Here is a 57073-nt window from a genome sequence, read left to right on the forward strand (position 1 = left end):
CCCCGAGATGGCTGCGTTTGAGCCGTCTCATCAAACGGATTGCTGACCTCCAGTTCGAACACCCCATCGGCATAGTGCGCGGTCACGCTGACCATACCGCCTTCGATGCGCGGTTGAATACCGTGAATCAAGGCATTCTCCAACAACGGCTGCAAGGTCAGCTGTGGAATCGGCAGCTCATCCGGAACGCCATCGACTTGCCATTCGACCTGTAGTCTTTCGCCGAGCCGGTAGTGTTCGATTGCGAGGTAGCGACGCGACAGCTCCAGCTCTTCACGCCAAGGGACTAGCGTGCCAGGCCGCGCAAGGCTTGCCCGGAACAGATCGGACAGATCCAGCACGGCTTGTTCGGCCTTGCCCGGATCGGTAACCACCAGGCTGGCGATACTGTTCAGGCTGTTGAACAGGAAGTGCGGTCGAATGCGCGCCTGAAGCGACTCGATACGAGCCCTGAGCTCGGCCTGTTCCTGCCGTCGCCACTGGCTTTGCAGGTAGAAATAGCGCAGCAGCAATCCCGTCATGATCAGGCTGATGAGGGCGTGCCGAAGGTAAAGATTGACCTCCCCGACACGAGTTAGTGGCCCGCCCAGCTGGTAGATATCGGCAACGGCCGTGCACGCCAGCGTCAGCCCGACAACCATCGCGCAACATGCCAACCCGGCAAGCCACGCAGGTAGACGCGCCAGCAGTGGTCGCAGCTGACACGTCAGCCCAGCCGACAGGAGCATCACCCACTGCACGAACAGTGACGCAAGGGCGAGCCTCATCCAATTGAAGCCCGGCTGCATCGGCTCGGCGAGCACCAGGACAAGCACCAGCAATTCGGCCAGCAGAACGAGGCCGAGCAAGGCTTCCGGCTGACAGAGTTCGGGCACGAAAAAGTCGTCGATCGGCGCTGTGGGGCGCGTACGTTTAGAGGTTTTGGTCTGCATGGGGGCAGTTTCCGCGGGCGCTGTCGCTACCGCAAGAAGCCATGACTACGAGCGCACCTTCAAACTGTCGATTTGCAGCGCAGCGCACTGTTCTCAAGCGCGCCGAGGGTGCGCTTAACCCTGTTATCATCCGCGTTTTTCCCAGTTCCGATTCAGCGAGCGCATTCATGAGCACCGACAAGACCAACCAGTCCTGGGGCGGCCGCTTCAGCGAGCCCGTCGACGCCTTCGTCGCCCGATTCACCGCCTCCGTCGAGTTCGACAAGCGTCTGTACCGTCACGACATCATGGGGTCGATCGCCCATGCGACGATGCTGGAAAAGGCTGGCGTGCTGAGCGCCGACGAGCGCGAGCAGATCGTTGCCAACCTGAAAGACATTCAGGGCGAAATCGAAGCCGGCACCTTCGACTGGCGCGTCGATCTGGAAGACGTGCACATGAACATCGAAGCACGGTTGACCGACCGCATCGGCGTGACCGGCAAGAAGCTGCACACCGGACGCTCGCGCAACGACCAGGTCGCGACTGACATCCGCCTTTGGCTGCGCGATGAAATCGACCTGATCCTCGGCGAAATCACGCGACTGCAAGAGGGCTTGCTGGGCCTGGCGGAAGCCGAAGCGGACACCATCATGCCCGGCTTCACCCATCTGCAGACGGCCCAACCAGTCACCTTCGGCCATCACCTGCTGGCCTGGTTCGAGATGCTCAGCCGTGACTATGAGCGTCTGATCGACTGCCGCAAGCGCACCAACCGCATGCCGCTCGGTTCGGCCGCGCTGGCTGGCACCACCTACCCAATCCAGCGGGAGATCACCTGCGAACTTCTGGGTTTCGAAGCGATTTCCGGCAACTCACTGGATGGCGTTTCCGATCGCGACTTCGCAATTGAGTTCTGTGCAGCAGCCTCGGTGGCGATGATGCACCTGTCGCGCTTCTCCGAAGAGCTGGTGCTGTGGACCAGCGCGCAATTCCAGTTCATCGACCTGCCGGATCGTTTTTGCACCGGTTCCTCGATCATGCCGCAGAAGAAGAACCCGGACGTACCCGAGCTGGTGCGCGGTAAGACCGGCCGCGTATTCGGCGCGCTGGCAGGCCTGCTGGTGCTGATGAAGGGCCAGCCGCTGGCTTACAACAAGGACAACCAGGAGGACAAGGAGCCGCTATTCGACGCCGCCGACACCCTGCGCGACAGCCTGCGCGCCTTTGCCGACATGGTCCCCGCGATCAAGCCCAAGCGTGAAGTCATGCGCGAAGCGGCGCTGCGTGGGTTTTCCACCGCAACGGACCTGGCCGACTATCTGGTGCGCAAGGGTCTGCCCTTCCGCGATTGCCACGAGATCGTCGGTCATGCCGTGAAATACGGCGTGACAACTGGCAAGGACCTGGCCGAGATGAGCCTCGATGAGCTGCGCCATTTCAGCGATCAGATCACTGACGACGTGTTCGCCGTGCTGACGCTCGAGGGCTCGGTGAACGCTCGTGACCACATCGGTGGCACGGCACCGAACCAGGTTCGCGCCGCCGTGCAGCGCGGCAAGAGCCTGCTGGCCACTCGGTGATCATGCCCGGCCGACGTATTTCCGTGGTCGGCTGTTCGGGAGCCGGCAAGACCACCCTATCGCGCCGGTTGGCAGCGCAGCTCGGTTACCGCCATATCGAGCTGGATGCCCTGTATCACCAGCCCGACTGGCAAACCCTGCCCACTGAGCAGTTCCAGACTCAGGTCGCCGAAGCAATACGCGGTGATGGCTGGGTCGTGGAAGGCAACTATTCCGCAGCCCGCCCTTTGGTGCTGGAGCACGCGGATATGGTGATCTGGCTGGATGTGCCGCGACCGACCGTGATGCGTCAGGTGCTATGGCGCACCTTGCGACGGCTTTTTAGCCGTCAGGTGTTGTGGAACGGCAACCGCGAACGCTGGGCCAACCTGTTCAGCCTCAAGCCCGAACAGTCCATTCTGGTCTGGAGCTGGACGCGCCACGCCAAATACCGCCATCGCTATGGCGAAGAGATGCGCAATGCACCGGCGCATCGCCAATACCTGCGACTGGATTCACCTCAGGCCGTCGAAGCCTTACTGGCGAGTTTGAGAAGTCGCTGAAACCATCCACTGCCGGAGAATGATTGTGATGCCGCTGACCATCCGCCCCGCTACCCGGGCCGACGCCGCCCTGATTCTGCGCTTCATCACCGAGCTGGCCATTTACGAGCGTGCAGAGCATGAAGTGAAAACGGACGCTGCCGGCATCGAGGCCAGCCTATTTGCCGATGACGCCAGCGCCAGCGCGCTGATCTGCGAGCGTGACGGTCAGCCGCTCGGATACGCGGTTTATTTCTTCAACTACTCCACCTGGCTCGGCCGCAACGGGCTGTATCTGGAGGATCTCTACGTCACACCAGAAGCCCGTGGCACGGGTGCCGGCAAGGCGCTGCTCAAGCATCTCGCGCAGATCGCGGTGTCCCACGGGTGCGGCCGCTTCGAGTGGTCGGTGCTGGACTGGAACGAACCGGCGATTCAGTTCTACGAGTCGCTCGGGGCAAAACCGCAGGAGGAATGGACTACCTATCGCCTGACGGGCGCGGCTCTGAATGCGCTAGCCGAGCAGCCCTGACGACAGGTCCAGGGATGGAACTCAGGTCAGCGAGCGACGACCAAACCAGGTCGATGCCTTGATGAAACAGACCTGATGACTGATCTCAGAACATTGTTGCTCAACCAGGATACGCAGGGCGCCGAGCTGTTCGACTCGCCGAAGGAGCGATTGAATTTCTACCGCTCCGAGATTCACTTCGAATCGACACTGCTGGCCAGCCGAACCAGCGGCTACCTGTCGTCGCAATCGTTTTTGATAATTGCATTCGCGTCATCGATGGCCAACACCAACCCTGAATGGGGGAGCCTTTTTCGGCTGGTCGTCCCAACCGTACTGGCGCTACTCGGACTGATCACGTCCCTGCATGCGATACCGGGCATTCGAGCGAGTTACGACGTGATCGAACGCTGGCACATCAAACAGGCTGATCTGCTGCAAACCGAGGGGCACGTGGGGTTGCTACCAACGATGACTCAGCGCTGTTCGGCGAAGGCACAAGCCCGGCGGGAGGCCATCGATACAAGCGCACGCTGATGTTCTCCCTGCGCACGCCGATCATCTTCGGTAGCGTCTGGGCGCTGCTCGGCGTGTTTTGCATAGTTCTGTACTTTTTCGGCTGATCAGAGCCAGTTGCGAAACTTGAACCAGGCGTAGGGAATGATCGCGGAGATCACCATCATTCCCAACGCCATCGGGTAGCCGAACGACCAGTTGAGTTCGGGCATCAGTTCGAAGTTCATCCCGTACACGGTGCCTACCAGAGTGGGTGGCAGGAACAAGACCGCAGCGATGGAAAATACCTTGATGATCGCGTTCTGCTCGATGTTAATCAGCCCCAGCGTAGCGTCCAGCAAAAAGGCGATGTCTCCCAGCAGGCGAGCCTGATGCTCACCCAATGAACGCACGTCGCGCTCCAGGGCCTTCAACAACCCTTTGGCGACGCCCTGCTTGGGCTCGTTGGCGTGCAGCCTGTAAAAAGCGATCAACCGGCTCGAGCTGAACAGGCTTTCGCCAAGTTGCGACAGCAGCGACCTGTGCTGACCCAGCTGTTGGATGATCTGCTGCAGATCGGTGCGCTGCTCCTTTCGCTTATCGAAGATGCAGCGGGACAAGGTCTGAAGCTCGATCTGCACACTTTCAAGGACGTCTGCAATGCGGTCCACCACCGCGTCGGCCAGCGCCAGGAAAATCTGGTGGCTCGAGGAATAGGTCGAGGGCTGTCGCGAACTCTTGGTTTCGAACTGCCGGAATGCGCTGAGCTCGCTGTAGCGGACCGTCACCAGGCATCGCTTGGTGAGCACGAAAGTCACTTCAGCGTTTTCGGGACGCCGATCAGCAATACCCATTACCACCGTAGTGGTCATGAATATCGCGCCATTTTCGTCATAGAAACGTGAGGAGTCCTCGATCTCGGCGAGCTCTTCGCGTGTAGGAATATCGACCCCGAGCGCCGATTCGACCAAGCGCTCTTCGTGCTGATCAGGCGAGAGCAAGTCAACCCACAACACATTGTCGGGTATCGCCTGCAGGTTTTCGGCAGCCCGCCGCACGAGCTCGCCATTTTCAAGACAGTGAAAGGTGATCATTGCTGTAGTCGTGTTCTCGATGGTCCATAGTAAGAATAGAAACCGACCCAAGCGAAGCGTTCAGACGGCCCTGCCGCGCGCGCTACTTTGCCGGGGCGCATCGAAACACGCTATCTGGATTTTCCTGAACGAGAGTTGCGACATGAACGACGCTACATCCGATGACGACGAAACCTTTGCAGAAGAAACCCTGATCCAGGCCATCGAGAACCAGCTAGAAGCCGGCGAGCCTGCCGCAACGCAAGCGACGCTGAACAAGCTGACTCTGGTTGGCTATGAGCGCGACGAGATCCTTAGGCTCATGGCCCTCGTGCTCGCTCGGGAGATCAGGCAAATGCTTGCGGAGGACCGCGCGTTCGACATCGACGGATACGAAACGCAGCTGCGCAACCTGCCAGATCTGGCCGAATAGTCCAACACCGCAGCAGGCCGGCCAACAGCATCTACACTTCGCAAACAGGGCTCAGCCCACCATCCCGAGGAGCAGACATGTCCTACACCCCAGAACTGGTCGCCGAGCTGGAAATTCTCAGCCTGTTCAATCTGGAAAACAAAACAGAAGGATTGAAGGTTCATCATGACGCGGACAGCGCTGCCATCGCCGCTGCAATACGTCTGCACAGCAAGGGGTTGACGACGCAGCCAGACGGCGGCTACCTGACCAGCCTTGGCCGTGACGCGGCCGAGCACGCCCAGGTGCTGCTGACCATCATGTCCGAGACTGCTCCGGCCTGAGAGCGAGTGCGACCTAAGCCCTGATCGAGCGCGCACAGGATCAGGGGATTGGTCGCGAAGCCGGGGGTGTGCCAAACGCTTTTGCGGCTTTTCCCTGGAGCCTGGACACGTGCTAAGTTTCGCGCTTTCACAATCAACATGTCGGACAACGTCGCTTGCCTGAACGAACCACCCCATGACGCGCCACCAGGAAATACGGCCCATTCTTGAAGAGGGGATCGACCGCAAGGTGCTGGCTGCGCTTCGCGCTCGATTCCTGACCTTGAATGCCGCTCGCCTGGAGCGCACGCGCCAGAGCATGTCGTCTCGCCAGCAAGCCGTTCTTACGTTGCTGCCGCTGCTGTTTCACGTTAATCACCCGATACTTCCGGGGTACGTTTCCAGCGCTACGCCAGCCGGCCTGGCGGGTTTCGAGCCTGATACCGACACTTTGGCAGAAGCCCAGCGCTTGAGCCGGTCGTTTTCCTACAAGCCGGTCCGTGGCAAGCCCCATCAACCTATTCTCGGCTTGTTTCTTATGGGCAGCCTGGGAACCGTAGCGCAGGACGATCAGAGCGATCTTGACGTATGGGTCTGCCACGATTCTGACCTGCCGGCGCAGCAGCTCGCTGAACTGCAGCGCAAATGTGACCTGCTAATGGCCTGGGCGGCCACTCAGGGCAGCGAAGCGCACTTCTTTCTGATCGATCCGGTGCGCTTCACTCAGGGCGAGCGCGATGCGAAGCTGACCTCAGACGACTGTGGCACTACCCAGCACTATCTGCTGCTTGACGAGTTCTACCGAACCGCGATCTGGCTCGGTGGACGCACGCCGCTCTGGTGGCTGGTCCCCGACTATGAAGAGCATCGTTACGGCGACTACGTCCGGACACTGCTGGACAAGCGATTCGTGCGCAGCGATGAGGTCTTGGATTTCGGCAGTCTCGCCAGCATTCCACCTGGCGAGTATCTCGGCGCCGGCTTGTGGCAGCTGTACAAGGCCATCGAGTCGCCATACAAATCGTTATTCAAGTTGCTGCTCGTGGAGGTTTATGCCAGCGAGCACCCCGGGGTGCGCTGCCTCAGCCTCGACTTCAAGCAGGCGGTTTACGCCAATCGCCTGGAACTGGATGAGCTGGATCCGTACATCGTCGCTTACCGCAGAATCGAGCGTTATCTCACCTTGCGGGCCGACCATGAACGCCTGGCCCTGTTGCGTCGCTGCTTGTACCTGAAGATCAACAAACCACTCAGCCAGCCGCCCAGCAACCGCACCAAGAGCTGGAAAAGACGACTGCTCGAGCGCCTGGCGTCGGACTGGAACTGGGACGAGCGCCAATTCGCCCAGCTCGATGCGCGCTGCCAGTGGAAGGTTCGTCGTGTGGTCGAAGAGCGCCGGGCACTGGTCAACGAACTGACCTACGGCTACCGATTTCTCAGCGAGTTCGCTCGCCGCCTGCAGATTATCAGCAGCATCAACGGTCGCGATTTCGGCGTGCTCGGCAGGCGTCTGCACGCGGCAATCGAACGCAAAGCGGGGAAGATCGAGACGATCAATCTGGGCATCGCGCCCGATCTTGCCGAGCACAGCCTTACCTTGGTGCAGGGTTACGATGCAGCCGACGACGTATCCTGGGCGTTGTACGAAGGCAACCTGACAGCCCGGCAGATCACCAACTTCTCGCCACTGAAACGTTCCCGAGAGCTGGTGCCCCTATTGGCCTGGTGTCACCGCAACGGTGTAATCGATACAGCGACGCATGTCGCGCTGCATCCTGGGGACAGCGGGCTGACCGAGGCCGAGCTGTTCGCCTTGCTGACAGATATTCGTCAGGCGTTCCCGATGCCACCTGCGGCCCTCGCCGATGAAGCACTGCTGATCGCCGCTTCGCCCGTCAAGGTGCTGTTATTGGTCAACGTCGGACTAGATCCACTGAGCCCTCAACAGCCGCTCTCGTTCGATGAGCTTACCGAATCGTTGCGCCACGGCGTGACGAGGGACAACCTGGTGCTGAGCATCGACCAGCTCACGCTGAACAGCTGGAGCGAGCTGATCGCCACCCGCTACGAGGGTGCATCGCCATTGCCCGATTGTCTTCGTGATTTCCTGCAGGAACTGCCCGTGCGTGGCGAACGGCCTGACCTGCAAGTGCGCTGCTTCAGCCGAAACGCTGGCATGGCATTAGCCCGACGTGTCGAGACCGTGTTTGCCGATGCACAGCTAATGCTCGATGACCCGAGCGAGAGTCGTTACCTGCTGCAAGTGCGCCAGCACTACCATCTGCTCGATCTGATAGCAGGCAATGTACGGCACACCACATTGAGCGACATGCCCACCTTGCTCGAGCACCTCGGCGAGGCGCATCACAGCATCCGCCCTATCAAGGTCGAACGCCATGCCCTTGAAGGGACCGATCTTGCGCTGATTCTCGGCCAGGCCAGACCACACTGCTTGCAAGTTTTTTACCGTATTCAGGGGGATCTGGCAGAAGTCACGGTGCTGGACGAATTCAACGCGCTTTGGCGCCAGCAGCTGACCTACCGGGACGAGCAGAGCCTGCTTACCCCTTTGCTACGTTTTCTGCAGTCGGTGAGCTACCGACGCACTACCCAACTGCCGTTCGAAGAGAGCCGCTTGGCAGCGATGGACATCCTCTTCTATCGGATCGTACCGTCGACAGCAGACCACACGTACGAGATCGAGCGCAGACCGGCACCTCGGGAGAATGTCAGCGACCCCTTCTACGATATCCAGGCGATCGTCGAACCCAGCGAACGTGGCCGTTCATTGGTAACGCTGTATTGCAATCATCAGGAGTTTTCGAGCCTGGAATATGGGCCAGAGCTGTTCGCGGCAGTCGCACACTACATCCTTGCACAGCGACGAGGCGGTGAGCGCTATCCCTGTTACATCACCGATCTGGACCTGTCTGGGCTGCATGGCACGGGCCACGCCCAGACCGTCCAGCACCTGCGCTACAAGACCCAGCTGGAGGCTAGCCTCAACCAAGCCCTGAGCGGGCTCTGACGCCCGACAATATGGACCTGCCGTAGCGCTTAGAGATGAACGTCGCCCGCCGCTTCCGGCTGGTATTCGACGGCCAGCAGCGTGAGCTTGAGCACTTTTCCGCCCGGCGTCGGCCAGTCGATATGCTGGCCGACCGTCATTCCGAGCAATGCGGTACCGACGGGCGCGAGCACAGAAACGGTACCCTCCTTGCCAGCGTCCTGCGGGAAGACCAGGGTCAAGTGATAGTCCTTGCCACTGCCTTCCTCGCGGCAATGCACTCGGGAATTCATTGAAACCACGCCAGCGGGCAACTCGCTGCGCTCGACCACCTGGGCACGAGACAGCTCTTCTTCGAGCGCCTCGGCAGCCGGACCGTAGTCAGCCAGGCCGTCGAGCAGCCGCTCGAGCCGCTGAAGATCGGGTTGAGTGATGATGATGGGCGGTGCGCTGGTCATGGGTGCGAATGAGCTCCTGAAAAAAGTGGACAGACAAAAAAGCAAAACCCCGCCCGAAGGCGGGGTTTTTAAACCTGAAACCGACCCTATCACAGCTCATTAAATAAGCAAGGCCGCGGGGCTCGCGCCCTCGGCGAAGCGGTCACCCGCGCCTCACAGATCCTCGAACTCCAGCGCTTCGCCGCCCTGCTCCTGGGTAACACGCGCCAGCAGTTCGCCAAGACGCTCGTCGTTGGCGTCACAGATCCACAACGATGCAGACTCGTCGTAATCGAAGTGAAAGCCGCCTGAACGCGCTGCGACCCATAATTGGCGCAGCGCCGGCTGGCGGCTGAAGATCAGTTGCGTACCATTTTCGAAACGCACGGTAAGCACGCCGCCGGAGTTTTCCAGATCGACATCCAGACCGCTGTGATCGAACACGTCCTCGATTTCTTCTTGCACGGCGTCGACCAGATCGTGAAAGCGCGCTTCGCTCAAACTCATGAATCAGTTCCTCGGTACGGTGATGCGGCGGCGCGGGGCCGCCCGATGATGGCCGCGAGCTTAGCAGGCGACCGCCGCGTCTAGCGAGCGGCTGACCGACGGACCGCTCGCGCCGGCTGCCGGTGAGCGCGGCCACATAGGCAATCAGGTGGGTGCTGGGTATACTCCGGCCCATCGATTTTTCTAGGATTGCACCCCAATGAAGCGTCTGCTGCTTCCACTCATTGCACTCGCGGTTCTCGCTTCCGCACTTGCCGGCTGCGGCCAGAAAGGCCCGCTGTACCTTCCGGACGACGAGGCTACCGCCAAAGAACGTTCCAAAGACCGATTCGAACTGTAAGGAGGCATTCCATGGAGGCCTTCTCGTACCGCGACGGTCAACTCTTCGCGGAGGGCGTGGCGCTGCCCGCTCTCGCGCAGCGCTTCGGCACCCCGACTTACGTCTATTCCCGTGCCCATATCGAGGCTCAATACCAGGCTTATGCAGGCGCCCTTGAAGGCATGCCGCATCTAGTCTGTTTCGCCGTCAAGGCAAATTCCAACCTCGGCGTACTTAACGTACTGGCCCGATTAGGCGCAGGCTTCGACATCGTTTCACGCGGTGAATTGGAACGTGTCCTCGCCGCTGGCGGCCAGCCGGACCGCATCGTCTTCTCAGGTGTTGGCAAGACGCGCGATGACATGCGCCGCGCGTTGGAAGTCGGGGTTCACTGTTTCAACGTCGAGTCAACCGAAGAGCTCGAACGTCTGCAGCAAGTTGCGGCCGAGCTGAGCGTCGTGGCGCCTGTATCGCTGCGGGTCAATCCGGATGTCGATGCCGGCACACACCCATACATCTCTACCGGTCTGAAAGAAAACAAGTTCGGCATCGCCATCGCTGACGCCGAGGCGGTCTATACACGCGCTCATGAACTGAGCAACCTCGACGTGATCGGAGTGGATTGCCACATCGGTTCCCAGCTCACTACGCTGCCACCATTTCTCGACGCACTGGATCGCTTGCTCGCGCTGATCGACCGGCTGGCCGTACGCGGCATTCGGATTCGTCATCTGGATCTGGGTGGCGGGCTCGGTGTGCGTTATCGCGAAGAGCAGCCGCCGTTGGCCGGTGATTACATCAAGGCCGTGCGCAACCGCATCGATGGCCGCGATTTGGCGCTGGTGTTCGAGCCGGGTCGCTCGATCGTAGCCAACGCCGGTCTGCTGCTGACGCGCGTGGAGTACCTCAAGCACACCGAGCACAAGGACTTCGCCATCGTCGATGCGGCGATGAACGACTTGATCCGTCCAGCGCTCTACCAAGCCTGGATGGACGTCGTGCCAGTGCAACCGCGTGAAGGCGAGCCGCGTCACTACGACATCGTCGGCCCCATCTGCGAGACCGGCGATTTCCTCGCCAAGGATCGCCCGCTGATGCTGGCTGAAGGCGATCTTCTGGCCGTCCGCTCAGCTGGCGCCTATGGTTTCGTCATGAGCTCGAACTACAACACCCGGGGCCGTGCCGCCGAAGTGATGGTAGATGGCGACGAAGCCTACGAAGTGCGCCGCCGCGAAAGCGTGCAGGAGCTATATGCGGGCGAAAGCCTGCTGCCTGCCTGAGGCCACGACGATGCTTTTGCGTTTTACCAAGATGCACGGCTTGGGCAATGATTTCATGGTCATTGACCTGATCAGCCAGCACGCGCATATCCAGCCCAAGCACGCCAAGCAGTGGGGTGATCGGCATACGGGCGTAGGCTTCGATCAGCTACTGCTGGTCGAACCACCGCACAATCCCGACGTCGATTTCCGCTACCGCATCTTCAACTCCGACGGATCGGAAGTTGAGCAATGCGGTAACGGCGCTCGCTGCTTTGCGCGTTTTGTGCTGGACAAGCGCCTGACCATGAAGCGCCAGATCCGCGTCGAGACCAAGGGCGGCATCATCGAACTCAATATCCGGCCTGACGGGCAGATCAGCGTCGATATGGGACCACCCCGCATGGTTCCGGCCGATATCCCCTTCCTGGCCGACAACGAAGCCCTGAGCTATCCACTGGAGGTTGAGGGCCAACTGCTTGAGATTGCCGCCGTGTCCATGGGCAACCCCCATTCGGTGCTGCGCGTCGAGGATGTCGATACTGCACCAGTGCACCAATTGGGCCCGAAGATCGAGCACCATCCGCGCTTTCCGCAACGGGTCAATGCCGGCTTCATTCAGGTCATCGACCGCCAGCACGCCAAACTGCGTGTGTGGGAGCGCGGCGCAGGCGAAACCCAGGCTTGCGGCACAGGAGCTTGCGCTGCAGCCGTGGCAGCCATCAGCCAGGGTTGGATGGATTCGCCCGTACAGCTCGACCTGCCTGGTGGCCGTTTGTCCATTGAATGGGCAGGCGCGGGTCAGCCCGTTATCATGACCGGCCCCGCCGTTCGCGTATTCGAAGGACAGGTTCGCCTATGACCGAGCAAAACCAGGACAAGCAGCAGTTGCCGGACGCCGAAGCGGTCGCGGCTTATCTGCGTGCCCATCCGGAGTTCTTTGTCGACCACGATGAGCTGATTCCCGAACTGCGCATCCCCCATCTGCCCGGCGGGGCTGTATCGCTGGTCGAGCGCCAGGTGAAGCTATTGCGCGAGCGCAACATCGAGATGCGCCATCGCCTGTCGCAGCTGATGGATGTCGCCCGCGACAATGATCGACTGTTCGACAAGACGCGCCGCCTGGTGCTCGACCTGCTCGACGCCAACAGCTTGGAGGAAATCATCGGTGCGGTGGACGAAAGTCTGCGCCATGAATTCCAGGTGCCCTTCGTGAGCCTGATTCTGTTCAGCGAGTCGCCACTCCCAGTTGGCCGCAGCGTGACCAGCGCAGAAGCCCAGCAGGCCATTGGCGGACTTCTCGGCAGTGGAAAAACAGTGTGCGGCGTGCTTCGCCCGCATGAGCTGACGTTTCTGTTCGGCGAAGAGGAAAGCAGCGCCATTGGCTCGGCCGCCGTCGTGGCGCTGAACCAGCAGCAAGGCATCCTGGCGATTGGTAGCCACGATCCGCAACATTACAAGAGCTCGTTGGGCACCCTGTTCCTGGGCTACATTGCCGAGGTGCTCACCCGCGTATTACCTACCTACTCGACGCCGCTGCGCTCGGTTCGCTAGAGGCGCCAAGCGCGGGTTCAGCCGCAGAGCCGGCCTCTGCCCGAGCGGCTCGAAGCGCCTTGTGAAAGAAGGGACCGAGCCATGCAATCCGAAGTTGATGCCTACCTGAGCCATCTGCGCAACGAACGGCAGATGTCAGCTCATACGCTGGATGCCTACTGGCGCGATCTTGGTTTGGTCATGGCCTTTTGCGAGAAGCAGCAGTGCAGCGCGTGGGGGGCGCTCAGAAGCGCGCAGGTCCGTCAGCTCATCGCCGAGCAACACCGCCAAGGCAAGTCCAGCCGCAGCCTTGCACGCCTGCTGTCCTCGCTACGCGGGCTGTATCGCTACCTCAATCAGGAAGGCCGCTGTGATCATGACCCGGCCGCGGGCATTTCCGCGCCCAAAGGCGAGAAGCGCCTGCCAAGGCTGCTCGATACGGATCGCGCCATGCAGCTACTCGACGGTGGAGTGGAGGATGATTTCATCGGCCATCGGGACCAGGCCATGCTCGAACTCTTCTACTCCTCGGGTTTGCGACTGGCCGAACTGGTAGGCCTCAATGTTGATCAGCTCGACCTGCCAGCAGGCCTGGTCCAGGTGCAGGGCAAAGGCAACAAGGAACGGGTGCTGCCCGTTGGACGTAAAGCGCGAGAAGCGCTGGAAGCCTGGTTGCCGCTGCGAGCCTTGAGCAACCCGACTGATGGCGCCGTGTTCGTCAGCCAGCAAGGCCGGCGCCTTGGCGCACGTGCCGTGCAGTTGCGCGTGCGGCAGGCAGGCGTGCGTGAACTTGGCCAGCACCTGCACCCGCACATGCTCAGACACAGCTTCGCGAGCCACATGCTGGAATCTTCCCAGGACCTGCGATCGGTTCAGGAACTGCTCGGCCACGCCGACATCGGCACCACGCAGATCTATACCCATCTGGACTTTCAGCACCTGGCCAAGGTCTATGACCAGGCGCACCCGCGCGCCAAACGCAAGCAGAGCAGTGAGCACGAGCAATGAGTATCCGGTTGATCACCTTTGACCTAGACGACACCCTGTGGGACGTCGGCCCTGTCATTCAGAGCGCTGAAATGAGACTGCGTGACTGGCTCGGACAGCATGCGCCACGCCTGGGCGCATTTCCTGTTGAGTCGCTGGCAGCTATCCGCGCGAAGCTGGTCGAAGCCGAGCCGGAACTCAAGCACAGGATCAGCGAACTGCGCCGGCAGATCCTCCTCCACGCCCTGCACGATGCGGGCTATTCAGATGCAGAAGCACGGGAGATCGCGGCCCAGGCATTCGACGTATTTCTCGAAGCTAGGCACGCCATCGAGCTGTTTCCCGACGTGCATCCGACACTGGAACGGCTGGCCAATGAATACATGCTTGGCGTACTGACCAATGGCAACGCGGACGTGAGCCGCCTCGGGTTAGCCGACTATTTCCGTTTCAGCCTTTGTGCTGAAGAGCTTGGAGTCGGAAAGCCCGACCCCCACCCCTTCCGCGAGGCGCTCAAGCGCGGCGGCGTCGAAGCGGCCCATGCGGTGCACATCGGCGACCATCCCAGTGATGACGTAGGTGGGGCTCAACGTGCCGGGATGCGTGCAATCTGGTTCAACCCTGGCGGGATCGCCTGGCAGCATGACGGCCGTCCAGATGCGGAAATCGGTAGCCTCGCCGAACTTCCAGCACTTCTCAAGCGCTGGCGATAAGCACAGCGACAACGCTCCGCCAGCCATAAAAAAACCCGCGAACGTGCGGGTTTTTCATGAAGTGCCGAAGTGTGTCAGATAGGCCGGCTACCGTATTTGCTGTCCGGCTTCTTGGGCGGATCGGCTACTACGTTGGGTTCAACTTCCTGCACGCGTCCACCGCGGGCAAGAAATTCCTCCATGGCACGAGCGAGCTCATCGCGCTCCTTCTGCTTGGCTTCGAGGCTTGGCAGCTCCTCGACGACGACCGCCTTGGCCTTCGCCTTCTTGCTGGTCGGGGTAGCCCGGTCGCTGTCGGTGCCTTCTTCGTCGGCGCTGTTGTCGGCGTCGCTGTCGTCAGCCGCAGGCAACTCTTCGCCGTCATCCTCGTCGTTAACGTCCAGATCGTCTTGTTCTAATTCTTCGTCACTCATGTTCAACCTCGTACCATGCCAAAGCGGAAGTTATAGCCCAGCGATGTGGTTTGTTCGCCATCGCCAAAAAAAATTCAACTTGCCATCCCGTGCAATGTCGCCAGCACTTGTCTGGACCCACCATGATCACGGTGTTCCCCCAGATAGACACCCTGCCACGTCCCTAATGCCAGTCGCCCCTCGCTAACCGGGAGGCTTACCTGGCAGCCCAAAAGGCTCGCCTTGAAGTGCGCTGGAAGATCATCAGGCCCTTCGTAGTCATGCTCGTATCCACTCTGACCCTGTGGCACCAGACGGTTGAAGAACCGCTCGAAGTCTCGCCGGACCGCACCGTCAGCATTCTCGTTGATGGTCAGCGAGGCCGATGTATGGCGCAGCCACAGGTGTAACAGACCGGTCTGGCATTGTTGCAGTTCCGGTAATTGCGCCAGCAGCTCGTCGGTAATCAGATGAAAACCACGAGGTCTAGGCCGCAGGGTGATGATCGTCTGTCGCCACATCGTAGAACGCCTCTGGCCACCGGAGCGAAGCGCATTCTAGCGCGGTGCCAGAAAAAACAAAGGGCGCCCGAAGGCGCCCTTGTCGACAGCAGACGAATCATCGCTTGTTGGTGAACTCTGGGTAGGCTTCGAGGCCGCATTCGACGACGTCGACACCCTCGTATTCTTCCTCTTCGCTCACCCGCAGCCCCATGACCGCCTTGATGATGCTCCAGACGATAAGGCTGGCAATGAATACCCAGGCGAAGATCGAAACCAGGCCAAGAAACTGCGCACCGAAAGTCGCGTCGGCATTGGTCAGCGGAACGGCCAGCAGCCCCCACATGCCGACGACACCGTGGACTGAAATCGCACCGACCGGATCATCCAGCTTGAGCTTGTCGAGGCCGAGAATGCTGAACACGACCAGCACGCCGCCCACACCACCGATCAATACCGACTGTAGTGCGCTGGGCGTCAATGGTTCGGCAGTGATGGCTACGAGCCCTGCCAGCGCGCCGTTGAGCACCATGGTCAGGTCGGACTTGCCGAACAGCAGGCGCGCCGTGATCAGCGCCGCAACCAGGCCACCGGCAGCAGCCATGTTGGTGTTGGTGAAGACCTGAGCAACCGCGTTGGCGTCTTCGATGGTGCTCATCTTGAGCTGCGAGCCGCCATTGAAGCCAAACCAGCCCATCCAAAGGATGAAGGCGCCCAGAGTCGCCAACGGAAGGTTGGCGCCTGGAATGGCGTTGATCTGGCCGTTCGGACCGTATTTGCCCTTACGGGGGCCTAGCAGCAGCACACCAGCGAGGGCAGCCGAAGCGCCCGCCATATGCACCAGGCCCGAGCCTGCAAAGTCCAGGAATCCGGCTGCATCGAGGAAGCCGCCGCCCCATTTCCAGAAGCCCTGCACCGGGTAGATGAAACCAGTCATCACCACCGCGAAGGTAATGAAGGCCCAGAGCTTCATCCGTTCAGCTACCGCACCGGAGACCACGGACATGCAGGTCGCCGCGAAGACCACCTGGAAGAAGAAGTCGGCGCGGGTCGAGTAGTAAGGTGCGTCCTCACCACCAGCGGCCACGACGTCCACCGCGTTCTCATCGCCGATCAAAAAGCCCAGGCTCGGCAGAATGCCGCCGTCCGGGCTGGAATACATGATGTAGTAACCGATCAGCAGATACATGATCGAGGCTACTGCATAGAGCACGATGTTTTTGGTCAGGATTTCAGCTGTGTTCTTGGCTCGAACCAAGCCGGCTTCGAGCATTGAGAAACCAGCTGCCATCCACATTACCAGGGCGCCGCAGATGAGGAAGTAGAAGGTATCGAGTCCGTACTGGACGGGTATCAGTGCTGTGCTATCCATTTTTTTATCACCTTTTCCGTCGCGCCTGCCGGCGCAGTTCGGTTTCAGTCGTTCAGAAGCAGCTGAGCTTCGAACGGCCTATCAAGGCGCCCGGGTTGGCTCCGGGCGCACTCCGTGTGCTTAAAGGTTGTAACCGCGTTCGTTGTGCAAACTGAGATCAAGGCCGATGGTTTCTTCCTCTTCGCTGACCCGCAGGCCCATGACCATGTCGATCACCTTGAGAATCACGAAGGTGACAATCGCGGTGTACACAACGGTGAAGAGCACGCCCTTGAACTGGATCCAGAGCTGCAGGCCGATGCTCTCTACTTCGCCGAAACCACCCAGCATCGGTGCGGCAAAGATGCCGGTGAGCAACGCGCCGACGATGCCGCCGACGCCATGCACGCCGAAGGCATCCAGAGAATCGTCGTAACCGAGCTTGCGCTTGAGGCTGGTGGCGCAGAAGAAACAGATGACGCCCGATGCCAGGCCAATGATCAGCGCACCCATGGGGCCGACCGTGCCAGCTGCCGGAGTCACCGCAACCAGACCCGCGACGACACCGGAAGCGATGCCCAGAGCGCTGGGTTTGCCATGGGTCATCCACTCGGCGAACATCCAGCCCAGCGCAGCTGCGGCCGTGGCGATCTGAGTGACCAGCATCGCCATGCCGGCGGTACCGTTGGCGCCCAGTGAGGAACCCGCGTTGAAGCCGAACCAGCCGATCCAGAGCATGGCCGCGCCGACCAGAGTAAGGCCCAGGTTGTGCGGTGCCATCGCGGTAGTTGGAAAGCCCTTACGCTTGCCCAGCACGATGCACGCTACGAGCCCTGCGATACCGGCGTTGATGTGCACTACAGTGCCGCCAGCGAAATCGAGCACGCCCCAATCCCACATCAGGCCGCCGTCGCCGCCCCAGACCATGTGCGCGATCGGCGCGTAGACGAGGGTGAACCAAACAGTCATGAACACGAGCATCGCGGAGAATTTCATGCGCTCGGCGAATGCACCGACGATCAGCGCCGGGGTGATGATGGCGAACGTCATCTGGAACGTGATGAAGACCGATTCCGGAACCGTGCCGGTAAGGCTGTCAGGCGTCAGGCCGCTGAGAAACACCCGCCCAAGGCCGCCTACGAAGGAATTGAGGTTGGTGACACCCGCTTCCATGCCCGCCGTGTCGAATGCCAGGCTGTAGCCGTAGACCATCCAGAGGATGCTCATCAGGCCAGTGATGGCGAAACACTGCATCATCACCGACAGAATGTTCTTGGAACGGACCATGCCGCCGTAGAACAGCGCCAGGCCCGGGATCGTCATGAACAGCACCAGCGCAGTCGCTGTGAGCATCCATGCCGTATCGCCTGAATCAAGCGTTGCCTCCTGTGCCAAGGCGATGCCTGGACTTATCAGAGACAAAAGGGCTCCTAGCCCTGCGAATTTTCGCAGAGTCATGGTTTTACTCCTGGGGCGTGGGGGTTCGTAGGCCTGCTAAGCAGGCAATCGCAAAGCTTTAGGTCGGCGCGTGGCGAAACTTCAGGCGCTCGCTACGCGTCGGGCCGTCAAATTGCGTCGGTATCGGTTTCGCCTGTGCGGATACGGATGGCCTGCTCCAGATTCACGACGAAGATTTTGCCGTCGCCGATCTTCCCAGTGTTGGCCGCCTTGGTGATGGCTTCGATCACGCGATCGAGCTGATCATCAGCGATGGCCACATCGATCTTCACCTTCGGTAGGAAATCGACCACATATTCAGCACCGCGATATAGCTCGGTGTGGCCCTTCTGGCGACCGAAGCCCTTGACCTCGGTGACCGTGATGCCCTGAACGCCGATTTCGGACAGCGACTCGCGTACGTCATCCAGCTTGAACGGCTTGATGATGGCAGTGACTAGTTTCATGAAAACTTCTCCCGTTTAGGTGGACTTGCCCCAGAAGTACGAACCCGGCCCAAGTCTAAGCGCAGTGTCTGGCTCTTGTAACGCGCCGGCATTGCCGAGCGACCATCCGACACCATCAACCGATCCGACGAAACGTCCCGAATCGCCTATGCACCGCAACCTGTCGGTGCATGCGTCAGGATGAGCCAAGCAGAAACGATGCCAATCTTTTGAAACGCCCGATCTGGCGCGCCGCGTAGTCACTGTAGAACGGACGGCATTGGACCAGCGGTCAAATGAAGCACCAATATGGTGCGTGCCGCCGCCATCAGGTGCCCGCAAATGGGCACTGGTCCTGAAAAGGCCGGTTCAGTGAGCGTGCTACACTGCCCGCCGCTCAGAACACAGGTGATCAGCATGTTTCCGCCCAAAGCTTTTCTCGACGCCATCGGCTCCCAGGCCTCGCGCCTGTTCAACGGTGAAACACCCCTGCCTCGCGCTGATATCGAAGCTCAGTTCAAAAGCATCGTGCAGAGCGCGCTGAGCAAGCTCGACGTAGTCAGCCGCGAAGAGTTCGATACACAGATGGTCGTCCTTGCTCGCACCCGTGCCCGTCTCGAAGCACTCGAGGCCAAGGTCGCCGAACTGGAAGAAAAGCTGACGCCACCCGCCACCGAATAAACCCGGCGGCAACGATCAAAGGAGTGATCGGATGTCCCTTGCAATTGTTCACAGCCGCGCCCAGGTCGGCGTCGAAGCGCCCACCGTGACGGTGGAGGCGCACCTCGCCAATGGCCTGCCTTCGCTCGCGCTGGTTGGCTTGCCGGAAACGGCAGTAAAGGAAAGCAAGGATCGCGTGCGCAGCGCGATCCTAACCTCCGGCTTCGATTTCCCCGCCCGCCGCATCACGCTGAATCTCGCCCCGGCTGACCTGCCGAAAGACGGCGGCCGCTTCGATCTTGCGATCGCGCTCGGCATTCTCGCTGCCAGTGCCCAGATTCCAGGGGATCGCCTGGACAGTCTCGAATGCCTCGGCGAATTGGCGCTGTCCGGTGCGCTACGACCTGTCCAGGGCGTATTGCCGGCCGCGCTGGCCGCTCGCAAAGCCGGTCGGGCGTTGCTGGTGCCGAAGGCTAACGCCGAAGAAGCCAGCCTGGCATCAGGTCTGGTGGTATACGCGGCGGACCACCTGCTCGAAGTCGCTGCACACTTCAATGGCGTATCCCCCATCGCACCGTTCGAAGCGCAAGGGCTGCTTCGCCAAGTCCTGCCCTATCCTGACCTTGCGGACGTACAGGGTCAGGCGGCGGCAAAGCGCGGTTTGCTGGTTGCCGCGGCCGGGGCGCACAACCTGCTTTTTTTCAGGGCCGCCCGGGACCGGCAAGACTCTCCTGGCCAGCCGTCTGCCGGGTCTGCTGCCTCCGCTGGAGGAACAGGAAGCGCTGGAAGTCGCGGCCATACAGTCGGTAGCCAGTCAGTCGCCATTGGAAAACTGGCCGCAGCGGCCATTTCGGCAGCCCCATCACAGTGCATCGGGGCCAGCGCTGGTGGGCGGCGGCAGTCGACCGCGCCCCGGCGAGATCACCCTGGCGCATCAAGGCGTGCTGTTTCTGGACGAGCTGCCCGAATTCGACCGCAAGGTACTGGAGGTGCTTCGTGAGCCGCTGGAGTCCGGCTGTATCGTGATAGCGCGTGCGCGGGACAAGGTCAGGTTCCCAGCGCGGTTCCAGCTGGTTGCGGCGATGAACCCCTGCCCTTGCGGATACCTGGGCGATCCTAGCGGTCGCTGTCGCTGCTCGCCGGATCAGATACAGCGTTACCGCGGCAAGCTGTCCGGGCCCTTGCTCGATCGTATCGATCTGCACCTGACCGTCGCACGCGAAGCCACCGCTCTCAATGCCCCGCTGGCCGGTAATGAAACAACGCAGCTTGTTGCTGAACGGGTAGCCGAAGCGCGGCGCATTCAGCTGCAGCGCCAAGGCTGCGCCAATGCCTTTCTCGACCTGACTGGCCTACGCAGCCACTGCCAGCTGCTGCCTGAGGATCAGTCATGGCTGGAGAGAGCGTGCGAACGACTCGGGCTATCGCTGCGCGCCGCACACCGGATTCTGAAGGTCGCACGCACCTTGGCCGATCTCCAGCAAGCCGAATCCATCGGCCGTGCTCATCTGGCCGAGGCGCTGCAATACCGCCCAGCGAGCCAGAGCAACTGAACCGAAACGCTGAGAAGAAGACAATCAGCTAGGCATTGCCGGGGTCGGTCGTCGCGAATTTGTGAGATAGCGTGCTGCAACCTGCGCGTTGCGGCGGTCTCAGACCTGACCCTGCCTGGCGTCGAGGCCGAACGATCCGGTCTAAACCTGACCATTATGTTAGGTTACGTCCTCTTCGCCACAGGCGGCCACTCCCTAATAGGCAATCCAAGGAGCGCAGCATGGAGGCCAACAAGTCTTCTTCTCCCACCCTCAACCCCCCCGTTTTCTACGGCTCAGCCGTTCTGATTCTCGCACTGGTGTTCTACAGCGTCGTCACTCCGGAACATGCACAGAGCCTGTTCAGTGACGTCCAGGCGTGGATCATCGGCCATGTCAGCTGGTTCTACATTCTCGCCGTAGCGATCATCCTGATGATGGTCGTGCTGCTGGCTTTCAGCCGATATGGGGAAATCAAGCTCGGTCCGGACCACAGCGAGCCTGCTTACAACAACCTGACCTGGTTCTCGATGCTGTTTTCAGCAGGCATGGGGATCGGCCTGATGTTCTTCGGTGTCGCCGAACCGGTGATGCACTTCCTCTCGCCTCCGGTGGGTGAAGGCGGCACCGCAGCGGCAGCACGCGAGGCCATGAAGATCACCTTTTTTCATTGGGGCCTGCATGCCTGGGCCATCTACGCCATCGTAGCGATGATCCTGGCGTACTTCAGCTATCGCCATGACCTTCCACTGACCCTGCGTTCAGCTTTATACCCATTGATCGGCGAACGCATCTACGGTCCCATTGGGCATGCCGTGGACATCTTCGCCATCATCGGCACGGTGCTCGGTGTCGCGACTTCGCTGGGATTGGGTGTCACCCAGATCAACACCGGCCTGAACCATCTTTATGGCCTGCCCATCTCGGTACCGGTGCAGATTGGTCTGATTGCAGGCACCACCCTGTTGGCCACCGTTTCGGTGGTCACCGGACTGGACAAGGGCGTGCGTCGCCTGTCCGAGCTGAACCTCGGCTTGGCCGTGCTGCTGTTGCTACTGGTGCTGGTCGCTGGCCCCACCGTATTCATTCTGCAAACCTTCGTGCAGAACACCGGCAATTACTTCTCCGAAATCGTCGCGGCTACATTCAACCTTTATGCCTACGAGCCAAATGACTGGATCGGCGGCTGGACGCTGTTCTACTGGGGCTGGTGGTTGGCTTGGTCGCCCTTTGTGGGCCTGTTCATCGCTCGCATTTCCCGCGGCCGCACGATCCGCGAATTCGTCACTGGCGTGTTGCTGGTTCCTACCGCCTTCACGCTGCTCTGGATGACGGTATTCGGCGATACGGCCATTCACATGATTCTCTGGGACCACGTCGAGAGCTTAGGCGCGGCCATCGAGCGAGACAGCTCTCTGGCGCTGTTTGCGTTTCTCGAGCACTTCCCCTTTGCCTCGCTGTTGTCGCTTATCGCAATCATCATGGTGGTGGTGTTCTTCGTGACTTCGGCCGACTCGGGCGCACTGGTGGTGGACATGCTTGCGTCCGGAGGCCAGGGTCAGACACCTGTCTGGCAGCGCATCTTCTGGGCCGGCACCATGGGCGCAGTGGCCATTGCGCTGTTGCTCGCCGACGGGCTGAAGGCTTTGCAAACCGCGACCATCGCAAGTGCATTGCCGTTCACGCTCGTGCTGCTTTGCGCCATGTGGGGGTTGCTCAAGGCACTACGCGTCGATGCCACCAAGCAGGGGTTGCGTTATCAGTCTCTCAGCACAACACCCACTGCTCCCCAGTCCGAAGGTGGCTGGCGCCGACGTGTGCTGAATCTGACCAAGTACCCGCGCAACCCTGACGTAGAGCGATTCATCGATCAGGTCGCCAGCCCAGCCTGCGCGGCAGTCGCCGAAGAGCTGCGCAAGCAGGGTTACGACGTGGAGCTGACTTCGGGTGAGGACCACCGTACCGGGCTGCAGATCACCCATGAAGGGGCGCCGGACTTCATCTATCAGGTTCGCCCGCGTGGCTATCCGATGCCGAGTTTCGTCGCGACCGAGAGCGATGGCGACGAGCCCACCTACTTCCGAGCCGAAGTGCATCTCAAGGAAGGCGGCCAGAACTACGACGTGATGGGTTGGAGCCGGGAAGGCGTGATCGGCGATATCCTCGACCAGTACGAAAAGCACATGCACTTCCTGCATATGGTCCGGTAACCGCCATGCGCCGGGCGCAATACCCGGCGCATCCAGTCAAGCACTGGCGTGGGCCTCACGGCCCTCGGCCAGGAAACGGCCAAGCTCCGCCAGGGGCAGTGGCTTGCTGATCAGATAACCCTGCACCTGATCGGCACCGAACCGTCGCAGCTGGCCAAGCTGAGCGGGACCTTCGACCCCTTCAGCCACGACTTCCAGACCCAGCTCATGCGCCAGGCTGATCATCGCTCGGACCAGGCGACCGTTCTGCGGGAGGGTGTTCATCTTGTCAACGAAGCTCTTGTCGATCTTCAACAAGCTGATGGGCAAGCGACTCAGATGCACGAATGAGGAAAACCCTGTGCCGAAATCATCCAGCGAGAAGCGAACGCCGAGCGCCGCCAGGGCGTTCATGGTGCCGCGTACCTGATCGCTGCGGCGCATGACCGCCGTCTCGGTAAGCTCGAACTCCAGCCAGTGCGGGTCCACTCCGCGCTCATGGATCAGCCGTTCAAGCGTAGACAGCAACTGGTTGTCCTGGAACTGTCGAAATGACAGGTTGACCGCCATGTGCAGTTCACCGGCGCCGTCCTCGCGCAAACTCTGCATGTCACGCAGTGCCCGCGAGATCACCCAGTAACCCAGCGGCACGATAAGCCCGCTCTCCTCCGCCATCGGAATGAACTCGTCTGGTGCCAGCAGCCCACGCTCGGCATGTCGCCAGCGCACCAGCGCTTCGATCCCGACGATACGCCCTGTTTCGATGCACAGCCTCGGCTGGTAATGCAGTTCCAGATCATCCCGGCGCAACGCACGGCGCAACTCGCCCTCGAGGTCGGCAAGGCTTCCGGCACTGCGGTTGACGCGCTCGTTATACAGGTACCAGGTGCAACCCTGGCTGGCTTTGGCGTGGCGCATGGCGATCTGCGCCAGCCATAGCAATTGGTCGGCATCGGTATCGGCCTTGGCGCGCGCCAGACCCAGGCTGCAACCAAGCATCAGGCTTTCACCGTCGATCCAGTAGGGCTCGGCAAGCGACTCCATCAGTTGATCAGCAAGACGTTCTGCGCGTCCGGGGGTGGAGGCGTCCAGTAGCAAAGCAAACTCGTCGCCGCCGAGCCGACCGAGCCGGTCTCCAACCTCCAGCTTCGCCTTCAATCGCGCCACAACTTGTACGATCAAGCGATCACCCGCCTGGTGGCCGAGCGCATCGTTGACTCTGCGGAAGTTGTCCAGATCCAGTATGCCCAGCACCAGCTCATCGCCGTCGTGAGCCAACAGCTCGGTAGCCATGTGAGCCTGAAAGCCCTGGCGGTTGGCTATGCCAGTCAAAGGGTCCTGAACGCTGAGACGCTGGAGAATACTCTGCAGGTGGCAGCGTTCCCGGGCGTAGTGCAGACATCGCCGCAGCAACTCGGGAACCAGCTGCGGACCGACCAACCAGTCGATGGCACCCTCTGGCAGCTCGGCCGGATCCTGCTCAACCAGCAATACCGTGGGCCAGGGAAAGCGCCCGGACTCCGGACGATACCGAGGCGTGGTAAGCAGCAGGTTGAATCCAGATTCAACCAGGTAGGCGTTGGCTGCAGCCCAATTGTCTGCAACGAAAAGCTGGTGCGGGGTCGGAAGAGCATTGAGCGCGGCCTGCAGGTGCTCGCGCCACGCCGGTTCTTCAGCGAGCAGAACCAGCCGGATAGATTTAACGGACGATGTCACTTTTGTTCACCGATTCGTGCGGAGCAGTAAGGTGAGCAACCACCTTGAAGTACACCTCCTTGTGTGAAGCGGGACGACAGGCCGAGCGGCCTAAAGCGGGCGTCGGCGCATAGACTAGAGCATTGCGCCGCATAACCCAGCCTCGCCGGCGACGACCGGTAGTTGCAACCGCCTACCGATCCCAATTCGACGGCCCAGCCCTGTTAAACTCTCGCCCCCGTTTCGACAGACCAAACGACGATGTCCCGACTCAATCCCCGGCAGCAGGAAGCCGTGAACTACGTCGGCGGCCCCATGCTGGTGCTCGCCGGCGCCGGTTCCGGCAAGACCAGCGTGATCACCCGCAAGATCGCCTACCTCATCCAGCAATGCGGAATCCGCGCGCAGTACATCGTCGCCGTGACTTTCACCAACAAGGCCGCCCGCGAAATGAAGGAACGCGTCAGCAGCCTGCTGCGCGGCGGAGAGGGTCGGGGCCTGACGGTCTCGACCTTTCACAACCTGGGCCTGAACATCATTCGCAAGGAATACGCCAAGTTGGGTTACAAGCCCGGCTTTTCAATATTCGATGAGGGTGACATCAAGGCGCTGCTGACGGACATCATGCAGAAGGAATACGCCGGTGATGACGGCGTGGACGAAATCAAAGGCTACATCGGCAGCTGGAAGAATGACCTGATCGTTCCTGAAGAAGCGCTGGCCAATGCGCGCAACCCGAAGGAACAGACTGCCGCAATCGTCTATACGCACTACCAGCGCACGCTCAAGGCGTACAACGCGGTGGATTTCGACGACCTCATCATGCAGCCGGTCAAGCTGTTCCAGGACCATCCTGAGGTGTTGGAGAAGTGGCGCAACAAGGTCCGCTACATGCTGGTGGACGAGTATCAGGACACCAACGCCAGCCAATACCTGCTGGTGAAGCTGCTGGTTCAGGAGCGCGCGCACTTCACCGTGGTCGGCGACGACGACCAGTCGATCTACGCCTGGCGCGGCGCACGGCCGGAAAACCTGATGCAGCTGAAGGACGACTTCCCCTCGCTTAAGGTGGTGATGCTGGAGCAGAACTACCGCTCCACCAGCCGTATCCTCAAGTGCGCCAACGTGCTGATTGCCAACAACCCGCACGCCTTCGAGAAGCAGCTGTGGTCCGAAATGGGGCACGGCGACGCGATACGGGTCATCCGCTGCCGCAACGAGGAGGCCGAGGCCGAGCGAGTGGCGATGGAGATTCTCACGCTGCACCTCAAGACCCAGCGGCCCTATAGCGATTTCGCCATCCTCTACCGTGGCAACTACCAGGCAAAGCTGATCGAGCTGAAGCTGCAGCACCACCAGATCCCCTATCGCCTGTCGGGCGGCACCAGCTTCTTCGCCCGTCAGGAAGTGAAGGACCTGATGAGCTACTTCCGCCTACTGGTCAATCCGGACGACGACAACGCCTTCCTGCGGGTGATCAACGTACCGCGCCGGGAGATCGGCTCGACCACCCTGGAAAAGCTCGGCAACTACGCCACCGCCCGAAAAATCTCGATGTACACAGCCTGCGATGAAATGGGCCTGGGGGAACACCTCGACAGCCGCTTCACCGATCGCCTGTCCCGCTTCAAACGCTACATGGACAACCTGCGCCAGCAATGCGCGCAGAACGACCCCATCGCCGCCCTGCGCAGCATGGTCATGGACATCGACTACGAGACATGGGTACGCCAGCAGACCTCCAGCGACAAGGCGGCGGACTTCCGCATGGGCAACGTCTGGTTCCTCATCGATGCGTTGAAGAACACGCTGGAGAAGGACGAAGAAGGCGAGATGACCATCGAGGAGGCCATCGCCAAACTGGTTCTGCGCGACATGCTCGAACGTCAGCAGGAAGAGGAAGAAGGCGCCGATGGCGTGCAGATGATGACGCTGCATGCATCCAAGGGCCTCGAGTTTCCGTACGTGTTCATCCTTGGCATGGAGGAGGAAATCCTTCCGCACCGATCAAGCATCGAGGCCGACACCATCGAGGAAGAGCGCCGCCTGGCCTACGTCGGCATCACCCGCGCACGGCAGAACCTGGCAATGACTTTTGCCGCCAAACGCAAGCAGTACGGCGAAATCATCGAATGCATGCCCAGCCGTTTCCTCGACGAACTACCGCAGGAGGACCTTGAGTGGGAAGGCCAGGAAGACGCACCGGTGGAGGTCAAGGCTGCGCGTGGTAACGACGCACTGGCCGCCATGCGGGCAATGTTGAAGAAGTAGCAAAGCCTTAGCGGCTCAAGCTGACGTAGGGTGGATCACGCTTCACCGATCCACCGATCCACCGATCCACCGGGCGACGGCACCGGGTGGCGCTCCACCAATTCGTGAGGCGGCGACTCACTGAGCGGGATCACGGTGGATGAAAAGAGCGTCATCCACCCTACGCTGGCTACACCACGTCTCCTTCAGCCGCTGACGATTGACTCCAGCTCCCTTGCTGCCGCGCGCAGACGTGGCACGAACTCAAGCAATTGCTCCATGCGACAGCGAATCACCGGCGCATGGGTGAACAGGCAGGCGGTCAACTCGCCACGGCCACCGCGCACCGGTACGGCGCAGGCGACCATGCCGTCGATGAACTCTTCCGTATCGGTGGCCAGGTCTTCCTCCCGAATCCGCGCCAGATCATCACGCAGTGCGCTGAGCTCGGTAAAGGTGTTGCGCGCCATCTGCCGAATCGGCAGGCGCGGCAGGATCCGCTCCAGCTGATCGTTCGGCAGCGAAGCGAGATACAGCTTGCCGCTTGCCGTACACCAGAGCGGTGTATGGCTGCCGATGGGCAGGTTGATTTGCAGTGGCCAGTTGGTTTGCACCCGATCGAAATACAGCATGTCCAGGCCATCTGGCACCGAAAGGCCGCAGGTTTCGCCTATCTCATCAGACAGCTGACGCAATATCGCCTGACGCAGCGCCTTGTGCCGGCCACTGCCCAGAATGTTCACCGCCGTCGCGTGAAGCCGATCACCCGGTAACAGCCCCCCCTTTAGGCCGAACTGGAGAAAACCTTCCTTCTCCAGCGTCTGCACCAGGCGATGTGCGCTGGGTTTGGGGATGTCCAGCTTGTCCGCCAATGCACTGGGGGTAAGCGGTTCCTTTGCGCTCGCCACGGCCTCGATGATTTCAAGCACGCGGGTAATTGATGAGCCTTTTTCACGGGAAGTGCTGCGCATCGTTTGCCTTGTGATTGATGAAGATGAACAGGTGCGTGTTTGGCAACCTGCACGTGTAGCAGCGGTCCGAGACAGGTCAGCCGCAAACCGCTCAAGTGATGCGGCCCAGGCCCCTGTAGGGTTGGCTTCAGCCATCTGTGGTCTGAAGCGGAACGCCGTACGGCCCACCCTACAGCGCAGCGCATTTTAGGAGCCAGCTTGCCGGCGATCACCGTTGCCCGATCGTCAGCAGCTGGTTCCCTACGATAAGCCGGCGGAGCCCAGCCCTACTTCATTGTCGGCATGGAAAAATCCGCGCCAGCACGAATGCCAGTCGGCCAGCGGCGGGTCACAGTCTTCATTCGGGTGAAGAAGCGCACGCCATCCGGACCATGCATGTTCAGCGGGCCGAAGATCGAGCGCTTCCAGCCGCCAAAGCAGTAGAAGGCCATTGGCACCGGAATCGGCACGTTGACCCCGACCATACCGACCTTGACCTCTTCCTCATACTGACGCGCAGTGTCGCCGTCACGGGTGAAGATCGAGGTGCCGTTGCCGAACTCGTGATCGTTGACCAGCTTCAACGCTTCATCGAAAGATTTGACGCGTACCACAGCTAACACCGGACCGAAGATTTCCTCCTTGTAGATGCGCATCTCAGGCGTCACCCGATCGAACAGCGTTGGGCCGACGTAGAACCCGTTCTCGTAGCCTTCGACCTGAAGCCCGCGGCCATCACAGACCAAGGTTGCGCCCTCTTCAACGCCCAGGTCGATGTAACCGGATACTTTCTGTTGATGCTCGCGTGTGACCAACGGCCCCATGTGCGGCTCAGGCTCGACGCCGGTACCCGGTCCGACTCGCATCTGCGTGATCTCGGCCTTGAGCATCTGGACCAGGTTATCCGCTACCTCGTCGCCTACGCAGACTGCCACTGAAATCGCCATGCAGCGCTCGCCGGCCGAGCCGTATGCGGCGCCCATCAGCGAGCCCACTACCTGCTGCGGATCGGCGTCGGGCATGATCACCATGTGGTTCTTCGCGCCGCCCAGGGCCTGGCAGCGTTTGCCGTGTGCCGAAGCAGTCGTATAGATGTATTCGGCGATGGGCGTCGAGCCGACGAAGCTCACCGACTGCACGCGCTCGTCAGTCAGCAGCACATCCACCGCCTCCTTATCGCCATTGACGATGTTCAGCACGCCCGCCGGCAGTCCGGCCTCGGCCAGCAGCTCGCCGAGCAGCATGGTCGCGCTCGGGTCCTTCTCGGAAGGCTTGAGGACGAATGTATTGCCGCAGGCGATGGCCACCGGCAGCATCCACAGAGGCACCATCGCCGGAAAGTTGAATGGCGTTATGCCGACGCAGACGCCCAGCGGCTGCATCAGCGAGTTTGAATCGATGTCTCGCCCGACGTTGGGTGAAAACTCGCCCTTGAGCAGATGCGGAATACCGCAGGCAAACTCCACCACTTCCAGGCCACGAGTGACTTCACCCTGCGCATCGGAGAACACCTTGCCGTGCTCCAGCGAGATCAGCCGCGCCACGTCGTCGCGACGCTCTTCGAGCAGCGCCTTGAAACGAAACATGACGCGAGCGCGCACCAGCGGCGGCGTCTTTGCCCAGCCTTCGTACGCGGCCTGAGCAGCTGCGATGGCCTCGCGGGTTTCGTCTGCCGAAGACAGCGAGACGTAGAAACGCGGCTCTCCCGTGGCCGGGTTATAGACGGTTGCGTGCCGTTCGGAGCGGCCAGCGACGGCCTCGTTGTTGATCAGATTGCCGAGGGTCTGCATGAGCTCACTCCTGGTTCCAGACGGTTTCGTAAAGGTCGATGATTTCTGCTTCCGTGGGCACACGCGGGTTGTTACCCGGTGAGCCGGAGGCCAGTGCCTGCTTCGCCATAGTTTCGCGCAGTTCGAAGAAACGCTCGCGGGTGATGCCGAACTGCTCGGGGCTGGGCACCTGTAGCTCTTCGTTGATTGCACGGAGTTCGTTCAGCAGCTTGTGGTTAGCTATTTCGACGCTGTCGCCTTCGCCGGCGACGCCCATGGCACGTGCGCACTCGGCATAGCGCTCAGGTGCGGCGGGAATCGAGAATGCAGTGATCGCAGGCAGCAGCATGGCATTCGACAGCCCGTGCGGCACATGGAAGAACGCTCCGATCGGCCGGCTCATGCCATGTACCAATGCCACCGATGCGTTGGAGAAGGCGATGCCGGCGAGCGTTGCCCCGAGCATCATTGCCTCACGAGCCTGGCGATTGGCCGGCTCGTGGTAGGCCGAACGCAGGTTGGGTGCCAGCAGACGCATGGCTTGCAACGCCTGTGCGTCGCTGTAGAGACTGGCCTTGCGGCTGACATAGGCCTCGATCGCGTGGGTCAGCGCATCGATACCGGTGTCGGCGGTCACCCGCGGTGGCAGCGACAGAGTCAACTCGTAGTCGATCAGCGCAGCGACCGGCATGAAGCCAAGGCCGGCGCAGAGCATTTTCTCGTCACTGGTTTCGTCGGTGATGATGGTGAAGCGCGTAGCTTCGGAGCCGGTACCGGCTGTCGTTGGAATCGCGATCAGCGGCAGGCCGGCTTCGCTGACATCGCGCGGGAAGCGGTAGTCGCGCATCTCGCCGCCAAACTTCCCAAGGATGCCGATGGCCTTGGCTGAATCGATGGGGCTGCCGCCACCAAGCGCGATGATCGAATCGTAATCGCCCTGGCGAACCATCTCGACGCCGGCACGAATCGATGCCGCGGTCGGCTCAGGCAAGGTATCGGCAAAGCAGTCGCTGGGGATGTCGGCCTTTGTCAGGATCTCGCTGATTCGGGCGACGTAGCCCAGTTCGACCATCATTCGATCAGTGACGATCAGCGGGCGTTTGCAGCCTAGGTTCTGCAGCACGGAAACGATCTGCTGAACGGCGCCAGCGCCGACTTCCATCAGGCGCGGCAGGACGATGCGATTGCTCATGGTGCGCTCCGGTAGGGTTCGCGATGCGCTTGGGACAGGTCCAAAGCCTGTCGAGCGATACGCCACGCGAACGGATTGCATGAGGAGACATCAGGTCTCGATTGAGAGACGTTCGCCTCAGGTGGTCTTGAGACTAGAAAACAACGCTCGAAAGCGCAAACTATAACGAGACGATTTTTCTCGTTATGGATTTTAGGACAGGGCCGACTGGAACCGAGACGGTCGTGACGAGGGAGTGGGACCGGATCGCCAGCAAGCTGGCTCCTACCAAGACTGGGGGTATGACTCTGGCGCGTGGAACCTGCTTTTCGTAGGAGCCAGCTTGCTGGCGATCATCTCCGCCGCGCGCAGAGATGAAGCCGCAGACTCATTGGATATTGGCGACGCGAGATTGATCAGGCAGAGCCGGGGACATCGCCCATAACCCGATCGCGCAGACGCTTCAGCAGACCATCCCCCTCATCCTGCAAGCGCCTGCGAGTCTGCGCGGCTTGTTCGCGGGCGGTAGGGTCATCAAGGCTCCCCATGTCCGCATCGACATTGATCAATGCAGCGCTGAGCCCCGAATGGATGAGCACAGCACCGGCCTGAGCGTCGCTTTGCACGTTTGTATCGGTAAGTGGCCAGGCTTTGACGGCAAGCTCGAGCGCCTCCAGGCAGCAGTGCGCCAGGGCCAGCGGCACGGCGCAGGCTTGCCGAGAGGCCGCCCGTTTCTGCTCCGGCTCGCCTGCTCGGGCAGCGTCCAAAAAATCGCGGAAGGCCTGAACGTCATCGTCGGCGAAAGCGCCCGGCCGGCCCAACAGCGATTCCGCCGCCTGCAGCAGCTGGAGCCTAACCGGGTCCGAGTCGTGGGCCTCGCTGATACGCAGCCCCTTCAAGACCAGCGCAAGGCCTATGTCAGCCGTGACTGCTGCCGCCGCGCCGCAACCGGGCGTTGGTTGACGGGCAGCCGTAGCCGCCCGAAAACCATCCAACCGTTGCGTCCAGACGCTCCCGTCATCGCTCATCCAGGCGAGCCGATCAGCTGGCTTGGGCGGTGCCATCGCCCCAGTGCAACAGGACGTCGAGCATGCGGTTGGAGAAGCCCCACTCGTTGTCGTACCAGGCCATCACCTTGACCAGCTCGCCCTGCACGCGAGTCTGGCTGAGGTCCGCTACGCAAGAAGCCGGATAACCGTTGAAGTCGCAGGACACCAGCGCTTCCTCGTTACATTCCATGACCCCGTCCGGCATCTTCTGCGCACCTTCGCGCAGGATCTGATTGATCGCCTCGACGCTTTCCGGTGGGTTTTCGGCAACGAAAGTCAGGTCCACCAGCGAGACATTCGGCGTCGGCACCCGAACGGAAAGACCGTCCAGCCGGCCAGAGAGCTCCGGCAGCACCAGGCCGATGGCCTTGGCCGCGCCAGTGGTGGAAGGGATCATCGAAAGCCCGGCGGCACGCGCCCGGTAAAGATCCTTGTGCGCTTTATCGAGCAGGTTCTGATCATTGGTGTAGGAGTGCACGGTATTGAGCAGCCCCTGACGAATGCCCACGGCTTCGTGCAGCACCTTGGCCAGTGGTGCCAGGCAGTTGGTAGTGCAGGACGCATTGGAAATGATCCGCTGATCGCTCAGCAGCTGGTGGTTCACGCCATATACGACGGTCAGGTCGGCACCATCGAGCGGGTGCGATGCGAACACCCGGCTGGCACCGGCCTGCAGGTGCTGCTCGACCAACTCGCGCTTCTTGAATTTGCCGGTGCATTCGAGCACCACATCCACGCCCAGCTCCTTCCAGGGCAGCTTGGTCGCCTCCCGCTCGGCGAGCAGGCGGATCGACTGGCCGCGCACCACCATGGACTCACCGTCCAGCTCCACTGGTTCGGGAAAGCGACCAAAGGTCGAATCAAAACGCGTCAGGTGCACCAGCGTTTTGTGGTCGCTCAGGTCGTTGATGGCAACGACCTGAACCTGATCCTGCAGTCCACGCTCGAACAGCGCTCGTACGACGGCGCGACCGATACGCCCATACCCGTTGATGGCAATACGTAGCATGCAATTCTCCTCGGAGGGTTGGAATCAGTTGTTAGCTTAGGCGGAGTATCCGCGCCTACGTTCATGGCGTACCGACCCGGATCAACAAAATGGCGAACCCAGGTGCCGCTTGTCAGTCGTAAACCTAACAGAGCGGCCGTTCAGCTTCGGCCGGAAACTGCGACAAATCGGGGGTGTGAAGCATGAGCGAGACGACCCAGGCACCGTGGTGGAAAGGCGCGACCGTCTATCAGATCTACCCGCGCTCCTTTGCCGACAGCAATGGCGATGGCATCGGGGACCTCAACGGCGTACTTCGCCATCTCGATCATTTGCAGGCGCTAGGCGTCGATGCGCTGTGGCTGTCGCCGATCTTCCGCTCGCCAATGGCCGATGCCGGCTACGACATCAGCGACTATTGCGATATCGACCCGCTATTCGGTTCGCTGGACGATATCGACCGGCTTATCGCCGAAGCCCACGTCCGTGGTATCCGTGTGCTGCTGGATTTCGTGCCCAATCACACGTCCGATGAGCATCCCTGGTTCGTCGAGTCGCGCAGTTCGCGAGACAACCCCAAGCGCGACTGGTACATCTGGCGCGACCAGCCGAACAACTGGCGTGCCGCGCTGGGCGCCGGAAGCGCCTGGACCTGGGACGAGCACACTCAGCAGTACTACCTGCATCTGTTCCTCGCCAAGCAGCCGGACCTCAACTGGCGCAACCCCGAGGTGGTCGAGGCCATGCACGCCGTGCTGCGCTTCTGGCTCGACCGCGGCATCGACGGCTTTCGCATCGACGTCATCCACTGCACCGGAAAGGACCCGAGCTTCGCCGATGACCCGCGCTGCCAGGCCGGCCAGCCGCTGTCGGACTTCAACGATCAGCCTTACAGCCACGAAGTCCTGCGCGGCCTGCGCAAGCTCGTCGACAGCTATCCTGGCGACCGCATGCTGGTGGGCGAGGTGAACATCCGCTCCACCGAGCGCGTGCTGCAGTACTACGGCGCTGGCGACGAGCTGCATCTGGCCTTCAACTTCAACCCCCTCGACGCGCCCTGGGATCCGGTCATGTTTCGCACCTGCATCCGCGAGGTCGAGCACTGGCTGCAACCCGCCGGTGCCTGGCCGACCTGGGTGTTGTCTAATCACGACAACGTGCGCCAGCGCAGCCGCTATCAAGGTTCCGAGCGATCCGCACGAGCGGCTGCGGTGCTGTTGCTGACGTTGCGCGGCACCCCGTTCATCTACCAAGGCGAAGAACTGGGCCTGGAGGATGCGCATATCGGCGATGAGGCGCGCATCGATCCGGGCGGCCGCGATGGCTGCCGCGCCCCGATTCCCTGGCAGGCCGAACCGCCACATGGCTGGCAAGGTGCAGGACCCTGGCTGCCCTTCCCGCCTGAAGCCAACGAGCTGGCGGCAGAGCGGCAGACTGGTGAAGCGAACTCCATGTTCGCGCTCTACCAGCGCCTGCTTGCCGCCCGCAAGGCCAGCCCGGCGCTGCATCACGGCGACTTCGAAGAATTGCCATCGCACCCCGAGGTGCTCGCCTACCGTCGGCATTTCGGCTGCGATCAGCGGCTGGTCTGCATCAACTTCTCGGATCAGCCCCACGCTCACCCGCACGCTGGCGACTGGCATGTCGAGATCGCCAGCGACGGTATCGGTGAAGGCGATCCCTACAACGGCACCCTTAACCCAAGGCAGGCCGTCGTGCTGCGCCCAATGGAGAACTGAGCATGCGTCCACTCTGGTACCGCAACGCGGCGATCTATCAGATCGACCCCACTCTGTTTCGTGACAGCAACGGCGACGGCTGCGGCGACCTGCGCGGCATCACCGAACGGCTCGACTACGTTCGTGGCCTCGGCTGCACCGCCGTTTGGCTGATGCCGTTCTACCAGTCGCCGTTCGAGGATGCCGGCTACGACATCACCGATCATCTGCAGGTGGACGAACGCTTCGGTGATCTTGCCGACATCGTCGCGCTTTTGGAGAAGGCCGAAGAGCTGGGCCTGCACGTCATCATCGAGCTGGTAGTGCAGCACACCTCCATCCAGCACAAATGGTTTCAGGAGGCGCGCCGCGACAGAGAGTCGCCCTACCGCGACTACTACATATGGGCCGACGAGCCCGACGACTTCATGGAGCCGATTTTCCCGACGGTCGAAGACAGCATCTGGACCTGGGATGAAGAAGCCGGCCAGTACTACCGTCATCTGTTCTACAAGCACGAGCCGGATCTGGACCTGACCAACCCGCGGGTCATCCACGAGATCGAGCGGATCATGTCGTTCTGGCTGCGCCTGGGCGTTTCCGGTTTCCGCATCGACGCCGCGGTGCACATGGTGCGTCAGGCAGGCGGCGGCGAACTGGAAAAGGGCTACTGGCTGCTCGAGCACATGCGCGACTTCGTGACCATGCGACGGCCTGAAACCGTGCTGCTGGGCGAGATCGACACCGACCCGGAAAAGTACGTCGAATACTTCGGCGACGAAGCCGATCGCGTTACTTTGCTGCTGGACTTCTGGACCAACAACCACCTGTTCCTGTCTCTGGCACGACAGCAGGCCGAGCCTCTGGCCCGTGCGCTGAACAGCCAGCCGCTGCCTCCGAGCCATTCGCAATATGCGCTGTGGATCCGCAACCACGACGAGCTGAGCCTAGACCGGCTGGAAGAGGATGAGCGCAAGGAGGTGATGGACACCTTCGCCCCTGACGAGAACATGCGCGCGTACAACCGCGGCATTCGTCGACGTCTCGCGCCGATGCTCGACGGCGATGAGCGACGCATCGCCGCGACCCATGCGTTGCTCTTCTCGCTGCCCGGCACGCCGATCATCCGCTATGGCGAGGAGATCGGAATGGGCGACGACCTCGATCGCCCTGAGCGGCTGGCCGTACGTACACCGATGCAGTGGTCCAATGAACCCAACGCCGGATTCTCCTGCACCACCGGTGAATTGGCCGCACCGGTGATCGACGAAGGGCCGTTTGCCTACGAAAAGATCAACGTGTTCGCCCAGACCCTGCGTAGCGACTCACTGATGGCGCGCACCGGCAACATGATCCGCACCCGCATCGGCCTGCGCGAGATTGGCATCGGCAAGCGCACAACCGTCGAAGTGGATGATCCGGCGGTGTTCGCAATCCGCCATGACAATGGATCGACCGTGCTGATGCTGGTCAATCTTGCCGACAAGGAAACGACCGTGAAGATCACCGCAGACGATCTTCAGGACATGGTCGATGTACTTGCCGACTGCGACTACGGGCAGCCAGAAGGCTCACCCCTGGAGTTGAAACTGGGGCCGTATGGCTACCGCTGGTTGCGGCGCAAGCAGCAGCTGTTCGGATGACTGGCCTATGATCCGACAACTCGATGCATCGCAATGGCGCGCCTGGCACGGCGACAGCTTTCCCGACTGCTGCTGGCAACTGGAGGGCGATGAGCTGCATGCCGTTGCCGGCACGCAGCGAATCGACCTGGTCTCGCTGGAGCGTTATCGCAACTTCAGGTTGCGCTTCGAGTTCGCCCTGCCTTATGCGGGCAACTCGGGCGTGTTCTATCACGTTCAGGAAGATGTTGAGCTGAGCTGGCACAGCGGCCCGGAACTGCAGCTGCTCGATGATCAGGGTCATCCCGATGGCTGCGTACCCAGCACCCGTAACGGTGCGCTTTATGGGCTGCTACCGCCGGATGCGGACACCCAGCTGATACCCGATCAGTTCGTCGAAGCCGCGCTCAGCGTTCACAATGGTGAGGTCGAGCACTGGCTGAACGGGCGTCTTGTACTTCGCTACGGGCTGAACGACGAAGCGTTACGCAAACGCATCGCCACGAGCAAATTCAGCAATTACCCGCGCTTTGCCCGGGCGGATGAAGGTCACATCGTCTTGCAACATCATGGCGAGGCTGCGCGCTTCCGCCGCCTGTCGATAGAAACACCGGACTGAACGGTCCACTTGGACCCGCGCATGGAATTAGGCGAGAATGCGCGGCTTTCCAGGCTGCGGAAAGCAGTGACGAACGGATGCTGGATTGAAACGAGCTGGGCGCTCGCCACTACGGCGCAGCGCCCAGCTGGCTTTTCGACCTCTGATTCGTCAGGTGAACCCGGCCGCCCACGCTTGAGGTAGCGCGTTCGTGGAACAGCTGAAACAGAAGATCCGCAATGAAGGCATCGTACTCTCCGACCGCGTGCTCAAGGTCGATGCATTTCTGAACCACCAGATCGACCCCGTGCTGATGCAGCAGATCGGCCAGGAATTCGCCCGCCGGTTCCGCAACGACGGCATCACCAAGATCGTCACCATCGAAGCCTCGGGCATCGCGCCCGCGATCATGGCCGGCCTGGAGCTGGGTGTGCCAGTGATCTTCGCCCGCAAGCATCAGTCCCTGACGCTGACCGATCACCTGCTGACGGCCTCCGTGTATTCGTTTACCAAGCAGGTCGAAAGCACCATTGCCATTTCCACCAATCACCTGTCACCCAGTGATCGGGTGCTCGTCATCGACGATTTTCTGGCCAATGGCAAGGCAGCCAAAGGGCTTATCTCGATCATCCAGCAGGCCGGCGCGAGCATCGCCGGGCTCGGCATCGTGATCGAGAAATCATTCCAGGCCGGACGCCAGGAACTGGAGGAAGCAGGCTTTCGCGTCGAATCTCTGGCCCGCGTTGCCGCGCTTAGCGACGGTGAGGTGGTTTTCGTCGAGTAAACGCCGCTCGCTCTACTCGTTACGCCAAAGGCTGACCAGCGCGCCCTGGGTGCCGGCAACCGGATCACTTACCGGCACGCTGACCCGCTGCGCGCGCATCCGAGCCTCATCGTGGCTGCTTTCATCCGGGCGCAGCAGATCGTATTGCTGCTCCATCGGATAACCACCGACCACCTCGAAATCCTCACTGGCGCTGAGCTGGCAATGCCCAGTGCCGGCAGGCAGCACCAGCGCATCCCCCGCACTCACCTCCACTTCCTGACCGCGCTCGCCACCCAGCATCAGTCGTGCCGAACCACGTGATACGCCAAGCACCTCATGCGCAGTGGAGTGGTAGTGGTGATAGTCATAGACTCCTGCTCGCCATTGCGCCGGCCACAGATGGCTATTGAAAAGATTCTCGAACGCGCTGGCATAGTCGTTACCGGCCAATGGCAGCTGTCGGTAAACCAGCACCGGGTGAGAGCTGTTCGGCGTACGACCATCGCTGGAAAAATGCAGCTGCTCGGGTTGCGGGGCGGAACTGTGCATGGGCACCTCATCGACATGCCGAGGGCTCAGCAATGAAGTCCTCGGGAAGGGAGTTGCAAGTTTCGACCCGGCACCGAGCGGCTTTACTCCCTCCAGAAACGACAAAGCCGCCCGAAGGCGGCTTTGTCTTGACCGGCGTGCGCTTGAGGGCGCTTGTTACAGGCCGGACATATGCTTGATGGCATCCAACAGCTCGTCATCCGAGCAGTCAGCACATGTGCCTTTCGGCGGCATGGCGTTGATGCCACTGATGGCATGCTTGAGCAGACCATCCAGCCCACCCGCGGCATCTGCACGCGCAGTCCAGGCAGCGCTATCACCGGTCTTCGGCGAATTCAGCAGGCCGGAACCGTGGCAGGCAGTGCAGAATTTGCCGTACACATCGGAACCGCTGCGAGCAGCGCCGCCTGCGGCAGCAGTCGCACCGCCAGCAGCAGCGCACTCCTCGCCTTGAATACATACATTACCCACCGGCTTGAGTCGCTCGGCGATATCGTCGTTGGTCGCAGCCTGAGCGCTCACTGCCCACAGGGCCAATACGGCAGTCTGTGCTACCAGGATCTTCTTAATCAGGTTCACCTTATACCCTCATGTGGCTAGACACGCCCGCGGCCACGGTATCGCGAGCGGCGATCAGTATAACGGCAAGCCATGTCCGCCGAAACAATACGAATGGCCCGCCCATCCTCAGCGACGCTTTGTCGCAGCGGAGTCCGGCACGGCCTGCCCGCAATAAAGCGCTTAGAAATTAGCCGGCGTGGTCGCGCTGATCAGCCGGGCAGGTGCGTCGAACGGGTTACGGAATCGGTGTGGCTTGCTGCTTTCGAAATAGTAGCTATCCCCCGTCTCGAGCACATAGGTCTGGCCGCTCACTGTCAGCTCCAGACGCCCTTCGACCAGCATCCCGGCCTCCTCCCCCTGGTGAGCCAGCATGTCGGTGCCCGTATCAGAGCCAGGCGGATAGGTTTCCGTCAGAAAGGCGATGGCCCGTCCCGGATGGGCCTTGCCAACCAGTTTCATGCTGACCGCACCGTCGGAAATATCGATCAGCTCACCGGCCTTGTAGACCACCTGGGTATCGCTGTCCTGCTCGAAATCGGGAGAAAAGAATTCGACGAGCGACATGGGGATGCCGCTGAGCACCTTTTTCAACGAACTGATCGAGGGGCTAACGCTGTTCTTCTCGATCATGGAAATTGTGCTGTTGGTGACGCCTGCACGTTTGGCGAGTTCGCGCTGGGACAGGCCCTTGAGTTTACGAATGGTTTGCAGTCGAACACCGACGTCCAATACGGGAGCCCCCAATCAAGAGCGATAGCAGAGGCCGCTATGATGGCGAGGGCGTTCAGAATTTTCAACACACCGGGATGAAATGACGTCTTGCCTGCTAACCCCCTGCATCTACGGGCTCTGCAGCTCTTACTGGATGGGCCATGTAGAGAATCAACCGTTCGGCTCATGCTCGAACGAGAGGCAGCCGGCTAATTTGCCGACGCTGGATCGAAATCCAAATTCCCCAGTCTGCTGAGGACTGGTTGTGGGAACAGGACGTTTACCACCCCTCCGAACGGAGCTTCAAATGCTGAACAAAAAGACGATTCTCGCACTGTTGATATCTGCCGCTGCGACAAGCGCAATGGCTGCTGGCAGCGAAACCACGATTCTGCAAACCGGCTCCTATCAGGACGCCACCGTCAACCAGTCTGGCGCGTCGCATAACGCTGAGGTCACCCAACAGGGTGCGCAGGGCAATACAGCGCTGGTCGACCAGACCGGAACCAAAAACACCACTGCCATCTTCCAGTCTGGCGAAGGCAACGAGGCAACAACCAATCAGCGCGGCATCAACTCAAGCTCAGTCGTCAACCAGATCGGCAACCTGAACGTCGTGGACGTCGTGCTGCAAGCATCTCGCAATAACGAATCATCAATTGAGCAGCGCGGCGATTTGAACGAAGCACGGGTCGTGCAAGGTGGCGGCGGCAACCATTTCTCGGACCTGTTCCAGAGCGGTAACTCAAACCGGGCCATGCTGGCCCAGGGCGGCAACTTCCAAAGCGCCTTCGTTGAACAGACCGGCACTGATAACTACGTTCGCAGCGGTCAGTACGGCACACGCGGCACCCTCGACGTGATCCAGAGCGGCGACATGAACTCTGCCACCGTCAGCCAGACCGGTAGAGACCAAGGTGCATTCGTTCAGCAGGATGGCGTCAACAACGACGTAACGCTCACTCAAACGGGCGACCTGGCCGAGGCCGAGATCGTGCAGTTCGGACAGGACAACAGCGCGGAGTTCGTGCAAGCCGGCAGAGACAACTATGCGCAGAGCTACCAGGACGGCAATGACAACCTGCTGGATGTCACCCAATCGGGGGCTCAGAACGACGCAGTCATAAGCCAGGCCGGGATGGATAACAGTGCAGTACTGCTCCAGAGCAGCATGGGTGATTATGCATTCATCACCCAGAGCGGTAACGGCAACATGGCGGACGTGACCCAACGTTAAACGTTGCGCACAACAAAAAGCCCGGCGCGTGCCGGGCTTTTTTGCTTCTGTGGCTTCGCAGATGTGCCACCTGCATGCGGAACTACAGACTGCGCCACCCTCGGCGCTCAATCAGTCTGGAAGCGCAGCGACAACGGACAATTCGACGAGGATTTCCGGCTCGCAGAGCTTGGCCTCCACCGTAGCGCGAGCTGGAGCGACGCCCTGAGGCAGCCACTGATCCCAAACAGCATTCATGCCGGCAAAATCTGCATCGATATCCTTGAGATAAATGGTCACCGAGAGGATGTGTTGCTTGTCGGTTCCAGCCTCACCGAGCAGCCGCTCGATATTGTCGAGGGTCTCACGGGTTTGTTGCTCGATACCGGCACTCATGTCATCACCCACCTGTCCAGCGAGATAGACCGTGCCACGGTGAATGACGATTTGGCTCATGCGTTCATTGGTGTGCAGGCGCTGTATGGACATGCTTTTGCGATTCCTTGTTTTTTCCATAGCGGGATATGTCGAGACCATCGGTGCTGATCTGGGTGCGCTTTTTCGCCAGCAGATCGGCGAGCAGACGACCAGAGCCGCAGGCCATGGTCCAGCCCAGAGTACCGTGCCCGGTGTTCAGATACAGGTTGCGATAGGCCGTGCCGCCAATGATCGGCGTGCCGTCCGGCGTGGCCGGGCGAAGGCCGGTCCAGAGTTCGGCGCTAACTGGATCACCACCTTCAGGAAAAAGATCGCCAACCACCATGGCCAGTGTCTCGCGACGCCGCGGATTGAGTGACAGATCGTGCCCGGCAATCTCGGCCATGCCACCAACCCGGATGCGTTGGTCGAAACGGGTGATGGCGACCTTGTAGGTCTCGTCAAGCACAGTGGAAACAGGGGCCATAGATGGGTTGCTGATCGGCACGGTCAGCGAATAGCCCTTGAGCGGGTAAACAGGAGCATGGATACCGAGCGGCTTGAGCATTTGCGGGCTGTAACTGCCCAGCGCGAGCACGTAGCGATCGGCCTTTTCGAGTTTTCCATCGATCCACACACCATTGAGCCGGTTACCCGAATACTCCAGTCGCTGAATATCCTGATTGAAACGGAACTCCACACCTAACGAGCGCGACATTTCGGCGAGCCTGGTGGTGAACATCTGGCAATCCCCGGTCTGGTCGTTGGGCAACCGCAGCGCGCCGCTGAGCTTGTCCGAAACCTGTCCAAGCGCGGGTTCGGCACGAGCGATCCCGGCGCGGTCGAGCAATTCATAAGGCACGCCTGAGGCTTCAAGGACAGCGATGTCCTTGGCCGCGTTGTCCAGCTGCGCCTGGGTGCGGAACAGCTGCGTAGTGCCGCATTGACGACCTTCGTAGTCGATTCCGGTTTCGTTGCGCAATTCGTCGAGGCAGTCTCGGCTGTATTCAGACAACCGCACCATCCGTTCCTTGTTGACGGCATACCGCGCCGCCGTGCAATTGCGCAGCATCTGTGCCATCCAGAGGTATTGCTGGATGTCGCCAGTGAGTTTGATGGCGAGCGGCGCATGGCGCTGCATCAACCATTTCATGGCTTTCAGGGGCACGCCAGGGGCCGCCCAAGGCGAGGCGTAGCCCGGTGACACCTGCCCAGCATTGGCGAAGCTGGTCTCCATGGCCGCGGCAGGCTGACGGTCGACGACCACCACCTCGAAACCGGCCCGAGCCAGATAATAGGCACTGGTGGTACCGATCACGCCGCTACCCATCACCAGAACACGCATCGCCGCCTCCCACCCGCCGTTGCGGGTATTCCAGAGCCACTGTTAATGGGCAGTATAAAAAGCGTCGAGCAGTGTTTTTCTCTATATAAAGCACTATCTTTGCGATTTATTAACGCTGAAAGACACTTTCATGGAGGCGATACGCCTATGCGTACCAAGCATCAGACTCGTCGTGAACTGGACAAGATCGACCGCCAGATTCTTCGTCTCCTGCAAGCGGAGGGCCGAATGCCCTTCACCGAACTCGGCGAGCGCATCGGCCTGTCCACTACGCCTTGCACCGAGCGAGTCCGGCGGCTGGAGCGCGAAGGCATCATCATGGGCTACACGGCGCGGTTGAACCCACAACACCTCAAGGGCGGGCTGCTGGTGTTCGTCGAAATCAGCCTGGCTTACAAGTCCGGCGATATTTTCGAGGAGTTTCGTCGGGCCGTGCTCAAGCTGCCGCACGTGCTGGAATGCCATCTCGTCTCGGGTGATTTCGACTACCTGATCAAGGCGCGGATTTCAGAGATGGCCTCCTACCGCAAACTGTTAGGCGACATCCTGCTCAAACTGCCGCACGTCCGCGAATCGAAGAGTTACATCGTCATGGAGGAGGTCAAGGAGTCGCTGGAGCTGCCAGTACCGGACTGATCGGCGATGCGCTTTTGCGCCGCCCGCCCTCTGCGGTCTACCCTTCGGCCAGGCAAATCGTTCAAGGCTTGACTATGACTACCCGGCAATCGGCCGCTCACGCTCAGAACCACGCTCCGTCCTATTACGCTGCCAGTGCCAACCGAACACTTGCATTCGCCCCTCTGCAAGGCGAGCAACAGGCCGATGTCTGCATTGTCGGCGGAGGCTTCAGCGGGCTGAACACCGCCATCGAGCTGGCTGAGCGCGGCTTGTCAGTCGTGCTGCTGGAAGCCCACCGCATCGGCTGGGGCGCCAGCGGCCGGAATGGGGGGCAGCTGATCCGCGGCGTCGGACATGACGTCGAGCAGTTCCAACCCGTGCTGGGTGACGATGGCGTAGACAACCTCAAGCGCATGGGCTTCGAAGCGGTAGACATCGTTCGCCAGCGCATCGAGCGTTATGCCATCGAATGCGATCTGACCTGGGGTTATTGCGACCTGGCGACCAAGCAGCGGCATCTAGATGGCTTCGAGGCGGACTACGCAGACTTGAAGCGCCTCGGCTATCCGCATCCACTTAAACGCGTGGCGAAAGAGGACATGCACGAGGTCATTGGCTCGGATCGCTACGTGGGCGGCTTGATCGACATGGGCTCAGGGCATCTGCACCCGCTCAACCTGGCGCTCGGCGAAGCCGCCGCCGCACAGTCGCTTGGGGTGCGATTGTTCGAGCAATCGGCGGTGGAGCGCATCGAGTACGGCTCGCAGGTACAGGTGCACACGGCGCAAGGCAGCGTGCGCGCTGGCCAACTGGTGCTTGCCTGCAACGCTTATCTGGGAGCGCTGCATAAATCGCTGTCGGGAAAAGTGCTGCCGGCCGGGAGCTACATCATCGCCACCGAACCGTTGCCCATGACTGTCGCGAATGAGTTGTTACCGCAGAACATGGCGGTCTGCGATCAGCGGGTGGCGCTGGACTACTTCCGGCTGTCAGCTGATGGGCGACTGTTGTTCGGAGGCGCCTGCCATTATTCCGGACGGGATCCAAAGGACATTGCAGGCTACATGCGGCCTAAGATGCTCGAGGTTTTTCCTCAGCTGGAAGGCAGCCAAATCGACTTTCAGTGGGGCGGTATGATCGGTATCGGCGCCAATCGCCTGCCTCAGATAGGGCGGTTACCAGACCATGCCAACGTCTTCTACGCCCAGGCGTATGCCGGACATGGCCTGAATGCCACGCATCTCGCCGGCCGGCTCCTGGCCGAGGCCATATCGGGGCAGGTCGATGGCAGGTTCGATCTGTTCGCGCGTGTGCCGCACCCGACGTTTCCCGGCGGTCAGCGCTTGCGTTCACCGCTGCTCGCCCTGGGCATGCTCTGGCACAGGCTGAAGGATCAGTTCTGAATTTCACCGTTGCGCTGACGTCCAATCTGCCGAGGAAGAGAACAATCGACAGGAGTGACCCTGCGCATGCGTCTGCTACTTGTGGCAGTGCTTCTCCTGGCTGGCTGCGCCGGTCAGGTTACCCCCGCCCCGCAATCTTATGCTCTGCCGGACCGCAGCTCTGCACTGGCTCAACGGGTAGACGCACTGGCTGCCCGACAGCAGGCGGGAACGTCCGGCTTTCGCCTGCTCGCTGAAAGCGAGGACGCTTTCACTGCGCGCATGCAGATGATTCGCCAGGCCAGTACAAGCCTCGATGTGCAGTACTACATCGTCCATGACGGACTCAGCACCCGTGCGCTCGTCGATGAGGTGCTCCATGCTGCCGATCGCGGCGTGCGGGTCAGGCTGCTGCTAGACGACATGACCAGCGATGGCAGCGACTACCAGATCGCCACGCTGGCTGCGCACCCGAACGTGCTGATTCGCGTATTCAATCCGCTGCATCTGGGCCGCAGCAATGTTGTGACGCGCTCGCTGGGACGCCTGCTTCATCTGTCCCAGCAACACAGACGCATGCACAACAAGCTGATGCTGGCCGATAGCAGCCTGGCCATCGTCGGCGGCCGCAATCTGGGCGACGAGTATTTCGACGCCGATCAGGCCTTCAACTTTACCGACATCGACCTGCTCGCAGCCGGCCCGGTCGCCGAACAGTTGGCGGTGAGTTTCGATCAGTACTGGAATCATCAGTTGAGCGTGCCGATCCAGCAATTTCTGCGCAGACCGCCCAGCGAGGCCGATCTGATGCAGGCACGCGACGATATAAGGCGCTACCTCGAGGCCGAAAGGCTGGAGGACAATCGTCGCTATCAGCACCTGATGGGAAATCTGCAAGAGCCGCTACTCACCCGGTGGATGGACGATCTGATTTGGGCTCCTGCCCAGGCCCTCTGGGACCACCCGGACAAGATCGAAGCGCCAGGAGTACCGGACGAAAAGCTACTGCTCACGACCCAGCTGCAGCCAAGCATGGATCGTGTGCGTCATTCGATGACGCTGATATCTGCCTATTTCGTACCTACCGAACAAGGGGTCGAGTACCTTGCAGAACATGCCGGCAATGGCGTTTCAGTGCAGGTTCTTACCAATGCGCTCGAGGCAACGGACGTACCTGCGGTGCATGGCGGCTACGCACCCTATCGAGCCGACCTGCTCAAGGCAGGCGTAAGACTTTTCGAATTGCGACGGCAGCCGGATCAGGAGTCCAGGTACAGCATCAGCGGGGACTCCGAATCCAGCCTGCATAGCAAGGCGGCGGTATTCGATCAGCAGGAAGTCTTTCTCGGCTCGCTGAATTTCGATCCACGCTCGATATTGTGGAATACCGAAGTAGGTATTCTCATTGACAGCGAGGCTCTGGCCAGCGACGTGTACGAACTCGTCCAGGAAGGTACGTCTCCGGCTATCAGCTATGAGGTGCGGCTTGTGGAGCGCGATGGCAAGGAGCGGCTGATCTGGCTGGCCGAAGACCATGGTCAGCGCAAGGTTCTGCTCCATGAGCCTGGCGGCGCCTGGCGCCGCTTCAACGCCTGGTTCAGCCGCATCATCGGGCTGGAACGATTGCTCTAAGCGACATCGGCAAATCCATCGCGTTTCGTGTCATTTCAGCCATTCCTACTGCTCGAGCTGCCGAGTTTCACGATTTCATTCTTTGGTGTGATACCAGCGTGCCATCCCTTGGCTAGGCTACCGAGCGGGTGCCTAGCCGGGCAGACCTGCGACACTTGCTTCTATAAAAATAAAAAGGGAGCGCAACAATGGCTTATCGCAAATGGCTATGGACGGTGATTTTCCTGGCAGGCTGGTTTCCGGCGCTGCTCAATTCTGCTCAAGCGCAAACCTTCACGCCTCTTGAAAGCATGCAGATCCATGCAAACCGCGCGACCAGCAGCCTGCTGCTTTACCGTGGCGAAGGCTTTCAAAAAGCACACCTGGCGCGAATGGAAAGCGACCTTCAAACCCTGGCCGATACGGTGAACGGCTTTGCCGGGGCGAACGCCGAACTTCGCGGACTCCATCAGGCCCTGCAAGCCATCCTCAGGGAAGGAGCCGGGTTTGGCTACAGCGAGAGCGACGTGCCTTGGGGCTGGCCCCTCCAGATGAGCAAGGCACTGCGCGACTTCCTGACCGCGGCGCGCAGTCAGCAAGGTGCCGATGTCAGCGCCGAACTGCCGGCCAAGGTGGAGTACCTCACTGTTCAGTACTTGAGCCGCGCTTATGTGGGCTCGTTCGAAACCGCGAGGGAACAGCCGGACACCTATCTCGGGCAGGACGAGCGCCGCCTTGTGCCGTCGATCGAAGCCCAGCTGGCCCAGTTGGACGGCAAAGCGAATCCCGCGATCGCCAAACTGAAAACTCGCTGGGATTTTCTCAAGGTTGCGCTGGAAGACATGAATAGCGGCAACAACAGTTTCAACACTGCCTCAGGTCGCCCCTTCGCTCCGATCATGGTCGATCGCCACGCGCGCAGTCTTAGCGATCAATGGATGGCACTCGCCCGCTGACTCAGGCATCGACCGGGCGCTGCCTCAGTTGCACCGGGCCGACTCGAGCCTCGATGGCTTCTCGTAGCGGCTCGCGACAGCCGAGCATGAAGCCCAACTCAGCGGCGACGAACAGCGGCCCGATGATCAGCCCGGTCAGGTCATCGACGAATGCTGGCTTTCGGCCTTCGTAATAGTGCCCGACGAACTGAATGATCCATCCGACCACGAACAAGGCTAGGCCTGTGCTCAGCCAGACCGTCGTCGACTGCTGCGCAAGCGTCGCCCCAACCCAGACGCTGATCGCCAGCACGCCCCCCATGAGCACACCGAAGCGCGCGTCCAGCCGCAGGTAGAACAGCGTCGATGCCAAGGCCACCAGCGCAACCGGACTGAGCCACAGCCCCATGACTTCGATGCCAGGCCGTGAAAGCAGCACCGCCACGGCTAGCACGATCATCGGAATGCCGATGAAGTGACTGAGTAGATTGCGTGGATCCCGGTGATAAGCGGCGTACTTTGACAGATGGTCGGTGAGGGTTTTCATTGGGCGAGCTCCATGTAGCCTGACTGGCAAGCTTAGCCAGCCAGAGGCGTTACTGCGCGACGGTGGGAGGTGGTTCAGTGCCAAAGGAGATGGCGCTTGTGCCAATGCGCCTGCTTGCTACGGTTCAGGTCGATAGCCCAATCGTAAGCCCCCCCAATGACGCCCGCTGACCATGATCGGCACCGACAGGTCATGCATCAGCTCGCCGGTGTCACGGCTATAGGTCTGCAGCAGGACCTTGCGCTCATGGCTGCCGCAGCGCGCGCCGGTGCGGTCATTGAACAGGCGCTTGCTTCGACTCTTGACCTTGTCGACCTCAGGATCACCAGTCAGTGGTTGGCTGAAGGCGCGGTTATGAGTTGGGACATAACCATCGGGCGTGGTGGCGATGGCATAAACAACCGCGCCACTACGCTCGAGCAAGGGCTCCTGAATCCCCGGCAGCACCTCGTCAGCGTATCGATCGAAACGGGTAGAGTAACGGGGCGGATTGGTTCCAGGCTGAGGCTTGTAGTTACGGTCGAAAAGATCGTCGAGCGTCAGCCGTCCGGCCTGCAGGTCCGCTTCGAAACGAGCGCCAATCGCCGCAGCGCCTTCGCGGGCCAGATCGAACACCTCCTGATGGTAGGCATCGAGTTGCACCTCGGCGAGCTGCTCACTGACCGTCTCTGCCTGGCCAACGAGTTTTTCTGCCGCCTGCTCCAGCTGACGGGTCTGGTTCTCGCTCTCCAGTGCGTCTGCGCGCAACTGCTCGACGGCGACGAACAGCTGCGTGAGTCGCTCATGGTTGTCCGCAGTGCCTGCGGCTATTTCCGCTACCTGGGTTTCGACATTCCCGGCCAGATCGGCGATATCGCTGAGCTGGACTCCAGTGCCAGCGATCTGAGCCGCCGCTTCATCGAGTTCGCTGGCCTGCTTCTGGATATGGCTGACCACCGCAGTGCTCTGCTCGCGAATGTCACTGACCATCCGCCCCACTTCTTCGGTAGCCGATGAGGTGCGCCCGGCGAGATTGCGCACTTCTTCCGCCACGACCGCAAATCCCCGTCCAGCCTCACCAGCACGGGCGGCTTCGATCGCCGCGTTGAGCGCCAGCAGATTGGTCTGGCTGGCTATGGACTGAATCACATCGGTGATCTGCCGGATCTCCTCGGTACGGGCGGACAAGCCGTCGAGTAGCTCACGGCTAGCTTCGGTCTGCGCACTGAGCCGTTGCATACGTTCGATTGCATGTTGCAGCTCCGTTCGCCCGCTATCACTGCTGCGCCGCACGGTTTCGGCCGCCTCAAGCGCCTGGCGGGCACGGGCTGCACTGTCCTGTTCGGTGGCGGTCATCGCTTCGGCACCGGACGCAATCTCGCTGACTGCCACCAATTGCGATTGCAAACGAGTGGCCAGCTGCTCGGCACTGTATGACACCTGCGCAGCAGATAAGGCGTTGTGGCAGGTGTGCCGCGACAGGCTCTTGCTTAGCGCGGCAGAACTCAGCACGTCCGTCTCGGCTGCCGTGGAAGGCTCGCCCGCGATGCGCCAAGGCCCGAACCAGGGACACAGCCCCAGTAACAAAACAGAGGCCGCCGTGGGGAGGAGGGGCAGCTCAATCCAGTGGATCAAGAAGAGCAAGCCGAGCAGGGCAGCAGCGTGCAGCAAAAAAGCCTTGGGGCGGAAGGCTGGGCGCATGGGTGGCCTCTTGTTTTCATCCGGGAATAAGGTGTTGTAGCACCTCTGCCAACAATTGACATTGTTCCTTAGTGGCAATCGGCCTGCACGAATGAAAAAAGGCCGCGAAGGTGCCGCTACCCCCGGCAAGCCGGGTTTACCGGGTTAGCGGCCGGAGAGAATGAACCTTAAGCGCGCTCCTCCACTATCAGCAATCACATCGGGCTGGGCGCATCCGGTGCGGTCAACGCTAGCCCGAGCTGGACGCGGCGACGCAGCCAGGGGCTTGGACGATAACGCGGCTCATGGCCATAGCAGGTTTGCATCCCCTCCAGAATGGCGAGAATACGCACCGGGTTGTAGTGTTCGGCAAAGCCCAGCGGCCCTTTCGGATATCCCAGAGCAACCGTGACGGCCCGATCAATCGTCTCTGGCGAGGCAATGCCCTTTTGGGCGATCTCGCAACCCAGATTCACGATGCTGGCCACAATGCGCTGGCTTACAAAACCTGGGGAATCATTGATCACCTCAACCGGCACACCGTCGGCGCCCAGCGCCTGTCGCGCCTGGGCTTCCAGGGCTGGATCGAGTGCGGGCTGGCGCATCAGCACCCGGCGCTTATCGAGATCACTGAACGTATCGAAAGCGATGGTGCGGACCGCCGGCAGCCCCAGGCGCTCGATGCAATTGCTGGCGTCTTCGCCCAGCGGCGTGATCAGGCAGATCGCCTTCTGCGAGGGCTCAGCACCCTCTTCAAGCTCGGCACCCGCTTGCCGCAGTACCGAACCGACTACGGCGCGTAGTGCTGGATCGAGGCTATCGAGCCAGAACGGCCGATCGATAGTCACAGGCTCGAAACGGGACTCTGGCGAGCGGATCTGCTGGCCGTCTTCGTAACGGTAGAAGCCCTGTCCGGTCTTGCGTCCGAGCAACCCTGCTGCAACCCGCTGCGCGGCAAGGTACGACGGCGTGTAGCGCGGATCGTAATAGAACTGGTCATGCACCGACTCCATCACCGCATGGGAAATGTCCAATCCAGTCAGATCGAACAGCTCGAAAGGCCCCATCCGAAATCCGGGACCATCGCGCAGGATGCGATCGATCTGCTCCGGCGTGGCGATGCCCTCGCTGAGAATTCGCTGCGCCTCGGTGCCATAGGCGCGACCAGCATGGTTGACCAGAAAACCGGGGGTATCCGGCGTAATGGCCGGGAAGTGCCCAGCATGCTCGGCCAGCTGCACCAGCCGCTCGATCACCGCGGGATCCGTACGCTCGCCCCGCACTACTTCGACGAGCTTCATCAACGTCACGGGGTTAAAGAAGTGGAAGCCAGCCACCCGCTCCGGGTGAGCACAGGCGCTGGCGATACGGGTGACCGATAGCGATGAGGTGTTGGTCGCGAGGACGGCATCTGAGGCGATCAAACCCTCCAACTCGACGAACAGGCTTTGCTTGGCCTCGAGGTTTTCGACGATCGCTTCAATCAGCAAGTCGCAACCGGACAGATCTGCCAGCTCGTGGGCAGGCTGCATCCGCTCCAGTGTTGCCGCCAGCTCAGCTGAACTCAAACGGCCTTTGGCCACGCTGCGCTCTAGCAACTGACGATTGAATTGGAGGGCTTGTTCGATGGCTTCCGGTCGGCTGTCGTAAAGCCAGACCTGCTGTCCGGCGCTGGCGAACAACTGAGCGATGCCACGCCCCATGGCGCCAGCGCCAATGATGCCGATACGGGAAAACATAGGAACCTCCTCAATGATGGCGTTGCGACGGTATTGGTCTTATTCTTCATTTCGCAGTGCGAAATAGCATTCCACCTACATTGACCAAGAGCCTAAAGACTGCCAGTCTCCTTAGCAAGCCATCCGCGACCGACCGCCATGCCCACCCCAGACTATTCGTCCGCGCAACTGCAGCAGGTCCATGCCTCCGTCACCGGCTTCTTTCAAGATATCGGCTGCGAGCTGACAGCCTACGGGTCCGAGCACGCCACGCTCGCCCTGGAGCTGTTACCCCGGCATCTGAACAACGCCAGCAACATGCACGGCGGGGTCATGGCAACCTTGATGGATGTCGCCATGGGGCTGTGCGGCACCTGGGAGCCCGACCCGGCTGAACGGCGCGTAGCCACTACCCTGTCGATGAACATCAACTTCAGCAAAGCCGCCGTGGCGGGCAGCCGCGTCAGGGCAGTCGCCCGATGCCGTTCGTCCGGCCACAAGGTGTTCATGGCCAGCTGTGATCTGCTGGATGAAAAGGACCGATTGATCGCGTTCGGCGAAGGCGTTTTCAAACGTGGTGCCCTGCGCCGTGAACTGCCCGCTTAAATGACTGCATTATTGCCGCTGGCTCTGCTGTTCGAGCTATTGGCGCTCATCACCCGAGTCCAGCCACTGAGTGTCATCAGCGGCGCCCTGCTGTGCATCTTTTTCATCTGGCATTGGCGCTCGCTGATGCCCTATCCACGACGACTCGGCGTAATCACCCTGGCGCTCCTTGGGTACTGGCTATTGTCTGGGGAGGCGAACTGGCAACAGGCCTCGCGCATGCTGTCGTCCGCGGCCTATTACGCCGCCTTCATCGGCGCACTCGGCCTGATGCACTGCTTGGTCAAGCGCCTGCACCAGCTCAGCGAGCTGCATCGTCTGCTGCTCGCCGGCCCACGGACATGGCTCTATCCCGGCTACCTGATGAGTACCTTCGCGATCAGCTCGGTGCTTAGTTTCGGCATGCTCAACCTGATCTGCGGCTCGCTGGAACGTCACATCGAAGGTCGCCCTTACAACGAGACTCAACGGCGCGAGGGGCGTCGCGGCGTTATGGTCACGGCATTGCGCGGCTTTGCACTGGTGCCCCTGTTGGCACCCACGAGCGTTGCGGTAGCCATCCTGACGCGTGAATTACCTGGCCTGAGCTGGAGTGCGCTGCTGCCATTCGGCTTGCTTGGCGGCTGCGTTTTGCTGCTGTTCGGCTGGGCTACCGAGAACCGCCGTCTGCAGCAGCTGCTCGATCATCCACCTGGCGAGGGGGGCCCGGATCCGCATCCCCCGGCTGAAAGCCTGCGAGGGCTCTTTCTCGGAAGCCTGATCGGAATCGGGTTGATCGCCCTGCTGGCGGCACTCACTTGGCTGTCGGCGACTCAGGCTGCCATGCTCCTGGTGCCCCTCGCCGTGATCGTGATCCTGCTCTGGCAGCGCAATGCGCCACCGCAGGTATTTCGAGAGGTCAGCGAAACACTCATCGGCATGCGCAACGAGACATTCATCTTCGCCAGCTCGGCCCTGCTCGCCGGGTTGGTCTCAGCGATACTGCCGGTGCATCACCTGGCCGAACATCTGGGCAGTACGCCGCTTGTGCTGTTTTGCCTGGGGACCTTTGGCGCACTTGCTGTAATGGGCCTGGCACTGCTGGGCGTCGCACCGTTGATATCTCTCAATCTCTGTGCCGCTTTGCTCGCGCAGCTGGCGAGCCAGGGTCTGGAGGTGATGCAGCCCGCCGTGGCCCTTCTGTTCGGGTTTTCCCTGGCGATGCTGCTGTCGCCCTATGGACCGTCTGCATTATTACTGGCGCGCCATGCGCAGTTGTCGCCGTGGCGGATTGCGGTAGGCTGGAACGGCCGCTTTGTACTCAGCGTACTGCTGCCACTGCTGCTCATACCACTGCTGGCGTAGCCTCACATCCAGCCATATTCGGCCATCGACAGTGGCTCACCATCGCCGACGATGAAATGATCGAGTACCCGCACGTCTATAAGCGCCAGGGCATCGCTGAGTTTGCGGGTCAGCTGCCGATCCGCCTGGCTCGGCTCAGCCACACCGGACGGATGATTATGCGTGAGGATGACGGCTGCAGCGTTCTGTGCCAGCGCGCGCTTGACCACCTGGCGCGGATACACGCTGGCGCCGTCGATAGTCCCGTGGAAGAGCACCTCGAATGCGAGTACCCGATGCCTGGAATCAAGGAACAGGCAGGCAAAGAGTTCGTGCGGCTCATGTCGCAAGCGGGCCTTTAGGTAGTCACGCACCGCCTGGGGGCTTTCCAACGCGGAATCACGGCGAATGCGCTCGGCGAGATGTCGTCGCGCCATTTCCAATACCGCCTGGAGCTGGGCGAACTTCGCCGGCCCCAACCCCAGATGACTGCTGAATTGCGCCAGGTCGCTTTCCAGCAGCGCGCGCAAGCTGCCGAATTCACTGAGAAGAAGCCGAGCCAGGTCCACCGCGCTCTTGCCTGTCACCCCGGTGCGCAGAAAAATCGCCAGCAACTCAGCGTCAGACAGCGCCGCCGCACCTTGTTCCAAAAGCTTTTCCCGCGGTCGTTCTGCCGCCGGCCAGTCACGAATGCTCATGCTCTCTCCTTGTTGAGCGTGCCCTATTTCCCTGTGGGCCCTGTGCTATCTTAGCGGCCTTTTGTCCAGGGTCACCGGCTACGGCCGGAACCAGTTCTCACCTCGTTACAAGGCAGGCCTATGCAGCGGCTCTATCGTAAACGCATCGTCCTGGGCGTCGGCGGCGGCATCGCCGCTTACAAGAGTGCCGAGCTGGTGCGTCGGCTCCGTGACCAGGGAGCCGAGGTTCGTGTGGTCATGACCAGCGGCGGTCGCGAATTCATCACGCCACTGACGCTCCAGGCACTGTCCGGGCATCCCGTCCACCTGGATCTGCTCGACCCGGCGGCCGAAGCTGCGATGGGTCATATTGAATTGGCTCGCTGGGCCGACCTCGTCGTGATCGCCCCTGCTACTGCCGATCTCATGGCACGCCTGGCTCAGGGCGTCGCCAATGACCTGCTCACGACCCTGGTCCTGGCGACCAATGCGCCGGTCGCGCTGGCGCCGGCGATGAATCAGGCCATGTGGGCCGACCCCGCCACTCAGGCCAACCGTGCGCTCCTGCAACAACGAGGCATCCGCATGTTCGGCCCAGCCTCTGGCAGCCAGGCATGCGGTGATGTCGGTATGGGCAGAATGCTGGAGGCAGACGATCTGGCTCAAGCTGCTGCCGATTGCTTCGAGCGCAGCCTGCTGACCGGCAAACATCTGTTGATAACCGCCGGCCCCACTCAGGAAAACATCGACCCGGTCCGCTATATCACCAACCACAGTTCGGGAAAGATGGGCTTTGCACTCGCCGAAGCTGCAGCCGAAGCCGGCGCCCGGGTGACACTGGTAGCGGGTCCTGTGTTCTTGCCAACGCCCGACAGGGTTCATCGAATCGATGTGGTCAGCGCTCGCGACATGCTCACCGCCTGCGAAGCGGCAATGCCCTGCGACTTGTTTATCGCCGCTGCCGCCGTTGCCGATTACCGCCCGGAAGTGGTCGCGCCCCACAAGTTGAAGAAAGATCCCGGCAGCGATGACGGTCTACTTTTGCAGATGGTGCGCAATCCCGACATTCTTGCCACGCTGGCCGGACGCGCAGATCGGCCGTTCAGTGTCGGCTTCGCCGCCGAAACGGAGAACCTGCTGGAATACGCCACTCGCAAGCTGCGCGACAAGAATCTCGACCTGATCGTGGCCAACGATGTGGCAAACCCGAGCATTGGCTTCAACAGCGAAGAAAACGCTGTCACCGTGATTGACCGCCAGCAGCACGAAACCCGCTTCAGCCAGGCGAGCAAGGGCCATATCGCCCGCCAGCTGATCGCCTTCATCGCCGACCGTTACCATCAGGCCTGACCATCATGCACAAGCTCCAAGCCAAGATTCTCGACCCACGCCTCGGCCAGGACTTTCCTCTGCCCGACTACGCCACCAGCGGCTCCGCTGGACTCGACCTGCGCGCAATGCTGCAAGCTGACGCAACGCTCGAACCCGGCCAAACGCTGCTGATCCCGACCGGGCTTTCGATTCATATCGCCGACCCAAGCCTGGCAGCGCTGGTGCTTCCTCGCTCAGGCCTGGGCCACAAGCACGGAATCGTGCTTGGCAATCTGGTCGGTTTGATCGATTCCGACTACCAAGGGGAGCTGATGGTGTCCTGCTGGAACCGCGGCCAGACCAGCTTCACCATCGCTGTAGGCGAGCGCATCGCGCAGTTGATGCTGGTTCCCGTGATCCAGGCGCAGTTCGAACTGGTCAGCGAGTTCGACAACAGCGAGCGCGGCGCCGGCGGCTTCGGCCATTCAGGTAGCCATTGAGGCACATCTCGTTTTTTCAGGATGATCGAGGAGCTCCATGAAACTCTTCAAACGCACGGCCAAGGACGACGGTGTTCTCAACCCCGCCGACACCCACTCGACACCAGCCCGTCGCAGCAATGGCCTCAAGATGCTGATGCCCGGCTTGCTTCCGGGCTTGCTGGGGCTTGTCGCGGCCGGCGTACTGCTCGGGATCGCCTACCAGTCCAGTCAACAACAGCACGCAACCGAACTCGCCGAGGCATGGGGCCAGAGCCAGGCCTCAGCGGTCGATCAAGCCTTGCGCCAGCTCGCTGAAGACACCCAGGCGGCCGCCCGGGACCCACAGTTGCTGGACGCCCTTCGCAGCGAGCAACCTGGACAGATGCGCGCTGCCGAGCGTGAGCTGGGCTACCGCGACGGCGTCGTTGACGTGCATATCAGTGCACGCGGCCAGGCGCGACAGAACCCGGACCGCCCAGGCCCATTGAACTTTGCTGCTCTGGACTTGCTACAACGTGCAGAAAACGGCACTGCGCCGCCACCCGAGGCGTTCAAGGTGGGTGATCGCTGGCTTTTATATAGCGCCGTGGCATTGCGTCGGAATTCGCAGCAACCGGTCGAAGGCACACTATTGCTGGTGACCACTCTGGAGCGCTTCCTCTCCACACTGCCCGCACTCCCCGCCGACGCCGGCCAGCTTCGCCTGGTACAACAATTCAGCAATGCGCCTGCGCAGACACTCGTGCAACGAGGCGCGACCACAGCACCCGGCGAGGCCGTAGCGCTGCCCTCCGCCAATCCGAACTGGAAACTCAGCTTCGTGCCGAATTCGTCGGCAAGCACCGCGACATTGTCTCCGCTGCTAATGCTCGCCGCTGCGCTGGCCGCACTGGGAGGTCTATGCCTAGGTTTGCAGACCGTGCTCGGAGCCCAGCAGCGCCGACTTCGCGAAGATGTCATGCATTTGGGCCGCATGGTGCAGGAACTCTCCACGGGCAAGACCATCAAAACACCGACCTTGAGCCTGCCAGCACTTGATGCGCTGGCCAAGAGTCTGGCCAGACTGCCGCTGCGAGCGCCCGTAACGGCGCCGGCCAAAGCTGCGGCTGCACCACAGCCAGCGGTCCGGCAAGTACCATCCACCGAGTACGTCGATCCCCTGTTCCAGGACACCGATATTCTCGACATCGACATTCTCGACGAGGACCAGGACTGGCTTGGCCTCGACACCAAGGAGCGAGAAACCGCAATGAGCGCCCCCAAAGCCCCGCAATTGCCTGCGAGCATCTTTCGCGCCTACGACATCCGTGGCGTTGTCGGCGATACCCTGACCAACGAAACTGCTTATTGGATTGGCCGCGCAGTCGGCTCCGAGAGCATTGCTCAAGGCGAGCCGAACGTGTCGGTAGGCCGAGACGGGCGCCTGTCGGGTCCTGAACTGGTTCAGCATCTGATCCAGGGCCTGGTGGACAGCGGCTGCACCGTGAGCGACGTCGGCATGGTCCCTACGCCGGTGCTCTACTATGCAGCGAACGTGCTGGCCGGCAAATCGGGCGTGATGCTCACCGGAAGTCACAATCCACCTGACTATAACGGCTTCAAGATCGTGATCGCGGGCGACACCCTTGCCAACGAACAGATACAGAGGCTACGCCAGCGCATCGAGACCGGCGATCTTTCCGAGGGCGTTGGCCAGGCTGAACCGGTCGACGTGCTGGAAAGTTACTTCAA

52 protein-coding genes and 3 pseudogenes (2 of these 55 only partly in view) are annotated in these 57073 nt (G+C 61.0%); 31 read left to right on the forward strand and 24 right to left on the reverse strand.

From position 1 onward, the window contains the following. On the reverse strand, positions 1–932 hold the 5' portion of the coding sequence (locus tag EA797_RS16240) for a sensor histidine kinase (protein ID WP_122167076.1). Its footprint begins 127 nt before the window's first position; only the first 932 of its 1059 coding nucleotides appear in the window; the start codon lies at positions 930–932; its stop codon lies off the left edge, out of view. Between the two features lie 167 nt (positions 933–1099). On the opposite strand from EA797_RS16240, the gene argH reads away from it, so the two are divergent. The 4 genes and pseudogenes from argH (at position 1100) to EA797_RS16260 (ending at position 4149) form a co-directional block, all read left to right on the forward strand. Then, entirely contained in the window at positions 1100–2494 is a 1395-nt protein-coding gene (argH, locus tag EA797_RS16245) for an argininosuccinate lyase (protein WP_122167078.1), read from the forward strand. A 2-nt stretch (positions 2495–2496) separates the two neighbouring features. Continuing rightward, positions 2497–3036 (forward strand): AAA family ATPase, encoded by a 540-nt coding sequence (locus EA797_RS16250; RefSeq protein WP_244214140.1) that lies wholly within the window; start codon positions 2497–2499, stop codon positions 3034–3036. A 28-nt stretch (positions 3037–3064) separates the two neighbouring features. Beyond that, positions 3065–3547, forward strand: coding sequence for a GNAT family N-acetyltransferase (locus tag EA797_RS16255; protein ID WP_122167082.1), 483 nt, complete (start codon positions 3065–3067; stop codon positions 3545–3547). Positions 3548–3622: 75 nt separating this feature from the next. Further along, positions 3623–4149: pseudogene (locus EA797_RS16260) on the forward strand (hypothetical protein). On the opposite strand, the gene EA797_RS16265 reads toward EA797_RS16260, so the two are convergent. Continuing rightward, positions 4150–5115: a magnesium transporter CorA family protein gene (locus tag EA797_RS16265; RefSeq protein WP_122167084.1), complete on the reverse strand. Its 966-nt coding sequence runs from the start codon at positions 5113–5115 to the stop codon at positions 4150–4152. Between the two features lie 154 nt (positions 5116–5269). Between EA797_RS16265 and EA797_RS16270 the strand changes: the two are divergent. The 3 genes and pseudogenes from EA797_RS16270 to EA797_RS16280 form a co-directional block, all read left to right on the forward strand. After that, a pseudogene (locus EA797_RS16270) lies at positions 5270–5527 on the forward strand (hypothetical protein); the annotation flags it as partial. Between the two features lie 77 nt (positions 5528–5604). Next, on the forward strand, positions 5605–5850 hold the full coding sequence (locus tag EA797_RS16275; RefSeq protein ID WP_122167088.1) for a TIGR02647 family protein: 246 nt from the start codon (positions 5605–5607) through the stop codon (positions 5848–5850). A gap of 175 nt (positions 5851–6025) precedes the next feature. After that, positions 6026–8857, forward strand: a complete 2832-nt coding sequence (locus tag EA797_RS16280) for a class I adenylate cyclase (protein ID WP_122167090.1) — start codon at positions 6026–6028, stop codon at positions 8855–8857. A gap of 29 nt (positions 8858–8886) precedes the next feature. Here the strand turns inward: EA797_RS16280 and rnk are convergent, their stop codons facing one another. After that, positions 8887–9294, reverse strand: a complete 408-nt coding sequence (gene rnk, locus EA797_RS16285) for a nucleoside diphosphate kinase regulator (protein WP_122167092.1) — start codon at positions 9292–9294, stop codon at positions 8887–8889. 153 nt (positions 9295–9447) lie between these two features. After that, positions 9448–9780 carry an iron donor protein CyaY gene (cyaY, locus tag EA797_RS16290; RefSeq protein ID WP_122167094.1) on the reverse strand — a complete coding sequence of 111 codons (333 nt, stop codon included), beginning with the start codon at positions 9778–9780 and terminating at the stop codon, positions 9448–9450. A 199-nt stretch (positions 9781–9979) separates the two neighbouring features. On the opposite strand from cyaY, the gene lptM reads away from it, so the two are divergent. From lptM to EA797_RS16320, 6 genes are all read left to right on the forward strand, one after another. Beyond that, entirely contained in the window at positions 9980–10120 is a 141-nt protein-coding gene (lptM, locus tag EA797_RS16295; protein ID WP_122167096.1) for an LPS translocon maturation chaperone LptM, read from the forward strand. A gap of 11 nt (positions 10121–10131) precedes the next feature. After that, entirely contained in the window at positions 10132–11379 is a 1248-nt protein-coding gene (gene lysA / locus EA797_RS16300; RefSeq protein WP_122167098.1) for a diaminopimelate decarboxylase, read from the forward strand. A gap of 10 nt (positions 11380–11389) precedes the next feature. Beyond that, positions 11390–12220: a diaminopimelate epimerase gene (gene dapF, locus EA797_RS16305; protein ID WP_122167382.1), complete on the forward strand. Its 831-nt coding sequence runs from the start codon at positions 11390–11392 to the stop codon at positions 12218–12220. Then, a complete protein-coding gene (locus EA797_RS16310; RefSeq protein WP_122167100.1) occupies positions 12217–12912 on the forward strand; it encodes a DUF484 family protein in 696 nt (231 codons plus the stop codon). The genes dapF and EA797_RS16310 overlap by 4 nt, the downstream gene beginning before the upstream one ends. Before the next feature lie 81 nt (positions 12913–12993). Next, on the forward strand, positions 12994–13899 hold the full coding sequence (gene xerC / locus EA797_RS16315; protein WP_122167102.1) for a tyrosine recombinase XerC: 906 nt from the start codon (positions 12994–12996) through the stop codon (positions 13897–13899). Beyond that, a complete protein-coding gene (locus tag EA797_RS16320) occupies positions 13896–14591 on the forward strand; it encodes an HAD family hydrolase (protein ID WP_122167104.1) in 696 nt (231 codons plus the stop codon). Before xerC ends, EA797_RS16320 begins: the two co-directional genes overlap by 4 nt. A 74-nt stretch (positions 14592–14665) precedes the next feature. On the opposite strand, the gene sutA is transcribed toward EA797_RS16320, so the two are convergent. The 5 genes from sutA to glnK form a co-directional block, all read right to left on the reverse strand. After that, positions 14666–15004, reverse strand: a complete 339-nt coding sequence (gene sutA / locus EA797_RS16325) for a transcriptional regulator SutA (RefSeq protein WP_122167106.1) — start codon at positions 15002–15004, stop codon at positions 14666–14668. A gap of 74 nt (positions 15005–15078) precedes the next feature. After that, positions 15079–15504 (reverse strand): secondary thiamine-phosphate synthase enzyme YjbQ, encoded by a 426-nt coding sequence (locus tag EA797_RS16330; RefSeq protein WP_122167108.1) that lies wholly within the window; start codon positions 15502–15504, stop codon positions 15079–15081. Positions 15505–15601: 97 nt separating this feature from the next. Next, entirely contained in the window at positions 15602–16855 is a 1254-nt protein-coding gene (locus EA797_RS16335; RefSeq protein ID WP_122167110.1) for an ammonium transporter, read from the reverse strand. Positions 16856–16975: 120 nt separating this feature from the next. Next, positions 16976–18292, reverse strand: coding sequence for an ammonium transporter (locus tag EA797_RS16340; RefSeq protein ID WP_122167112.1), 1317 nt, complete (start codon positions 18290–18292; stop codon positions 16976–16978). A 107-nt stretch (positions 18293–18399) separates the two neighbouring features. Next, a complete protein-coding gene (gene glnK, locus EA797_RS16345; protein WP_003096476.1) occupies positions 18400–18738 on the reverse strand; it encodes a P-II family nitrogen regulator in 339 nt (112 codons plus the stop codon). Between the two features lie 396 nt (positions 18739–19134). On the opposite strand from glnK, the gene EA797_RS16350 reads away from it, so the two are divergent. The 3 genes and pseudogenes from EA797_RS16350 (at position 19135) to EA797_RS16360 (ending at position 23119) form a co-directional block, all read left to right on the forward strand. Beyond that, positions 19135–19398: an accessory factor UbiK family protein gene (locus tag EA797_RS16350; RefSeq protein WP_122167383.1), complete on the forward strand. Its 264-nt coding sequence runs from the start codon at positions 19135–19137 to the stop codon at positions 19396–19398. Positions 19399–19429: 31 nt separating this feature from the next. Further along, positions 19430–20930 (forward strand): annotated as a pseudogene (locus tag EA797_RS16355) (YifB family Mg chelatase-like AAA ATPase). A 221-nt stretch (positions 20931–21151) separates the two neighbouring features. Next, on the forward strand, positions 21152–23119 hold the full coding sequence (locus EA797_RS16360; protein ID WP_122167113.1) for a BCCT family transporter: 1968 nt from the start codon (positions 21152–21154) through the stop codon (positions 23117–23119). Positions 23120–23155: 36 nt separating this feature from the next. Here EA797_RS16360 and EA797_RS16365 read toward each other — a convergent pair whose 3' ends face one another. Further along, positions 23156–24793 (reverse strand): putative bifunctional diguanylate cyclase/phosphodiesterase, encoded by a 1638-nt coding sequence (locus EA797_RS16365; RefSeq protein WP_122167385.1) that lies wholly within the window; start codon positions 24791–24793, stop codon positions 23156–23158. Between the two features lie 261 nt (positions 24794–25054). Between EA797_RS16365 and rep the strand changes: the two genes are divergently transcribed. Then, complete coding sequence (gene rep / locus EA797_RS16370; protein WP_122167115.1) at positions 25055–27064, forward strand: DNA helicase Rep; 2010 nt, start codon at positions 25055–25057, stop codon at positions 27062–27064. A 185-nt stretch (positions 27065–27249) separates the two neighbouring features. Here rep and EA797_RS16375 read toward each other — a convergent pair whose 3' ends face one another. The 5 genes from EA797_RS16375 to gap form a co-directional block, all read right to left on the reverse strand. Further along, the gene (locus EA797_RS16375; RefSeq protein ID WP_122167117.1) at positions 27250–28014 is read right to left on the reverse strand and encodes an IclR family transcriptional regulator; all 765 of its coding nucleotides are present in this window, start codon (positions 28012–28014) and stop codon (positions 27250–27252) included. Positions 28015–28280: 266 nt separating this feature from the next. Beyond that, entirely contained in the window at positions 28281–29783 is a 1503-nt protein-coding gene (locus tag EA797_RS16380; protein WP_122167118.1) for a CoA-acylating methylmalonate-semialdehyde dehydrogenase, read from the reverse strand. A 4-nt stretch (positions 29784–29787) separates the two neighbouring features. Beyond that, entirely contained in the window at positions 29788–30954 is a 1167-nt protein-coding gene (locus tag EA797_RS16385; RefSeq protein WP_122167120.1) for an iron-containing alcohol dehydrogenase, read from the reverse strand. 395 nt (positions 30955–31349) lie between these two features. Next, the gene (locus EA797_RS16390) at positions 31350–31961 is read right to left on the reverse strand and encodes a cyclodeaminase/cyclohydrolase family protein (RefSeq protein WP_122167387.1); all 612 of its coding nucleotides are present in this window, start codon (positions 31959–31961) and stop codon (positions 31350–31352) included. Positions 31962–31974: 13 nt separating this feature from the next. Beyond that, positions 31975–32991, reverse strand: coding sequence for a type I glyceraldehyde-3-phosphate dehydrogenase (gene gap / locus EA797_RS16395; protein WP_122167122.1), 1017 nt, complete (start codon positions 32989–32991; stop codon positions 31975–31977). 182 nt (positions 32992–33173) lie between these two features. Between gap and EA797_RS16400 the strand changes: the two genes are divergently transcribed. The 4 genes from EA797_RS16400 to xpt all read left to right on the forward strand — a co-directional run bounded on the left by EA797_RS16400 (position 33174) and on the right by xpt (position 37692). Continuing rightward, positions 33174–34709 carry an alpha-amylase family glycosyl hydrolase gene (locus EA797_RS16400; protein ID WP_122167124.1) on the forward strand — a complete coding sequence of 512 codons (1536 nt, stop codon included), beginning with the start codon at positions 33174–33176 and terminating at the stop codon, positions 34707–34709. Between the two features lie 2 nt (positions 34710–34711). Then, positions 34712–36331, forward strand: coding sequence for an alpha-amylase family protein (locus EA797_RS16405; protein WP_122167126.1), 1620 nt, complete (start codon positions 34712–34714; stop codon positions 36329–36331). A gap of 7 nt (positions 36332–36338) precedes the next feature. Next, entirely contained in the window at positions 36339–36929 is a 591-nt protein-coding gene (locus EA797_RS16410) for a 3-keto-disaccharide hydrolase (RefSeq protein ID WP_122167128.1), read from the forward strand. A 190-nt stretch (positions 36930–37119) separates the two neighbouring features. Beyond that, entirely contained in the window at positions 37120–37692 is a 573-nt protein-coding gene (gene xpt / locus EA797_RS16415) for a xanthine phosphoribosyltransferase (RefSeq protein ID WP_122167130.1), read from the forward strand. Positions 37693–37704: 12 nt separating this feature from the next. Here xpt and EA797_RS16420 read toward each other — a convergent pair whose 3' ends face one another. From EA797_RS16420 to EA797_RS16430, 3 genes are all read right to left on the reverse strand, one after another. After that, positions 37705–38223 (reverse strand): cupin domain-containing protein, encoded by a 519-nt coding sequence (locus EA797_RS16420; RefSeq protein WP_122167132.1) that lies wholly within the window; start codon positions 38221–38223, stop codon positions 37705–37707. A 156-nt stretch (positions 38224–38379) separates the two neighbouring features. Next, the gene (locus EA797_RS16425) at positions 38380–38802 is read right to left on the reverse strand and encodes a c-type cytochrome (protein ID WP_122167134.1); all 423 of its coding nucleotides are present in this window, start codon (positions 38800–38802) and stop codon (positions 38380–38382) included. A gap of 162 nt (positions 38803–38964) precedes the next feature. Then, positions 38965–39513, reverse strand: a complete 549-nt coding sequence (locus EA797_RS16430; RefSeq protein WP_122167136.1) for a cupin domain-containing protein — start codon at positions 39511–39513, stop codon at positions 38965–38967. 289 nt (positions 39514–39802) lie between these two features. On the opposite strand from EA797_RS16430, the gene EA797_RS16435 reads away from it, so the two are divergent. Further along, the gene (locus EA797_RS16435) at positions 39803–40732 is read left to right on the forward strand and encodes a hypothetical protein (RefSeq protein ID WP_122167138.1); all 930 of its coding nucleotides are present in this window, start codon (positions 39803–39805) and stop codon (positions 40730–40732) included. Positions 40733–40843: 111 nt separating this feature from the next. Here the strand turns inward: EA797_RS16435 and EA797_RS16440 are convergent, their stop codons facing one another. Together EA797_RS16440 and dadA are read right to left on the reverse strand one after the other, a co-directional pair. Further along, entirely contained in the window at positions 40844–41200 is a 357-nt protein-coding gene (locus EA797_RS16440) for a RidA family protein (RefSeq protein ID WP_122167140.1), read from the reverse strand. Beyond that, the gene (dadA, locus tag EA797_RS16445) at positions 41172–42473 is read right to left on the reverse strand and encodes a D-amino acid dehydrogenase (RefSeq protein WP_122167142.1); all 1302 of its coding nucleotides are present in this window, start codon (positions 42471–42473) and stop codon (positions 41172–41174) included. Before dadA ends, EA797_RS16440 begins: the two co-directional genes overlap by 29 nt. Positions 42474–42620: 147 nt before the next feature. Here dadA and EA797_RS16450 point away from each other — a divergent pair, with 147 nt between their 5' ends. The 4 genes from EA797_RS16450 to EA797_RS16465 all read left to right on the forward strand — a co-directional run bounded on the left by EA797_RS16450 (position 42621) and on the right by EA797_RS16465 (position 47040). Beyond that, a complete protein-coding gene (locus EA797_RS16450; RefSeq protein WP_021207170.1) occupies positions 42621–43109 on the forward strand; it encodes an Lrp/AsnC ligand binding domain-containing protein in 489 nt (162 codons plus the stop codon). Between the two features lie 74 nt (positions 43110–43183). Further along, on the forward strand, positions 43184–44494 hold the full coding sequence (locus tag EA797_RS16455) for an NAD(P)/FAD-dependent oxidoreductase (RefSeq protein WP_122167144.1): 1311 nt from the start codon (positions 43184–43186) through the stop codon (positions 44492–44494). 60 nt (positions 44495–44554) lie between these two features. Continuing rightward, positions 44555–46105 carry a phospholipase D family protein gene (locus EA797_RS16460; RefSeq protein WP_122167388.1) on the forward strand — a complete coding sequence of 517 codons (1551 nt, stop codon included), beginning with the start codon at positions 44555–44557 and terminating at the stop codon, positions 46103–46105. A 188-nt stretch (positions 46106–46293) separates the two neighbouring features. Further along, positions 46294–47040, forward strand: coding sequence for a hypothetical protein (locus EA797_RS16465; RefSeq protein WP_122167146.1), 747 nt, complete (start codon positions 46294–46296; stop codon positions 47038–47040). A gap of 1 nt (position 47041) precedes the next feature. On the opposite strand, the gene EA797_RS16470 is transcribed toward EA797_RS16465, so the two are convergent. From EA797_RS16470 to EA797_RS16480, 3 genes are all read right to left on the reverse strand, one after another. After that, on the reverse strand, positions 47042–47566 hold the full coding sequence (locus EA797_RS16470) for an Mpo1 family 2-hydroxy fatty acid dioxygenase (protein ID WP_122167147.1): 525 nt from the start codon (positions 47564–47566) through the stop codon (positions 47042–47044). A gap of 117 nt (positions 47567–47683) precedes the next feature. Further along, positions 47684–49246 (reverse strand): methyl-accepting chemotaxis protein, encoded by a 1563-nt coding sequence (locus tag EA797_RS16475; protein WP_122167149.1) that lies wholly within the window; start codon positions 49244–49246, stop codon positions 47684–47686. Between the two features lie 194 nt (positions 49247–49440). Continuing rightward, positions 49441–50964, reverse strand: coding sequence for a 3-hydroxyacyl-CoA dehydrogenase (locus tag EA797_RS16480; protein ID WP_122167151.1), 1524 nt, complete (start codon positions 50962–50964; stop codon positions 49441–49443). Positions 50965–51102: 138 nt separating this feature from the next. Here EA797_RS16480 and EA797_RS16485 point away from each other — a divergent pair, with 138 nt between their 5' ends. Both EA797_RS16485 and EA797_RS16490 read left to right on the forward strand, forming a co-directional pair. After that, on the forward strand, positions 51103–51549 hold the full coding sequence (locus EA797_RS16485) for a PaaI family thioesterase (RefSeq protein ID WP_122167153.1): 447 nt from the start codon (positions 51103–51105) through the stop codon (positions 51547–51549). After that, positions 51550–52893, forward strand: coding sequence for a hypothetical protein (locus EA797_RS16490; RefSeq protein WP_122167155.1), 1344 nt, complete (start codon positions 51550–51552; stop codon positions 52891–52893). A 2-nt stretch (positions 52894–52895) separates the two neighbouring features. Here EA797_RS16490 and radC read toward each other — a convergent pair whose 3' ends face one another. After that, on the reverse strand, positions 52896–53570 hold the full coding sequence (radC, locus tag EA797_RS16495) for a RadC family protein (protein WP_122167157.1): 675 nt from the start codon (positions 53568–53570) through the stop codon (positions 52896–52898). Positions 53571–53690: 120 nt separating this feature from the next. Here radC and coaBC point away from each other — a divergent pair, with 120 nt between their 5' ends. From coaBC to algC, 3 genes are all read left to right on the forward strand, one after another. Then, positions 53691–54899: a bifunctional phosphopantothenoylcysteine decarboxylase/phosphopantothenate--cysteine ligase CoaBC gene (coaBC, locus tag EA797_RS16500; protein ID WP_122167159.1), complete on the forward strand. Its 1209-nt coding sequence runs from the start codon at positions 53691–53693 to the stop codon at positions 54897–54899. 5 nt (positions 54900–54904) lie between these two features. Further along, positions 54905–55360 carry a dUTP diphosphatase gene (gene dut / locus EA797_RS16505; protein ID WP_122167161.1) on the forward strand — a complete coding sequence of 152 codons (456 nt, stop codon included), beginning with the start codon at positions 54905–54907 and terminating at the stop codon, positions 55358–55360. A gap of 1231 nt (positions 55361–56591) precedes the next feature. Then, positions 56592–57073, forward strand: the beginning of a protein-coding gene (gene algC / locus EA797_RS21895) for a phosphomannomutase/phosphoglucomutase (RefSeq protein ID WP_208644466.1). 910 nt of this gene lie beyond the right edge of the window; only the first 482 of its 1392 coding nucleotides appear in the window; the start codon lies at positions 56592–56594; the stop codon falls past the right edge of the window.

The organism is Stutzerimonas zhaodongensis, assembly GCF_003696365.1.
Lineage (GTDB): Bacteria > Pseudomonadota > Gammaproteobacteria > Pseudomonadales > Pseudomonadaceae > Stutzerimonas > Stutzerimonas zhaodongensis.

What these genes read in the sequence shown, in the direction of transcription:
- xerC (WP_122167102.1), top strand. Translation starts at nt 12,994, where the DNA reads ATGCAATCCGAAGTTGATGCCTACCTGAGCCATCTGCGCAACGAACGG.
- EA797_RS16490 (WP_122167155.1), top strand. Translation starts at nt 51,550, where the DNA reads ATGACTGCATTATTGCCGCTGGCTCTGCTGTTCGAGCTATTGGCGCTC.
- EA797_RS16420 (WP_122167132.1), bottom strand. Translation starts at nt 38,223, where the DNA reads ATGCACAGTTCCGCCCCGCAACCCGAGCAGCTGCATTTTTCCAGCGAT.
- cyaY (WP_122167094.1), bottom strand. Translation starts at nt 9,780, where the DNA reads ATGAGTTTGAGCGAAGCGCGCTTTCACGATCTGGTCGACGCCGTGCAA.
- EA797_RS16470 (WP_122167147.1), bottom strand. Translation starts at nt 47,566, where the DNA reads ATGAAAACCCTCACCGACCATCTGTCAAAGTACGCCGCTTATCACCGG.
- EA797_RS16465 (WP_122167146.1), top strand. Translation starts at nt 46,294, where the DNA reads ATGGCTTATCGCAAATGGCTATGGACGGTGATTTTCCTGGCAGGCTGG.
- coaBC (WP_122167159.1), top strand. Translation starts at nt 53,691, where the DNA reads ATGCAGCGGCTCTATCGTAAACGCATCGTCCTGGGCGTCGGCGGCGGC.
- rep (WP_122167115.1), top strand. Translation starts at nt 25,055, where the DNA reads ATGTCCCGACTCAATCCCCGGCAGCAGGAAGCCGTGAACTACGTCGGC.
- EA797_RS16320 (WP_122167104.1), top strand. Translation starts at nt 13,896, where the DNA reads ATGAGTATCCGGTTGATCACCTTTGACCTAGACGACACCCTGTGGGAC.
- EA797_RS16310 (WP_122167100.1), top strand. Translation starts at nt 12,217, where the DNA reads ATGACCGAGCAAAACCAGGACAAGCAGCAGTTGCCGGACGCCGAAGCG.
- EA797_RS16350 (WP_122167383.1), top strand. Translation starts at nt 19,135, where the DNA reads ATGTTTCCGCCCAAAGCTTTTCTCGACGCCATCGGCTCCCAGGCCTCG.
- rnk (WP_122167092.1), bottom strand. Translation starts at nt 9,294, where the DNA reads ATGACCAGCGCACCGCCCATCATCATCACTCAACCCGATCTTCAGCGG.
- argH (WP_122167078.1), top strand. Translation starts at nt 1,100, where the DNA reads ATGAGCACCGACAAGACCAACCAGTCCTGGGGCGGCCGCTTCAGCGAG.
- radC (WP_122167157.1), bottom strand. Translation starts at nt 53,570, where the DNA reads ATGAGCATTCGTGACTGGCCGGCGGCAGAACGACCGCGGGAAAAGCTT.
- EA797_RS16440 (WP_122167140.1), bottom strand. Translation starts at nt 41,200, where the DNA reads ATGTCCATACAGCGCCTGCACACCAATGAACGCATGAGCCAAATCGTC.
- glnK (WP_003096476.1), bottom strand. Translation starts at nt 18,738, where the DNA reads ATGAAACTAGTCACTGCCATCATCAAGCCGTTCAAGCTGGATGACGTA.
- EA797_RS16250 (WP_244214140.1), top strand. Translation starts at nt 2,497, where the DNA reads ATGCCCGGCCGACGTATTTCCGTGGTCGGCTGTTCGGGAGCCGGCAAG.
- dapF (WP_122167382.1), top strand. Translation starts at nt 11,390, where the DNA reads ATGCTTTTGCGTTTTACCAAGATGCACGGCTTGGGCAATGATTTCATG.
- EA797_RS16475 (WP_122167149.1), bottom strand. Translation starts at nt 49,246, where the DNA reads ATGCGCCCAGCCTTCCGCCCCAAGGCTTTTTTGCTGCACGCTGCTGCC.
- lysA (WP_122167098.1), top strand. Translation starts at nt 10,132, where the DNA reads ATGGAGGCCTTCTCGTACCGCGACGGTCAACTCTTCGCGGAGGGCGTG.
- EA797_RS16255 (WP_122167082.1), top strand. Translation starts at nt 3,065, where the DNA reads ATGCCGCTGACCATCCGCCCCGCTACCCGGGCCGACGCCGCCCTGATT.
- EA797_RS16435 (WP_122167138.1), top strand. Translation starts at nt 39,803, where the DNA reads ATGCTGAACAAAAAGACGATTCTCGCACTGTTGATATCTGCCGCTGCG.
- dut (WP_122167161.1), top strand. Translation starts at nt 54,905, where the DNA reads ATGCACAAGCTCCAAGCCAAGATTCTCGACCCACGCCTCGGCCAGGAC.
- sutA (WP_122167106.1), bottom strand. Translation starts at nt 15,004, where the DNA reads ATGAGTGACGAAGAATTAGAACAAGACGATCTGGACGTTAACGACGAG.
- EA797_RS16410 (WP_122167128.1), top strand. Translation starts at nt 36,339, where the DNA reads ATGATCCGACAACTCGATGCATCGCAATGGCGCGCCTGGCACGGCGAC.
- EA797_RS16335 (WP_122167110.1), bottom strand. Translation starts at nt 16,855, where the DNA reads ATGGATAGCACAGCACTGATACCCGTCCAGTACGGACTCGATACCTTC.
- EA797_RS16450 (WP_021207170.1), top strand. Translation starts at nt 42,621, where the DNA reads ATGCGTACCAAGCATCAGACTCGTCGTGAACTGGACAAGATCGACCGC.
- EA797_RS16385 (WP_122167120.1), bottom strand. Translation starts at nt 30,954, where the DNA reads ATGAGCAATCGCATCGTCCTGCCGCGCCTGATGGAAGTCGGCGCTGGC.
- lptM (WP_122167096.1), top strand. Translation starts at nt 9,980, where the DNA reads ATGAAGCGTCTGCTGCTTCCACTCATTGCACTCGCGGTTCTCGCTTCC.
- gap (WP_122167122.1), bottom strand. Translation starts at nt 32,991, where the DNA reads ATGCTACGTATTGCCATCAACGGGTATGGGCGTATCGGTCGCGCCGTC.
- EA797_RS16405 (WP_122167126.1), top strand. Translation starts at nt 34,712, where the DNA reads ATGCGTCCACTCTGGTACCGCAACGCGGCGATCTATCAGATCGACCCC.
- EA797_RS16480 (WP_122167151.1), bottom strand. Translation starts at nt 50,964, where the DNA reads ATGTTTTCCCGTATCGGCATCATTGGCGCTGGCGCCATGGGGCGTGGC.
- EA797_RS16340 (WP_122167112.1), bottom strand. Translation starts at nt 18,292, where the DNA reads ATGACTCTGCGAAAATTCGCAGGGCTAGGAGCCCTTTTGTCTCTGATA.
- EA797_RS16455 (WP_122167144.1), top strand. Translation starts at nt 43,184, where the DNA reads ATGACTACCCGGCAATCGGCCGCTCACGCTCAGAACCACGCTCCGTCC.
- EA797_RS16330 (WP_122167108.1), bottom strand. Translation starts at nt 15,504, where the DNA reads ATGTGGCGACAGACGATCATCACCCTGCGGCCTAGACCTCGTGGTTTT.
- EA797_RS16375 (WP_122167117.1), bottom strand. Translation starts at nt 28,014, where the DNA reads ATGCGCAGCACTTCCCGTGAAAAAGGCTCATCAATTACCCGCGTGCTT.
- EA797_RS16280 (WP_122167090.1), top strand. Translation starts at nt 6,026, where the DNA reads ATGACGCGCCACCAGGAAATACGGCCCATTCTTGAAGAGGGGATCGAC.
- EA797_RS16265 (WP_122167084.1), bottom strand. Translation starts at nt 5,115, where the DNA reads ATGATCACCTTTCACTGTCTTGAAAATGGCGAGCTCGTGCGGCGGGCT.
- EA797_RS16360 (WP_122167113.1), top strand. Translation starts at nt 21,152, where the DNA reads ATGGAGGCCAACAAGTCTTCTTCTCCCACCCTCAACCCCCCCGTTTTC.
- EA797_RS16400 (WP_122167124.1), top strand. Translation starts at nt 33,174, where the DNA reads ATGAGCGAGACGACCCAGGCACCGTGGTGGAAAGGCGCGACCGTCTAT.
- EA797_RS16485 (WP_122167153.1), top strand. Translation starts at nt 51,103, where the DNA reads ATGCCCACCCCAGACTATTCGTCCGCGCAACTGCAGCAGGTCCATGCC.
- EA797_RS16275 (WP_122167088.1), top strand. Translation starts at nt 5,605, where the DNA reads ATGTCCTACACCCCAGAACTGGTCGCCGAGCTGGAAATTCTCAGCCTG.
- dadA (WP_122167142.1), bottom strand. Translation starts at nt 42,473, where the DNA reads ATGCGTGTTCTGGTGATGGGTAGCGGCGTGATCGGTACCACCAGTGCC.
- EA797_RS16390 (WP_122167387.1), bottom strand. Translation starts at nt 31,961, where the DNA reads ATGAGCGATGACGGGAGCGTCTGGACGCAACGGTTGGATGGTTTTCGG.
- EA797_RS16380 (WP_122167118.1), bottom strand. Translation starts at nt 29,783, where the DNA reads ATGCAGACCCTCGGCAATCTGATCAACAACGAGGCCGTCGCTGGCCGC.